Genomic DNA, 46,877 nt, shown 5'->3' with positions numbered 1-46,877 from the left:
TATATCGATCAGTATTGACCACCCGAGGCATCGGTTATGGGCATGGGTTCTCCTTTTTCGCTTTTATCCTGTTCATCCTTCCATCCTGCTCATCCTGATCCGCCGTAGAAAAATACGACTTCTCGCGTTGCTTTTTCTCCGCTTACTTTGTCCTGTACGGTGATTTCCACCACATTTACCCCCGGTTTGGCTTTTTTCAGGTCGAGTTCTACGTATTCGCGTTTTTCTTCGTCGGTTCCCACCTGTTCATAGGTCACGGAGACCTGGGGTTTTTGCTGTCGCAGAAGTGCGCGAATTCCCGAGGTGATGACGCCTGCGAGGCCTACGGTGTTGCGGGGGTTGAATTGTACGCGGTATTGCACTTTGTAACGGGTTTGCCCGAAGGTGTCGCGTTTCAAATTGTAGATTTCAAAATAGGCAAATACCCGGCTGCCCTGGGGGTAGCTTCGGGAAGCCATTGGCGATACGTAGATGTCTTTTTTTTGGAGGCGGTCGTTGGTGCCCGTGTCGGCGATTGAGGAGGCTAACTGGATACCGCTGATTTTTACGCCTTCGGAGTTGAAATCAGAGACCGAGAGTTCTTGTTTGTACGCACCTGTGCGCCCGGATAATTCGTCTTCCAATTGTACCTGTAGCTGATATTTTTCTCCGGGAGATGCTTCAATGCGTATGACGTCGGGGATGAATACGCCCCGGGTTTTGGGAAATTCCCGGCTGTTCTGGTAGGAGAGTATTTCGTGTGCGCGGTAGATATTTTCATGGCTTGCGTCCGCCAGGGCGAGGGTGGCTTTTGTGTATATGAGATAATCCCGGTCGCCTTTGCCCACAGTGACTTCTGCTGGGGGTACTCCGTAATACACTTCTACGATGGTTTTGCCATCTGGTCCGCGGAAGTCCGCGACGTCGTAAAAGAAGTGGAGGGCGTCTTTGCCCACGCTGGGGCGATAATAGTCGGGTACAGCGCCGATAGATTGCTGATAGATGACCCCCGGGGCGTATTCCATGAGCCGCGCCACGCTGGCGATGCGGTTGTCGCTTTGGGGCAAGGGCGGTATGGGCGCGAAGTCAAAGTGTCCGTTTCCGACTTCGTCGGTAAAGGTAAATTCCACGCCGCCTTGCAGTTGGGTATATGTCCAGGTTTCCCAGGGGACGGTTTCGAATTCGCGGTCTGATGTTACGGGACTGTAATTCAAGAAGCGTTGCTCTGTTCGGGGGGCGACCGATAGATCAAAGGGACTGGATGCGACGAGGTCGGGTACTACAAATTGGAATCCCAGAGTTTCGGCTTCTTCTCCTGGATTCAGGGCGAGGTTGACGTCGTCTTCTCCTGCGTCTGTGCCAAATACGCCGGTGTTCAGGCTTTCGTTTGTGATATTGCCTTCAAATGGTTTGCGCTGGCTGCGTATGGGAAAGACCGGTCCCGTGAATGTGTGATAGGTCGCGGCTGGTCCCCAGATATCGGCTGCCATTCGGTTGCGAACGGCTTCTACTTCTGAAGATATTACAAATTCGCGCTGGTTGGAGCGAGACCGATAATCGGGTTCGCCGTACCGGATATAGACTTCGCCCCTTTGATCCCAAGGGCTGATTTTTTTGGAAAAGAAGGTGCGCGCATACCACACCCGCCTGTAGTGTTCTACGATGCGTTCGTTGATTTGGGTCAGAAGATCCGAGTCTCGCCGCCGCCAGAATTTTTGCAGATAGTCCAATTTTTGAGATTCTTCGGGCAGGCTTTGATATGCGTGCCATTCCTTTTCTGAGGCGACGAGAGATATGTCGGTGTAATAGGCGCGTTCGGTTTTGTCAACGCGTTGTAAATAGCGTTCGTAGTAGTTCAGGGCGAGGCGGTGTTCTTTTTGATGAAAATAGCCTGCGGCGGCGAGGGGTAAGAGGCGGAGTTCAGGGTCGTGTGCGTTGATATAGGGAATGATGTGCGCCGCGATCTGGTCGTGCTGGTCGGCCTGTACGCAGGCGAGGCCAAAATAGTACAGTCCGTCGGGGTTGTCCGATTCTACCTGGATATATTTTAGATAGTAATCTACGGCTTTCTGGTGGTCTTCCTGAAATCGTTCGTACAATTCGCCCAGTAGGCGGTACGCAGGCCCATAAGTCGAGTCGAGTTTGGTCGCTCGTTTGGCTTCGCCTACGGCTTTGCGGAAGTTGCTATACGCCGATAGGCCCGAGGCCGGGCGTTCGGCATAGACGAGTCCCAGGCCCACATACGCTTCTGCCAAATTTTTATCCAGTCCTTTGGCCATCTTGAATGTGGCTTCTGCTTTTTCAAAGTCGCGGTTTTTTAAGTGCGCATAGCCCAGGCGAGATTGGATGTGCGCATCTTGGGGGAAGGTTTTGGTTAAGTCCGAGAATGTCGCAATGGCGGCTTCTGTCTGCCCCTCCCGAAGGTACTTTTGCCCCAGGGTCAACAGGGAGTCCCGCTGGTTTGCTGCCGACTGTTCCGGGGATAGGATACAGAGGAGTGTATAGAGGATAAAGATTCGAGTCCATGTCATTAGAGAACCTCCACCTGTGCGGTGTTACGCAGGTAAAAGGCGTCTTTGAATGCATTCAAGACGCCTCTTCATAGGATAAGATCAGATAAATATATGGTCTTTCAAAGTCTGACCTGTCATTATCTCTCATAAGGGCGGGAAGTTGGGAGGCATCCACACTGGCAGGTCGGCGATCGAGTCCCGCGCGGCCTTCGACGTCGGTATTCCCCAGGCCTCGAAGAACGGGCCGAGGTTGCGACCCACCGTGCGCGAGAAGCGCACCAGCCACTGGTCGCGCTTCTCGCCGTCGCTCTTCGGGCGCTCGTCGTTGGGCAGGGCGCGGTATGTGGCAAACACCTGCCGATAGGCGTCCCAGCCAAACGCCTGCTGCATCTGCGCGTACATGATCAGGGCAAGGAACGCGTTTTTCTTCCAGTATTCGAAGGTCGGATTATCAAAGTTGTAGGATGCCATTAGAGCGGCCCATGATCTTTTTCTTCTACCGGGAAACTCTCCGTCAACCATCGGGATCCCGCATATAAACTCATAGATGTAGAGCGTGAACAGGTTGACGGTCACCTCGGTCGTGCCGGCGAATGTCCAGTCTTTGTGCTGGTGGTTGTGGCCCACCTCGTGGAAGAAGCCCCAGTTGCCCTCCGAGCGAATGTGCTCGGCATCCACCAGGTTGGACTGATGGTTCAGGTGGGCCATCAGGGGATAGCCGGAATGCATGGAACCCGCCGAAATCTGGCGGTCCACGACAAATCGCTCCGGGCTCGAGCGTGCATTGGGCGGCCAGGCGGCCAGGTCTGCGGCCAGGTCCAGCACGCGATCCCAGGTCTCAGCCACGGCGGTCGGGTCGTCGAGTCCGCGCACCTCGGAAGAGCGGGTGGTGACGATCATATTCCGCCCGGCGATCTCTGCCCAGGGAGCCGGTGCATGGCGGATCTCCGCACGCCAGACGGCCGGGTCTGTCTCACCAAGCACGAAGAGCGGTGCCGCCACTGCGCCCTCGATCTCGACGGTGATGCGCCCGAAACCGGGGTTCTTCTTTGGAACTTCGATGTAGATCAGGCCCCCGAAGGCATTGGCGACGCGGGTCCTGGAAGCGGAGATGGGGAAACGGTAGCTGATTTGGGGCATGCGCTTCCATGTTGGCCGTCTCCAAATTTGGTCGCTGTGGGCGCCAATGCGCACGAAGAAGCCGCCGTTGGCGACGCGAGTCGGTACCGTTACCGTGACCAGGTCGCCCGGCGCGGCGTAGAGTCCGGTTGAGTGCCAGCGAGGCACGGTGGTGTCGATGATAAGGCTACGTGTCAGGCGTGGGGCGTCGGTTGGGACGGAACCGGGAAAATCTGTGTCCGCAGGATGAGCGCGCACGGATTGGGGTGGGGTGCGGTGATGCTCAGACACGAAGAGCGTAGCGACCATGCGGGCGACTACATCAGATTCGTCCACCGGGTGCTTCGCCGAGGGCCAGCGGGTCCCTTTGTAGTTCGAAAAAAAATCCTGCATGTCCGGTGCGAACAGCACGTCGTTCGGAGGCAGAGCGCGGATGGTTCTTGCCAGGGTGTACAGAGTTTGGTCAACCTCCGGCTGTGTGAGCTTACGCCTGCCTGCGATGTGCGCCTTGACCGCATCGAGTGCCTTGACAGCGTGGGTCAGTTCAGACGGTGGTTCGGCAACGGCATAGCCCGCTGGCGATGTGCGTTTGAGGGAGTTGTTTAACCACTGGATGCCGATGGGCGCGAGCAGGCGGTTACCAGCGAAGTCATTGATGATATCCAGCTTTGGGTGCAGACTCGCCCAGCCCCAACCGTTGGCAGCTGTCACCAGACCACCTCCGGCACGCACGAACGCCGACAGTGCTTCGAGCTCTGGCGCGCTCTGATTCCCCATGTCCACGGCCACGACATCCACCGCTCCCAGCGATTCCGATGTCAGGGAGGCTTCGACCACATCGTGACCGGTCCTGGTCAGCCAGGCGCGTAGCTGTGCGTTACCGACGACGCCAATGCGGGGGCTGGCTGAAGCTCCGCCCCCCGAGACCCAGGCGAACGCGTTCGCCATCAGGCGTGCGGTGTCCGCCTTCTCAAGTGTGGAGCTATTAAAGTAGCCTTTGTGCCCCAGAGCGACGACGCGGCCTGCCTGCCAACAGCCTGCCGCGATGACCGGGGCGCGCACGGCATCAGCGGCATTGCGCGGGGCACCCACGATCACCGGAAAGCTCTCAGGGCCATAGACGAAGAAGGAACTCGGCACACCAGGGGCCGCGATCTCGGCGACACCATCGAGCAGGGCATCGAGGTCATCATCACCGGGGCAAAGTGATGCTTGGGCCGGCATTGCAATTGCAAATGAGATAATTAATAGCAATCCTATTTTCAGGGTGGACCCAGAACCGCCTTTTTCAGATTTCAGCACTTGCGACGTTGCTCGCTCTTGATGTGCGTTTCTGTTCATGGTGTCCATATTGCCAGTTCCATTGTGCTGTCTCTCCATTCGACAACAACATCAAAATATAGGGAACTCGGATGGCCTTGTCGAACAAAAATCAATCCAGCCTCCTCGCTCCACTCGTGAGCTAAAGATCCTCCTGCCTTCATCGCTGTCTTCTTTTATTTCACACTTCTACCAATAGTGCACCAGATGCCCTTCTCCCGGCCACCACAACGCGTCGATGAGGAATGATAGGACAACTCCGGCTGTGTAGCCCACGAGGAGACCGAGAAAAGCGGGTTTGGAGCGGCGGTAGAGGTTTACACCACCGACAGCCATAATTATAGATTTGCACGCCCAGGCGATGAAGACGGGCATGACGAGGTGGGCGGTGTTGTCGGCGGCGGATAGCGTGAGTCCGATGGGATGCAGGGGCCAGCCCGGGAACCGGTAGCGCAAGAAGGTCAGCAATGCCATCAGGCCCGCCCCGATTGCAAAGAAGACCATGCGCTCGCCGTCGGGTGCTTTGGGCGTGTGCATCATGGTTAGCGTCGATCCGTAGATGCCTTTTGGGTCGCCGCTGAAGAAGGGGAAGCGCGGGAAGTTGTACGCCCCGTGAGAATAGCCCAGGTGCAGGGTGTAAAATACGGATGCGGCCAGTCCCAGCAAAACGCTTATGCCCGCCCAGAATAATAATGCGCGGCGGTTGCCCTGGATGAGTTCGCCCATTTTGATCGATTGTGCCACGCCGGGCGTGAATAGTCCCCGCATGTAATCGACAATGGAGTACGACAGGGCAATGCCCGTCAAACTGCCCGCAGACATGACTTGTGTGCCGCGCATGTCCATGACAAATGCCTGCGGTGTTACTGTGGCGCCCGAATACACCATCCCGGCTTCTGATACGACCCGCGCCAGGCCGATATAAATTACGGATAGCGCACATAGAAAGACGAGTGCGGTTGTTATGTCCATGCCGATGCGGCAGAGCCAGAAGAGCACAAAAGACAGGCTCACCAAAAATACAAAGACCACTGTGCGGTAGGCCAGTACTTCCTGAGAATCATCGGCGGGATACGCTTTTCTAAATGCTTTCAGGAAGACGTCTCGCAAATGCCTCCGCGCGACCCATAACCGCCATACGACCAGGCACGCCAGCGCGCCAAAGCACTGATAGGCTTCGGTGGGGGGATCGGCGCTGAACGAGTCGGTTGATCTGGCTATCTGGTAGCCCAGGCGGTTGAATATGCCGCCTTCTACAACGTGTAATAAGAAGAAAAACCAGACGGAAAACAATACCTGTGTGTTGGCAAAGTACGCAAAGCCGATGGTGAACAGGTTCAGGGGTTCCAGATAGACGTGGGGAGAATACCGCGTAAAATTAAACTTTCCGGCGTGGGGAAAGATCCCGATTCCGGGCATGAGGGGATAAAACCAGGATAGGGAATTCCACAAAAATAACAAAAATGGTATTGCGGCCATGATCCAGAATAGCTTGCCCCGCATAAATCCCGGCAACAGTTGTTTTGACCGCGAATCTTGCGCCATTTCCAGGGGTACGGCCACGAGGGGATAGACCAGTTTTTCGTGTTCTGCCCACTGTTTGCGCAAGATGACCATCATGCTGGCTGAGAGCGCGAATACTGCGACGATAAAGCTCGCCCACCACAGCAGGGGCATCAGCCACACTTCCCAGGGCATGGACGCGCCGGGTGGCAAGCCTTCGTAGAACATGCGCAGGGCTTCGGGGTCTATGGGTACGACCCACGAATCAAGGTTGGGATGATAGAATTCTCCCCATCGATTTTCGGGCGTGGCAAAGTAAATTGGCGTGGAAATGACGCCGATGAGAAATCCGGTTACGCCCGAGGCGGGTACCACGCATCCCACCATGCCGATTGCCGCTATTGCCAGCAGTTCTGAGGGCGAAAACGCGCGGTGCGATCCCAGGATTTTTAAGAGCGGGTTGACGGCTGCGACCAGCAAGACAAATACGGCCATCAATGTGAGTTGGAAAAAGCTCAGGTTCAGTCTGGATGCATGCACCACGGTTTCGGCATAGGTTACCCACAGGTTGATGAATACCACTGCGCCCAGTGCAATTCCAACCGAACGAACCGTCAGACCCTTTTCCTGCTGGGGATCGATTTCATGTGCAAATTCTGTTTGTATTGCCACGCGTTTTGTCTCTCAAAAATTTACCACCAGTGAACTGAGTGTCCCTGACCGGTCCACCAGATTGCATCGACGAGAAATGACCATACGACGCCGGCTGTGTACCCGACGAGCAGGCCCAGGAATAGGGGCATGGCTTTGCGGTAGAGGTTTACGCCGCCGATGCGGAGCAAAGAGGCTTTGCATACCCAGGCGATGAATACGGGCATGACCAGAGATGCCGTGTTATCGGCAGCGGAGATGGTCAGGCCGATGGGGTTGATGGGCCACCAGGAAAATCGGTATCTCAAGAATGTCAACAGGGCCATTATGCCCGCGCCAATGGCAAAAAAGATGATGCGGTTTGGGTCGGGCGCTTTGGGCGTTCGCATCATTGTAAGTGTAGATCCGTAGATGCCTTTTGGATCGCCGCTGAAGAAGGGAAAGCGCGGGAAATTGTACGCTCCATGTGTATAGCCCAGATAGAGCATGAGACATACGGAAGAGATAAATCCGGCGAGTACGCCGATGCCCACGCAATAGAATAACAGACGGCGGTTGCCGCGGATCAGGTCGCCCAATTTGATCGATTGAGCCAGCGCCGGGGTGAATAGCCCGCGCATATAATCAATGAGGGAGTAGGACAATGCGATGGCCGTCATGCTGCTTCCGGATATGACGTGGGTGCCGCGCAGGTCCATGACAAATGCCTGCGGTGTTACGGTGGCACCCGAATATACGACGCCGGCTTCTGAGACCACGCGCGCGATGCCGATGTAGATGACGGCGACGCCGGACATAAAAATCAATGCGGTGGTCAGGTCCATTCCGATTTGCAGGAGCCAGAATAAGACGTAGATGAGGCTACACGACAAAATTAGAACTGCGGACCGGTAGGAGAGTATTTCACCGCGGTCATCTACCGGATGATTTTTGTCGAGTGCTTTGAGGACGACATCGCGCAGATGCCGCCGCGCGACCCACAATCGCCACACGACGAGACAGGCGAGTGCGCCAAAACACTGCCAGGCTTCGGTGGGCGGGTCTGCGCTGAAAGAATCGGTTGACCGCTCGATTTGATAGCCCAGGCGGTTAAAGATGCCTCCTTCCAGGACGTGGAGTAAAAAGAAAAACCAGACTGAGAATAGGACCTGTGTATTGGCAAAGTACGCAAATCCGATGGTCAAAAATTGCATGGGCTGAATGTACATGCCAGGCGAATAGCGCGTGAAGCGGAAATATCCTCCGTGCGGCAGGATGCCGATGCTGGGCAGGAGCGGATATGCCCATGACAGGGAGTGCCAGACAAAAATCAAAAATGGTATGGCCGCTGCAATCCAGAACATGGGACCGCGCATGAATGCGGGGAGAAGACGCGCAGAGAGGGCGTCCTGGGACATCTCAATGGGTACGGCGGCGATGGGATAGGCGAGTTTTTCGTATTCTACCCATTGTTTTCGCAAGATAATCATCAGTGTGGCGGAAACGGCAAATACAGCCACTACCAGACTGCCCCACCACGCGAGTGGTGCCAACCACACGCGCCAGGGTATCGCGCTGCCGGGCAATAAGCCCTCGTAAAAGGCGCGTACAGCTTCCTGATTGGTGGGTACGACCCACGAGTTGAGGTTGGGGTGATAGTACTCGGCCCATCCGTTTTCGGGCGTGGCAAAATAAAAGGGGGTGGAAATTACCCCGATCAAAAATCCAGTGATGCCGGATGTGGGCACGACGCAGCCCACGATGCCAATGGCGACAACGGATAGCAATTCGGCAGGTGCAAAGGCGTAGCGACGATTTATAGATTTGATCAGGGGGTTGACCACCCCGATCAGGATGATGAAGATGGCGAGGAGGGTTATTTGAAATACGCTCAGGTTCAGGCGAGAGGTTTTTACCACGGTCTCGGCATAGGTTACCCACAGGTTGATGAAGATCACGATTCCAATGCCCAGGGCAACCGAGCGGAGTGTTATGCCTCTTGCAGGTTCACCTGTTGGGTCTGATTGCAGTGCTTCGGCCAAACGTCTCTCCTATTAGCACAAATGGCACACCCCGCACGGAAGTCGGATTGTGCTCCAATTCCGGCGGGGTATGAAAGATACGGCGAAACGAATAGACGAATAGACGAATAGACGAACCCTGCCCAACCACCCAAAGTCAGTGCGAATCCCGATTCGCAGATGAACTGGCCTGAGAGACGGCCAGTTGTACCCCGTTCCGTTGATTCGTTGATTCGTCAGACTCCTCCTACAGTGAACCCGAGAGGTTCAGGCGCAGGGGCGGGTCGAACAGATCGCCAAGATTGCTATACGATACGTCTAAGGCGATGTGTCGTCCGCCGAATTTTCCCTTGAGACCGCCGCCAATACTCCAGGTTTCCACATCGTATTTGATCTTATAGCCCGCTCGAAGCGCGATGAGGTTCTGTATCCAGAGTTCACCGCCCAGATTCCAGCGCTGTTCGCGGTCGGTGAAGAAAGCGCCTTCAAACGAGCCGGTCAGAGATACGGGATCGCCGAGGTTGCCGTACAATTCCATGGCTATCCCGGTGTGGAATACCAGGGGCATTTCCGATTTTTCGCTCACAATTTCCTGCTCTCCGCCCAGGTTTTTCATGTTCATGCCAATGCGCAGGCTTTGAAAGCCCGTGTACATCAAGGTGCTGACATTCACGGAGACTGCGCTGAGTGTCTCTGGTCCCAGCGCGGATTGGACAAAGCGCAAGGAGGCTGCTGACGAGAGCTTGTCGGTCAATTGATAGGCGTAAACCAGGCCGATGGCGAGGTCGCCCGAGTTCACCATCGCACCGGTGCCGTCTGGTTCCATGGTGGTTGTTTCGGGCATGTCGGGCAGGGTAAAGTTCACAAATGATACGCCCAGTACGCCCCACTGTCCGGTGTTGTAGGCGAGAGATCCGGTGACAAATGACGATTCGACCAGCCATTGGGTGTAGCCAAAGGTATATGCGAGATTATTCACTTTGGTCAGGCCCGCCGGGTTCCAGATCATGCCGTCTATCCCGTCGGATACCGCGGTAAAAGCATCGCCCATGCCCGCGACTCGGGCATTGTTGGTCACTTTCAAAAAATTGAATGTGGATGGCTTGATCTTGCTGCGGCCCTCTGGATTCAGGACTTCTTCGGCTTCTGGGAAGAGTGCCTGCGCCGAGGCCGGAGCCGATAGGGCGAGCGCCATCAAAACGATTAGCACTGCGGACATCGTATGTTTCATAGTATCAATCCTTGTGTTTTAACGGTTGATTATGAACGCGCCCTTGGTCTTGCGACCGCGACTGGCAGGCACGAGCGACTCCACCACGAAGAAGTACGCAGACGAGGTGGCTTCACCGGTGAGGAAGCGATCTTTTAAGAGCCACTGCGCTTCCCCGGCCGTTGGATCGTTGTGGTTGATTTCGGCAACGAGATCTCCCGAGACTGTAAAAATGGAGATTTTTGCCTGGTGCGGCACCCCGACAAAGCGCAGTTTGAGCGTGCCCTGGTAATTGGATTGGGCTTGCGCCAGACTAAATGGATTGGGCACCACGACTACCGGCCTCTCCATATTGTCGGCGGCGTCATTGGCGGCCAAAATTGGGCTGCCCGGAACGATCATGCGTTGTTCTGCTGCCGACCATCCGCTCTCCAATCCGTTTTCCGTGAGGTGCTTGCGCACGGTCTCGGGTAGGTCGGCAAGGGTTTTGGAGCCTTCGGACCACGACGATTTGGGGCTGGCAACAGAGCGCACATTGTAGGCAAATTGGAATCCGGCCAGCGAATTTTCATCCACCCAGGTGTACGTGCCGCCCTGGCTACTACCGGCTGGAACCGTGCCCACCAGATCCCACGGTCCGGTCTCCTGCCAGGTCGAGCGATAGACCCGATAGGCGACCACGTCGGTCTGGCCGTATTCGGGGTTGGTGGCTTTTTCGGCAGCATCTGACCACGTCAGCGTAATTTTGGCCTGTGCATTGCTCCCCTGGAAGAAATCCACATCCGGGGGTGCGTTGGGGATCTGGTACTCGTTGTCGTAGGCAAATTGTGCGTGTTCCAGATGCCGCAGCATGGCTTCTTCGCCTTTGGCTAAGAGCGATTTGCGGGCGTCTGGACCAATATCGCCCACGTTCCACGACCACTTGGTGATGTCATTGGCATAACCCGTCTCGGCATTGATTTCAAATTCGGCGGACGATCCAAAGCCGTAGGCGAGCACGATTTTGGCTTTTTGTCCGGGTGCCAGGCTGTAGGGACCAAAGATCAGGTCTTCCCACTGCATTTGTTCAGAGGTCGGGTTGTCCATTGTGGGCGAGGTGAAAAAGTCGTACTGGTCGGTCATGCTCAACGCGCCCCGCGTGGGGTCGTCGATGTTGCGGCGGCCAAATACTTCGTACCAGTGCGACAGGGGTTCGCCCTGTGGATCGACAAAGCCTTCTGCTGCGTCTGCTGCGTTGAATGTGTGACTCCCGGCATTGCGAAAGGCGAGGGGAGCCATAAACTGATAGGCCGGCGCAATGGGCATGCCTTCGGGTCTGTTCCTGCTGCCGGGGAAGCCCCGCGCCTCCAGGTCCGAGAAGTAGGGGTCGCCCGTGTCTTCTTCGAAGCTGGACGGGGAATTGCCATCCCACTGATACATGATGTATTTGCCCTGGAAATCCGCAGGCGACAACCCGCTTAAGGAATTGTTTTCGAAGTTGGGAGCCTCGCTGTAGCGATAGTGGTCGTCCAGTGCCTGACTGCGGCGATAGGTGACCAGGCCGCCTTCATGACCCCAGCGGAAAGATGTGCCAGCACTATTGACATACATGGAGTTCATGACGCCAAGGTAGGTGTTGTCGAGTTGTTGTCCGCCCCGATTTTCAAACTCGAGTTCCAGGATGAAAAAGTCGTCGAAATCCTGGTGACTCCACGCATGGGCTTTGCGCGTGACGACGATGTTGTGCTTTGTCTGCCACTGCGTGATATGGATTTCTTCGCCTGCATTTTGCACGGGCGGATAAATGCCGTAATCGAAGTTGTGAATTTCGTAGGGCCGCAAATTGGCCGGGTCAGCGGATTGGGGCGATGCACCTTGCCACCAGTTGGATTTTACCGTGCCTGGACCCACACCGCGATTGGGCACAATGGACTGAATGCCCCACGAGGCTTCTTTTGAGTTGGCGATGTCGTAATTCATCGGTATCACGTCTTCGGTGGGTGTGCGCGGTCCTGTGACCGAGACGTATTTTTCACCGTCCACATTGGTCAATACCAGCACGCCTTCGCCAGCCGAGTGCATGTTTGTAAAGCCCTTTTGTGCAGACGACCCCCATGCTTTGTCGCCCCAGTATTCCACAAATTCTTCGGTGCCCAACAGGGCGTATAGGGAATACAATTCGCCCGGGTAGGACATTCGCATCATCACCCGAGATGGGGTCACCTGATAGTGCATGCTCGACGTACCGGAGTTGGTAAACGAGAGCCACACCAGTGACCGGGTCATGTGCCGCGACGCGCTATAGACCACCTGCGCCTGCGAATCTATTGTGCCGATTGACATGAGGCACAATACCATCAGACCCGAGAGCCATTGTTTTTTCAAGTTTTTCAGAGACATGGATATGCTCCTCCTGTCAGATTAGAACTTAAACCGCGCCCCGGCCACGATGGTTCGGGGTCTGCCCAGCCCGCCGTTGTAGCGGGTCAGTTCGGAAATATCGCCGAAAGTATCGAATTTGCTGTCTCCGGGCGGCGGTTTCTGGAGGCCGTACTGGATCCAGCGGAAACCAGTGCTCGTATCGTCGCGCTGCCCAAAGAGGTTGCGGACTTCCAGGAATGTCGTGGCTGTACCCGTTTGTCCCAGTCCAAAGTCTTTTTCAAAGCTGACGTCTGTGACTGTGGTGGGCGGGCCGTTGCGCCGTTCCCTGGGTCCCGTGGGAGGCGTGTACCAGAATGCGCCGCCGGTCTGCATCTGCCAGACCATGGTCGCGCGGAATCCGGCCAGAGCCACGATGTGGAAATCCGGCGGTGCAGAGAAGAGGAATTGCACGCTGGCAAAGTTGCGCCTGTCCAGGCCGCCATCTAAGGTGGGAATGCTGTAGTTGGCGATGTTGAAGGAGTACAGTCCGTCTTCGACGAGGACTGGCTGTTCCCAGAAGGCATTGCTCTTTGGTTCCATCACATCTGCTTTGGCTTTGTATTTCAGGGCAATTTCATTGGCTTTCTCTGCGAATGCCCTCCGCTCTTCGGCCGTTGGTGCGCGGGGCACTTCCTGTCCGTTGGATTCCACAGTGACGCCGGCAAAGAACTTGTCGCTGTTCACATATTGAGCCGTGGGGGCGATGAACCATTCCCAGGATGATTTGCCGCCGCGGTGCGCTTTGGCCCAGTTGACGTTGTAAGCTACGTACAGGGCGGTCATCTGGCTGAATTTTTTCTGGAAGGACAGCTCAAATCCACGAGACGTGGCAAAGCGGCGATTGAAGAAGGCATGGGTATATGACGAGTTGAAGCCAAATACGGGTTCGTCGATGAAAAAGTCTGACCCACCGCTGGATAGCGTGCCTTCCTGGTCTTTGTAAAAAGCCGTTAACCCCAATACGTAATCGCCGTAGAAGTTGTAGTCGAAGCCGACCTCAAAGTTGGTCGTGCGTTCGGGTTTCATGTGGACATTGCCAAATTCGCCCGCCAGCGGATAGACCAGGGCGTTGAAAATTTCCATCTCGTCGATTTGTCCGTTGCCATTCAGGTCTTTGTCCGGTCCCGTCGCCCGCCAGGTGCGGTTGTAAAGGCTTTGTAAACCGATAAACTGGTGGAAGCGGCCGGTGAAGAATCGAATGGTGGAGCGCTCTGTAATGGGGTGTGAGATGCCCAGGCGCGGGCTGATGGCCGTCTGCGTGGGCGAATCCACGATGGGTACGTTTCGCCAGCGCGTGAGGGAGTTGTAGTGGTTCCAGGTGACGTGGTCCATGGCGCGGCCAAAGGATTCGCCGGGTGCGAGGACTTCGTAGCGCACACCCAGATTGACGATCAGGCCCTCAAATTCCATTTTGTCCTGGATATAAGCCGCGTAAGTCGCGGGATTAAAAGGTTCCATGCCCACGATAGGATCGCCCTTGCCCAGCAAGCGGATGTTGCGTTCGCGGGTTGTGTTGAAAATCACATCTTGCTGTTCGATGCTGTTGCGGATGATTTCAAATCCGGCTTTTACAAAGTGTCCCCGCGTCACCTGGCTGGACAAGTCGCCTTTTAACAGAATGCGCGTGCGCCGCGCCCAGCTAAAGGCGTGGATATCCCGCGTGCCGTAAAATCCGTTTGCACCGCGGACAATATCTGTTGTCTGTGCTGGCACATCGCTGGTATCGAGGGATGTGCTCTGGAAAGATACGCGGACTTCGTAAAATGTTTTGGGCGATATGGTGTGTGTCAAGACGCCGTAAAGTACCTGATCGGTGCGCGGCGACTTGCCCGAGGAGCTATACCCTGCGGGCAGGTAGAGGTTGAGGCCGCTTTCCGAGATGCCTCGCACGCCGCCCGGCGGTACGCCCGTGGTTGCGCCGCCCGGACCGCGTACCACACTGGTCGAGCCATTGTTGAATCCGTCTTTGTACACCCATGTGGTGCCGAGCTTGAATTTGTACTTGTCGCCCGGTCGATAGGTCGCATTGGCCGATGTGTTCAGGTTAAAGGGCGCGTGATTGGAAGGTCCTGGAAAAACGGATGCCTGCCGATCTGTATAGGTACTGAGGAAGAATCCGAGTTGTGGGTTAATTGGACCGGAGACATTGCCTTCCAAAAAATGTCCCAATGCACTGTCGTAATCTGAAGGCGTTGAATCTATATTGGGATTGCCGGTGTCCGGGGTTTTGCCCTCCAGGAGCGGGCTGTTATAGACGTTCGCACCCCAGTGCTTTAGCCCCGGCAGGGTCAGGCGGTATTCGCCCAGGCCACCGTATCGCTCTTTGGCTTCGCGGCTTACCAGGCTGATTACGCCGCCCTGTGCATTGCCGTATTCGGCGTTCATACCGCCGGTTACGACGGCGACTTCTTGCAATGCCCCACGCGCCAGGCTGTTGACCTGTGAAGCTGTGTTGTTTTCGGCTACGCCATCGTCGTTGGACAGGCGAATGCCGTCGATTTCCACAAAGACTTCATTGGTGCCGTTGGTTACCGAGGCGGTGTGGCTTGCTCGGATGCGCATGGCACCGTCCAGGGATACGCCCGGTTGCAATTCGATGACTTCTGCCGCGTTTCGCGCAAGGGGTACCTGTTCGACTTGCTCGACGCCGACAATGTAGCGGCTTACGGTTTTATCGGGTTCCACGGCAGGTCGCTCGGCAATGACGACCAGTTCGCCGAGTTCTACGGCTGCTTCCTGGAGTACGATATTCACTGTGGTGGTCAATTCGACCTGTACCAGCACGTTTTGTATGGTTTCGGTGCGGTAGCCGACCAGGGACGCTTCTACTTCATGTACGCCCGGATCGACAGCTAATATTAAAAAATAGCCGTCTGTATCGGTTACGGCGCCGCGCCGCGTGCCTTTTACTACGACGTTGACGCCGGGTAGTGCCTCACCTTGGGCATCTGTCACGACACCGGTGACTTTTCCTGTTGTAGCTGCCATCCCATCGCCCGGATAGAAGACGCATATTGCGCCGACCAGGAGCAGGAGACAGCTTAAACGAATGCTAAAACGCATGCTGAACCTCCGTTATTATTTGGGGAAATACAACTTGAGCCGAACACCTATGTTGAGTTTGTGAAATGGAAATGCCTCTTGTAAGCCCCAGGCTTCCAGGGGACGCACGTGGCCCCAGATGACGTGGTATTGTGCCCGAAGGTCAAATGCAAAATTCTGAGAGGCGAAGTATTCGACGCCCACACCGGCGTTTACGCCCAGAGCCGTGCGAACATCTGATTCGGGGCGCTGTATCAAATTGGTGTCCAGGGTGCCGCTCTGTCCGGGGTAAATCAGTCCGCTGATTTCGTTGTTGTAGTGGTAGAATCCCGATCCGATGACGAAGTAGGGTGCGCCACCCCCGGTGTTCAGTTTTTCACCTCCGCCGTTGAAGTGGTAAAGATAGTTGGCGGTTACTGTAAACCAGGTCATTTCCGAACTGGCGTTGGGGCTTTCGTATTCCTGCAGGTCAACGGACCAGAGAAATCTGCGGCTTTCCAGTTCTCCCGATCCGTATTTGGCATACCGCGCGTCCAGTTCAAATGTCCAGGTCGGGTTGTTGATGCGTGAGATTGTTCCCCCGATGTCAATACCTCCCGAGGGAAACCACTGGTTCAATTTGAACAGCGGCATGTCGTATTGCCCGGTTACCCCAACAGACCAGGTGCCGTTCACTTCTGCCACTCCCGGTCCTGTAAGGGCCAGACTTAACAAAATTGCTACAATGAATCTCATACAACGACCTCCTTTTTTGAGGTTTGTGACGATTTGCATGCTGCGGGTAAAACACGTCTGTTCGTAAATTATAGGCATAACCTCCTTTCGGATCGCGGATTACGCGGATTTAGTCTGATGAGCGATGGCGACCAGCGGCCAGTAAAGGTCGTCATCGCGGCAGGGCCCCTGCTTAAATCATGCAGGGACATGCTTTAGCCGCGATCCAGTTCGCTTTTTTCTGTTGGTTAAAGATGATTTATGCTATTTACAACGCATGTTAATATTCAAATTGAGGTGGGTCAATCAAAAACGATAACTTTTTTAAATTTATTTTTTATTGTTTGACAAAGAAAAACCCGCTCTGGTGTCATACCAGAGCGGGTTTGTTTGTCCTTATGCGAAGTTGGCGGCTATTTGGTCAAGAACGGTTCGCTCGTCGCGATGAGCATGACCAGGTCTTTCAAGCCATAGCCCTTTGTTTTCAAATCGTTTACGATGCGATCTACTTCGGGGCGGTCAGTGGCTTCCAGCGTGCGTCCGGTCGCGTAGGTGAGCATTTTTTCGGTCAGGCAGCGGGCAAATTGGTCTTTCTTTCCCATGAGGATCTTTTTAAAGCCCACAAGGCCGTCGAATTTGCTGCCGTCAGATAGGACATCTGACGCATCTATTTTTGGTTTCTTGGGACCGTAACCATATCGCCACGCGCCTATGGGATTGAAATTTTCCAGTGCAAAGCCTATGGGATCAATGTGGCGATGACATTCGTTACAGGTGGCGATTTCGCGGTGGTTTGCCAGTTGCTGACGAATGGTCGTCGATCCCCGAATGTCGGGTTCGAGTGGTTCGATATCGGGTAATGGTGGCGGGGGTGGGGTGCCCAGTATGTTTTCCAATACCCATACGCCGCGCACTACGGGCGATGTTTCGATTCCGTTCGATGTTGCCGTCAATACACTGGCGTGTCCCAGCAGGCCACCGCGTTTGGGGTCGTTGAGTTTTACTTTGCGAAATTCCCTGCCCTCTACGCCTTCTATGCGGTATAACAAGCTCAGGTCGCGGTTGATGAAGGTGAAGTCCGAGTCGATGAAATGCGCGATGCTCATGTTTTTGTCCAGGATGTACTGGAAGAAGGCGTGGGTTTCTTTTTTGATCGCGTCTTCGAGATGCGCCTGATAGTACAGTCGAAAATTGCGCGGGTCGGGCGGCATTTCACCGATTTTGTACAGGGCCAACCATCGCTCTGTGAAGTTCTCTACAAATGCCCTGGCTTTTTCGTCTTTTAACATGCGGTCAATTTGCGCGCGCAGAACCTCGGGTTTGTGCAATCGCTTTTTCTTTGCCAGCGCAAACAATTCTTCGTCGGGCATGGATGACCAGAGAAAATACGAGAGTTTGGACGCGAGGGCATAGTCGTCTAATTGGCCTTCGTTTTCGTAGAGATAGAGGAAGTTGGGTGAGCACAAGATGGCTTTTAAGCCCATTTTGATGGCCTGAACGCGCGAGGCACCGGTTTTTTCGTGTTGCTCGACCAGTTGCAGGATGTGCGCGATTTCACTGTGTTTGACCGGGCGGCGATACGCGCGCGTTGCAAAGCGGGTCAGGATATCGCGCGGTTTGACTTTGTCGGGATCGCGCTTGCCAAAGATGCTCGTGTGCGAGGGCGGGGGCCATTGTTCGTAAAGCGGACCTTTGATTTCGACTTTGTATATGCGAATGCTCGGTCCCAGATAGTTCATTACCGCGACTTCTGTTTGCCGGTGTACGAGTTGTTGGTCTTCTTTTTGAGACAGTTTGCGGCGGTCTGTTTTGTCGTAGAGTTGGGGATGATATCGCCTCAGAAGACTTCGCCAATAAAGTGTGACGGGTCCGTTTGGATACGTGACGCGCGGCACGTAGGACTCATCCAACCAGAGTTCGCGTTCGTAATCGCGGGGTTTGCCATCTGCGATCATTTCAAATTCGGCCAGTGTTATATCCGATGTGTTGCTCTGCCGCAGGTCGCCATAACGCCCGGATGCGGCGACAATGCCCATGCGTATGGGTTCATTTTCATCTGTTCGCAGTGCTTTGTCATAGGGGTGTTGCTGGTTGTGTGCAGATGCGCGAACGCGAACGCGGTACATTCCCGAATGCGGTACGCCTTTTCGGAATCTGTCGATGGACATGTATCCCCAGCGGTCGTCGGGTCGGCGGAATAGCTCGTCGTATCCCTGTTTCAAGCGGCGGCTCGCCGGTGCTAAAAATCCACCGGCCCCGCGCATGATGGGAAAGGTGAATTCGTGTGTTTTCTCTTCTGGCGGCGGGCCGGGCAATACGGCGCGTTGCACGATTTGATCGGCGGCGTCGAGATATTTTTCGACCAGGAAATCCGACATGACGAGTGTTTTGCCGATGTTGTCAAATCCGTGTTCTTCATCGTCCTGGGGAAATGCATCTGTGGGGTCGAATATGGTCATGTCCAGATGCAGTAGATCCCGAATTGTGTTGCGGTATTCATTCCGGTTCAAGCGGCGCAAGACCGTTTGTCCGCCCGTGCTTTCTTCGGCTTCGTAATGCGCTTTTAGCGAGGCGGTGATCCAGTCGATTACGGGCATCATTTCCGCCAGTTCGGGCTGCGGCTCTTCATAAGGCGGCATTAAGCCGAGGTTTAACATGTCGGCGATGTTTTGCCAGGTTAGTAAGACATCTTCATTGTGAAAATCCAATGTGAGGGTGTCAAACCGCAGGTCTGCTTTTTGAAGCTCTGCGCCGTGGCAATGTTGACATCGCTGCGCCAAAAAGGGGCGCACAATATTTTTGTATGTCGCATCCCCTTCTGCCCAGGCAGTCGATGACGACAAGATGCCAATCAGGAGGAATAGAACGCTTTTTTTCATTTTTATTCGAATCCTTTTAGCGTGCCGGTGCTCTGGCCAAAGTGATCGATTTCCAGTCCAAAATTTTGCAACATCGATAAGTACAGGTTGCTCAATGGGACGCGCTGGGGCTTTGCTTCTGGAAATACCAGGTGTTGCCCGTGGTTGAATCCACCACCCGCGAGCAAGATGGGCAGGTTTTTGTTGGAGTGCGAACTGCCGTTGCCCATGCCGCTGCCGGATAATACCATGGTGTGGTCAAACAGGGTTCCCCCCGCGGGGTCTTCAATGGCTTTGAGTTTGTCGAAGAACAGGCCCAGGTGTTTCATCTGATATTTTTCGATGATTGTCAGGCCTTCCATGAGTTCGGGCAATTTGCCGTGGTGTGAGTATTTGTGGTAATTCGTGTTCAGGCCCAGGTCCGTGGTTTTGATCCCCATGCCCACTTCCAGGGTTGCTATCCGCGTGGAGTCGGTTTGCAGTGATAGGGCAATGAGATCGTACATCAGGGGCAGGGTTTCGACAAAGGGACCATTTTCCGGCATTTCCATGTTGACCTGGGGTTTGGGTTTGTCCAGCCACGCTTTGGACATGCCCAGTTTTTTCTCGACTGTGCGTACAGAGGTGAGATATTCTTCCAGTTTTTCCCGGTCTCTTTGTCCCAGTTTGCGCTCAAAGGATCGCGCTTCTCCCATTACGGCGTCTAAGATGCTGCCGTGCTGGTCGAGCGCGATTGCACGCCGTTCTTTTTCCTGTGCTGTGGTATCTACAAATAGTGCTTGAAATACTTTTCGAGGATCGTTAATCGGCGGTACCCGCACGCCCGTGCGCGTCCAGCACATTTCGCAGTGGCCATTGATGCTTACATTCAACGAGGGAAACCGCGTGTTGACGCCGACAAATTCCGCGGCTTTTTGGTCGATGCTGATGTTGCCTTCGGGCATTGTTTTAGCGTCTTTGATGCGGATGCCGCTCAAGAATGTATGCGCGGTGCGGTGTCCACCAGTTACACTGTGGTCCAGGTTGGAGAAGATGGTGAAATCTCGCTGATGCGCTGCGAGGGGTTGCAGGAGGGAGGGAAGTGTGTAATTTGCGCCGCTTTCCGTTGGGAAGAATCGCTCGGGGATCATTCCGAAGGGATTGCCAATACACACCAGCCGCTTTGCGGTTTGTTCGCGGGCAAGGGCAAACGCCTGACTCGCAGCCCGCCCCACGGGGATCATGGCGTCTAAAAACGGCAATGCCAGACAAATACCTGCACTCCTGAGAAATGTGCGCCGATTCAGTGATTTCATGGGAGGCTCCTTTTTTTGCGATTGCAGTTACATTTATTCACATTTATTTACAATTATTTACATTTATACTGATTATGAATCAAGGTATATAATAAATAACGAAAATTGTGGCCTGTGACAAGAAAATTATACAGGGTCTTAAGCGTATTACACGCTTATACGGGCACTTTAGATTCATCAATTCAGACGTGGGATAGACCTGCTAAGCTGTCCCTACTTCGCGGGCGACTTTGGGGCGGCGGAGTTTCCAGATCATACCATCCAGAACAAAGTGGGCAAATGAGGTGCCGTAGGCAAAAAAGAGGAAGGCAAAAAGGGACCAGGTGTAAAGACCATAGAGGATGCCGCAGATAGCGGCGGTAAAGAGAAAGGTGTTGCGTACAATATGGCTGGCGGCCTTATTGAGAAGTGGCGCGTCGAGAGCCGAAGTGCGGACCTTATTTTTGATCGTGAGCGCGACCAGAGCGATGTATTCAGAAGCGTGATTGATACTGGTAGCAATGTAGATGGCACCTGCCGATAGGGTGGGGCCAATGCCGTAGAGAAAGACCACAGAGGCAAAAAAGAGCAATTTGGGAACACTGACACTTTGGGCACCGCGAAATTCATAGAAGAGCCAGGCCAGGGTGACCAGAATAGCGAGTGCGTATAAAATATGGGAGATCAGGAGCGGAGGCGTGAAGTCGAGCAGATTGCGAAGATAGTGCATGACCTTGACATCGGCTTCTGAACCAAAAAGATAAAAGAAACCCGCCAGCCCCCAGAGATACATCGTCCACGCATCGAGGCGCTTGTGACCCCATCGCGCTTTGCCGGAGTAGATGCGGAGAATGCCGTATTTCTGGCGAACAAAGTGAAAATAGTTAAAGAGATACCAGAAGGCGAACATCTCGGGTTCGTCAATGCGAAAAAAATAACAGAGTCCGACAAAGATAAAACAAAGGATGGGTATAAGCGTATAAAGAAAGCGAGCGCGGCTAAATTCGGCGCGGTCTAAATAGACGAGGAGAAACGTGAAGTAGCGGTGAGTCGCAAAAAGAAACGTAACAGAGATAATTCGAATGGTATCGAAGTATTTGGGAAACAGGTAGGGAGCAAAAAAGAAAAGCAACCAGCCCAGAGTGATGCAGGAAAGATCGACAACGGGCGTGACAACCCAGAGCGTTTGTTTGTTTTCAGACATAAGATGTAATTCCTGTTGTTCTCACTTCACACTTTTCACTTCATTTACTCGTTCCAATTCATGAACAATAGCCGTATGCCCTTTTGCCCTGGCCCACATTAAGGCTGTAACCCCATCTTTATCCTCAATTGCGACATCGGCACTGCCTCTTAAGAGCGCGCGGACAGCTTCGATGTGTCCTTCAAACGCAGCGGCCATCAACGGCGTGCGGCCTTCTCTGTCGGGCGCATTGACATTCGCGCCCACTTCCAGTAGAAATTCGATCCGTTCGGTTTTACCGTCCCACGCGGCCCCCATCAAAGCCGTATCGCCCATGTTATCCCTGGCGTTGAGGTCTGCTCCTCTTGCTATGAGCACCTGCACGGTTTGGCGGTGATCTTGTAAAACAGCCCGCATCAGAGGGGTTTCGCCAGCACCGCCTCTGATATTGGGAATTCCGCCTTTTTTCAGGAGCGTATCGACAATAGCGGTATGGCCTTTGAATGCAGCCAATAGCAAGGGGGTATCGCCCAGGTTGTCTTTGGCATTGGGATCGGCACCCGCATTCAGAAGGGCATCGACCATATCTGTTTGGCCTTCGACTGACGCCCAGGTGAGCGCAGTCCGGTTGTCCTTATCTCTAATGTTTGGATCCGCATTGTTTTTGAGGAGAACTTTTACAGCATGCGTATGGCCTGCAGCAATCGCGCTCATCAGAGCCGTGCGCTCGTCGTTGTCCTGGGTGTTGACATCCGCGCCCGCGTCTATCAGCGCTTGGAGCGTGGTTGTGTGGCCTTCTACTGCTGCGGGCATCAACGCAGTCGCGCCATGGGCATTTTTTAGATGGAGATTCGCGCCTTTTTTTAAGAGGATATTGACAATGTCTGTATGCCCATCAAAAGCAGCGGACATTAGAGCAGTGGCGCCGTGCTTGTCCTGTATATTGGGGTCGGCTCTGTCCGACAACAGCACCTGTACCGTCTGGGTATGCCCTTGAAAAGCCGCGACGATCAAAGCCGTTTCCCCGCTCATTCCCTGAGCATTGGGATCGGCGCTTTTTTCGAGAAGAGCGTTGACAATATCTGTATGCCCACCTCTGGCTGCAAGCATTAGCACGGTAGTGCCGTATTTGTCCCGGGCATTTGCATTATCGCCAGCACTCAGACGCGCCTGTACATCGGACAGGTTTCCCTGTGCCGCGGCTTCGAGGAGTTGTGTGCCATTGGCTTGTGCCGCTGTGGAAAGGACAAGGATACCTGTAAAGATAATCTTGAACATATAGGAAAAGTAAAAAGTCATTAAAAAAAGTCAAAGAAGATTCGGGTGCCCAATTCATTCTCAGGGAATGGGAATATTGAGTTCAAAGGTCTGGGCGAGCCACTGATAGTAGAAACGCTGTGTGGTATCTCGCAGAATCTGGTCTTTCCATCCAGCGGCGAGACGTTCGACTTCGGCAGTATTGCCCGCCATACACAGCGCATAGAGATACAGGTAGCGCAGAGTCGGATCGGAAGATTGGGCATAATACCGTGTAGCAAGGGTATAGTCGCGCTCAGATAGGGCGCGGGCAGATAGGTAGGGGAGGTAAGACGTCTCCTCATCGCCTGCTTTGAGGCGGGTATCAACCGCATAGAGCAAATCGTCCTGAATCTGCAGATGCCACAGCGGGAGGGTGCGCAGGTCGGTCTGCGTGAGAAGCGTGTGGAGGGTAGCGATGCGCGTGCCCTGATCGCGCGTTTTGTCAGTCGGGGAAATTAGCGAGGTTTCGAGCAGGCGCTGTGCTTCAAAATAATCGCGCGTGCGCATCCGCATACCAGAGGGCCAGGCATTGCGAATAAAGGTGCTCTTTTCAAAGCGCTCGAGGGTGAGCAGAGGATTCATCCAGCGGTCGTAAAATGCGCGATGGGGTTCGCGGTTGAAAAAGCCCACGGAAAGGCGTTTGGGATAATTATCGACCAGCGGCAGGGTGTCGCGCGTGAGTGCGTTGAGGTGGTCGGCATCAGACATAAAGAGCGCACCGAGTTGCTCGGGGCGTTCCAGACCGAGGGCGAGAAGTTCGGAACGCACGACGGGATCGCGCCACTGTCGGCTAAAAGAGTCCTCAGATGGGGAGTAGGAGGCATTTCGAGAGCCGGCGAGCATCCAGTTAAAACCCGCCCCGGCCCAGAGGGAAGCGTCCTCAAAAACATTGCAAAAGGCGCGGATGATGGCTTTTGTATCCTCGGGTTTGAGATGGTGAACCGGGAGCCAGTAGGTGCATAAGCCCCCTTCTGAAAGACGGTTGTAGATGAGCTGGAAATATTCCTGTGAGTAGAGATTGACCACGCCGGCTTGTCTGGGCGGCGGGGGTTCACTGGTGATGAGGTCGTAGCGATTTTGCGTTGTCTGCAAAAAATAACGCCCATCGTCAATATGCACGCGCACCCGGGGATCTTTCAGAGGTTGTACATCCGGATCGGGATAGACGATGCGATTCATCTCGAGCACATCGCGGGAGATATCGACCACGTCAATCTGCTCGAGCGACCGCGTATCTGTAAGTGCTTTGGCTGTAGAACCCACGCCAAAGCTGATCAGCAGTGCTTTTTTGAGATCGGGATGGAGGGCGACGGGCCAGTACACATAGAGCTTCATATAGCGGCGATTGACCAGACTGCTGGACGCCATCGAAAAGCCATCCGTGAGCATCTGGTACGCTACCGGCACGCCAAAATAAGCACCTTCCAAATAGATGATGGTCTCCGTGCGTCCTTCGCGAGTACCGGCGATTTTCCATGTCTCGGGATAGCCAAAGCGCTGCGCGACAAAGGTGAAGTACGCGTTCTCCATTCGGCCAAAGGGGAAAAGGATTAGTATCAAGAGGTACGCGGCAAAAAGGACGTAATACACCCGGTATTTCCGACGCAGACCTGAAACGAGAAAAGCGACAATACCGTAGCAAAGGGCGAGAATAAAGATTGCGACCTCCATGCCCAGAATGGGCAATAGCCCAAAGCCCGCAATGAGCGCACCCAGACCAGCACCGATGGTATTGGCGAGCGTGAGCAGGCCAGCGGCCCGGGTATCGGGCTGGATATGGCGATTGAGCGCGGCACCGGTGAAGGTGAATAGGATGCCCGAAAGAAGAGATACGGGAAACATCAATGCCAGAGATAGTGTCAGGATTTGCGATATGTTGCCAATATATCCCGTCCCCAAAGGCGTCACCACATAGACAAAGGTCAGGTAAGTGACAATCGTGAGTATCCCGGAGCTGAGGGCGATGGTGGGAAGCGTGCGAAATGCCCCGGCATTGCGGCGTAGCCATCGGGCGGACAACTCACCTCCCACGCCAATACCCGTGAGTACCACAGACAGCATCACGGCAAAGGCGAGCGTAGTCGCGGGCACAAAAAGGTGGAGGAAGCGGAACCAGATGACCTCCAGCGCCAGAAGAATAGCTCCCGAGAGAAAGGCAGCACCCAGCAAGCATCCGGTCCGGAAGGTTGGTAGCTTGTTCAATTTCGAAGGACTTACTTCGCGCGCGCCAGAGAAATAGCGTGCGATCCCCAAAGCACCCCCAGCGGCGATAATATCCAGTAGCGCGGCGACCCATGCCGTGCCCAGGACCCCAACCCATTCAATAATAGCAATCTCTCCCGCGACCGCGCCGACCACAGCGCCCAGCGTATTACACGCATAGAGCCGACCAAGCGCGATCCCAAAACCACCTTCATCGTCGGATATAGAAGCGTCGTCTCGCACGCGCAATGCCCGGACGAGGATGGGCAGGGTGGCGCCCATCGCAGTGGTGGGCACGATGAGAATGGCAAAACTCAGCAGCAGGCGCAATGCGTTGAGCAAAAGGGGGGAATCGAGAAAAGATGCGAGAAAAACCGATAGCCCTGCAGTAAACGCGGGCAACATCCAAACGATGGCTACCCCTGACAGGGCAATGGCAATTTCCAACAGCGCATAGATGCGTACGGGGCGTGCGATGCGCCTGCCCAGGCGAGCAGATAAGCCATTGCCCAGTGCCAAACCACCCATAAATGCGGCCAGCACCAGACTGGATGCCGTAATACTATTGCCAAATGTAAGCCCTGCCTGGCGGAACCACAGAGTTTCAAACAAAAGAGCGGCTGCACCCGAAAAAAAGAAGATCGCGTACAGGATAGGGAATAAAATACGTGTCATAAAAATCAAACAACGCCTTTCTAATCAATCTGTCAAGGGCTATCCAATTGAATTTTTTTTTGTTTTTGTATATTATTGTAAGAGGATAGAGGTTAGTAAAACAAGCACACGACGTAGCCTACAACGCTTAGCACTCAAGAGGTATTTTATGCGTATCGCAATTGTATTTTTGACTTTGATAGTCGCTGTTTGTGAAGTACGCGCCAGTGAGGCGGATCTCCCGCCACGCGGAGAAGGGTCCATAGCTTTCGAGATTGATGTGTGCAGTTTTCGATATCGGGGCCGCGAGGGTTTCGAAGAAGTAATATTGCGGTTCCCTGTGGCGCAATTTGCATTTTTGCGGCAAAATTCGGGGATTTATCTCGCGCGGTACAAGCCTTCGCTGCGGGTCTTAAACGAGGACGGAGAGGTTGTGCAACAGGTGGAGGCAGAAAGCAGGCTGACAGCCGAATCGCTGGAAGCCACTGTCGATACAGACCGCATGGTATATGATATGGTCCAGGTGCGTCTGCCCACAGGTCGCTATCGCGGAGAACTGACTTTGAGCGATTTGCAGGCAGACCGGGCGGGATTGGCGGTGTTTTCTCTGGATGTGCCCGCTTACGATCCCGGGAAAATAGGGATGAGCGATCTGTACCTGTCTTCCGGATTTAATCCGCAGGGAGCCGGAGAGAGCCTTGAGATGTTCCGGAAAGACGGGCGATTGATACTGCCCAACCCCGCGCGACAATATCGACGAGGAGCACCGCTCTACTTGTATTTTGAGGTGTATTATCTGGGCTATCAGAGCCACGGGGTTGAGATGCAGATAGAAGACCGGTACGGACATCGCCTCTGGCGCGATGAGCGGTCATTTCCCGGGTATCGGGGCGAAGTCAAATTCGCCGAGGGGATTCCCACTCGTGAACTTTTGCCGGGGACATACACGCTGCGGGTTCAGGTGACAGCCGGGCGGGATACAATCATGGCGGCCCGAAAATTTGAAGTGCTGGGCGATGTGCTTGTTCCGGCTACTGGCTCTGACGATCAGCGTGTGAAGACAGCACAGCATTTATTAAAACGATTTGGTGGATCCGGGGTTGAAGCCATATATACTGGCCTGGGACGCGCGGACCGCGCGGCGTTTCTCTATGGGTTCTGGATGGATCGCAATCCGATTGTGGCGCGGGCGTATTATAACCCGTTGCTCGGTTTTGGGGCACCTCCCGACCTGAATGGGGCGATAATCACAGCTCTGGGCAGGCGCAAAGAAATGGCAAAGCATATCGATCCGCGCTATGCGGCTCGACAGGTGCTTCCGGATACGGCAATGGCGCGAGAGGCTCTGGAGGTGATGGAGGTGCTTCTCAAGGAAGATGGAAACGATTTGATGGGACGATCGGCACAGGGATATGCCTATTTGTTTGCGAGCAATTTACCCTATGCGGAACGGACGTTTAACTCGGCGTTGAACGCGGGTGGGGTTTTGTCCGAAGTGTACAACGGTGTGGGAATATCTCATATGGGACGCAAGCGGTGGGATGAAGCTGTGGTGGCTTATGATCAGGCTCTCGCCCTTCGTCCCGATTGGAAAACCGCGCAGGTCAACCGCGCGTTTGCGCGTTTGCTGGGGGGTAAACAGCGAGCAGAAGATGCCTTGAAAGAGGCGATTGAAGCCTATTCGAATCATCCGGAATTGCTGTATTTGCTCGGGCGGGTGTTTGAACGCGAGGGCAAGATCGAAGCTGCCGAAAAAGCCTATACCCGACAGATTGTGGTGAATCCGATGCACGCGCGTGCGCGATTCGATCTGGGGCGAATATGGTTGAAGCAGGGGCAACGCGCAAGGGCGACGCGCGTATGGCGCGAACTGATGGATACGCGGCCCGAATTGCGCGAGGAATGCCTTCCCCTGCTTCTGGGGGTGTATCAACTGATGGGACAAACAGGAGAAGCGCAGAAGGTGATGGCGGAGTATTTGCGTACGGTAGATGAACACACGCGCGGACTTTTACAAGATATTCGCCTTATTGCGACGCTGAAAGAGGCCGCTGCTTACGAGGCATTGCCGCCCGAGCAACAGCCGGACTTTGTGCGGATGTTCTGGCAGCGCCGCGATCCCACGCCGGCTACGCCGGGCAACGAGCGTTTGGTAGAACACTATCGGCGGGTGCTGTATGCGATGCAGCATTTTTCAACTGGGCGCAAGCCGTGGGACAGGCGCGGAGAGATTTATATTCGCTATGGAGAACCCGCGCATAAAAGCCGTTCGGGCGATGTGCGCTATGAGACAGACCCCGATGCCGTGCGGGTCAAGGAGCGGCTGTGGCTGGGCATTCCAGTAGATGGCCGCAAAGAGATTATCGCGCGGATGGGCAGGTTGCGGACATCTTTGCAAGATGTGGCGATCCAGGATGAATACGGTCTTGAGGTGGCGGTAAACGATTTTGAGGCAATAGATTTTGAATTGAATCCCAATCGCTCCCGTTTTGGTGCCACATCTTATAATCAGGTAAGTACTGACCGCTACCAGCCTACGGTGGAACTCAGCGGCTATGACCGGGGTGCGAGCGATAAGACGGTGCGGGGCTATCCGCTCTATCCCATCGATAGCGGCACGCGCTGGGAATACTGGATTTATCCGGATGTCGCCGGGGGAATTGAGGTGGTATTCACGGCTTTAGATCGGAAGGGGAATTACATCTATCCCGATATCCCACAGGGCCGCAGTGAGTCGCACTTCAACATGGGGCTGTGGACAGATCGGCGTCCAGATCGGCAGGTGGCATCGGCCATTCAAGCACAGGCAGATCTGATGCCGCCCTTTGACGATGTATTGAATTTCCATTTCGATGCGGTCGATTTCCAGGGGAAAGACGAGTACAGCCGTCTGGAAGTGTATTACGGCGTACCTCTGGCCAATTTGCCAGACAGCGTTCAGGCGACAGGTGTTTTGGAACGGGGTATTGCGGTATTTGACAGCACATGGAGACCGGTCTATCGCAAGATGGCTCCCCTGCCTTTTGCGGTAGATGCGACGGATTCGCTGGGTGCAGGCGATCTGGCTGTGGATCAAATCGCGCTCAATCTATCGCCGGGCAATTACCATCTGGGAGTGGAGGTGCGCAGCCCGAAAGGCAATATGCGGAGTGCTTATACCCGGTCGCTGACAGTAGAGCCATATACGGGCCCATCGCTGATGCTTTCCGATATCGAGATGGCCGGTCTGGTGGTGGAAGACGCTTCTTCAAAAGTAAAAGGTGGACACAAAGTCGTGCCCATGCCATCCAAAACCTATTTGCCGGGACAACCCGTGACGATTTATTACGAGGTGTATGGGTTGACATTTGACGAGTTTGGTCAAACGCGCTACCAGATGGATTACAAAATTTCACCCCGCAAAGGCAAACCCCTTGTTGTGACGATTTTGCGTGCGGTTGGAACATTGTTGGGTATTGAGGAGAAGAAAGAGGTAACAATTTCTTACGAGCAAGTGGGTACGCGGAAAACAGAGTACAATTATCTGGAGATTGACGTGAAGGGATCAGAGGCGGGACGCTATGAATTAGAGGTGGCAGTGACGGATTTAAATACGGGAACAAAGGTCACCAAGGATGTGGTATTTTTTATCGCCAGGTAGCATCGTCAGACGAGTTATTTCTATGAATTTCGATAGAGTGAGGATCAAGCCTTAAAAAACAATATGTTATGGATATTATTTACATATTCTGTGTTGGTGCATAATACTTGACAGGGTTTGAGGCGCATATTAAATTGGGCAATTGTTGATTTATTGGAAATTATAGTTTATAATGATTAATATCACAGACCGAAAGGAGGTGGGGTGCTCAAGCCCGCTTTTAAAATTTACAGGGGGGGGATTATAAGGAGGTGATGTCCAAGGGCTTGTCGATAGTATTTTGTAAGTTGTAGCAGGTAGTCAGGAGAAGTTTCTCGGGATGAGCCAGGGTGGCTTTTCCCTTGTCTTTCCCATAGCCGGGGGAAGAAAAACAAAGGAGGAGTTTATGTATCGTTTAAGAGCCGGGTTTATAACCTTGCTTGCCATTGCGCTGGGGTTTGGGCTGACGTATCAGGCCGATGCGCAGACCACCACGGGTAAAATTTCGGGTCGCATTACCGATTCCGGCACTGGCGAACCTCTGCCGGGAGCCAATGTGGTGATTGTGGGTACCAGAATGGGTGCCACGGCAGATGTCAATGGTGAATACTTTATCATTCGCGTCAACCCGGGCGTGTACGAAGTTACCGCGTCTCTGGTGGGTTATCGCGCTGTGACGCAGCGCGATGTGGCGGTTTCAATTGACCGCACCACGCCGTTGGATTTCTCGCTTGGCGAGACAACGGCAGAGTTGGCAGAGATTACGGTGACGGCAGAGCGTCCACCGGTTGAGATGGATGTGTCTTATACGCAGGTGATTATGTCTGCCAAAGAGATCGAGTCCCCGCCAGTGGGACCCCGGTTGCGCGATGCGTTTGCCACGCAGGTGGGTGTGGATACGGATAGCTGGGGTTTGAATATCCGCGGTGGCAACGAGACCGAGATCGTTTATATGGTTGACGGCGTGAGTATGAAAGACAGTCGGGACAACCGTGCTTATTCGTCCTTTTCCAAGACAGCACTTCAGGAGGTTCAGATTCTGAAGGGCGGGTTCAATGCCGAGTACGGCGATGTGCGCAGCGGTGTGATCAACGTGGTCAACCGCGAGCCTCGCGCCTGGACGACGGCTGGCGACCTGCGGTGGAGTCCCGCAGCGAATAAGTATTTTGGTCCCACCATGTACAGCACCGATAACTGGTGGGATGTGGGGCGGTTCCAGAGCATGTCGGCGACTGCCGATAGAGATGGCGACGGCAATCCGGATTTCGCTGGCTGGAATCAGATATTTGCAGACAGGGGCGGACCTGCTGGCGAATGGAAAGCCGGTCCCTTCGAAGATGTGATTTCGACGCCTCAGCAAGCCAAGGGTATCTGGGACTTCCAGCATCGGAAGGTCGGCGGAATCGCGACCGAAGCCAGTGGCATAGGTCCTTTTGCACAGGATGAGGATTATCCGTATCAGCAGAATTTCGACGCCACAGACCGCGATGCGGATTATACCTACGATGTGACTGTTGGCGGTCCGCTCGTACAGGACAAGGTGTCGTTCTTGCTTTCCACGCGCCGGGAAAAGTCGGCTTATACGTGGACGATGGCCGTTCCCAATTATCGCGATGATACCTGGCAGGCCAAGGCGATCTTTACGCCCACAGCAACGACCAAGCTGTCTTTGGGCTTCCTGAAGGGCTGGTCTCAGGGCGCGAAGTACGGGAACTTTTTGGGCACATTTGCCCGCACGCCTGCTTTTGAAGTGAGCAATTTGCGCACGCGGAATATTTTTGCGATGGGTTCGGGCAGCAATATCGAAACGATCAACCGCCGGTATGGTACGTTGACGTGGACGCACACGCTGTCTCCCAGGACGTTCTACAATTTGTCTGTGCGCGTGGGTAAGGCCGACTTTGAGGCTTCGTGGCAACCCTTGCAGAAGCGCGGTGTGCCCGCAGCAGCGGTATATCCAGATGGCCGCGTTGAGGAAGTTACCGAGAGCAGCTATCAGGCGGCTCAGGCCGCCGGTGCCGTGATCCTGGACGAAGGTCCCAAGGGCTTTACGTATAAGCCTGGAACCTTTGACCTTTTGGGTGCTTATCGCATGCGCGGTGGCGACGGCAACCCGGCGCGTTCGGGCGACTGGTCTTATACCTGGGAAGACGATTACACTTTTGATATTACGTCTCAAGTAACGCCGAATCATCAGATCAAAGCCGGTGTGCAGGTGCATCACTTTTTCCTGCGCGAGGTCCGCGGTTTTGCATCTTCTGTACAGGATCCGAGCCTGGAAGACGTCAATTTCCGTCCGGGCAATATCGACGATCCCGCCAATATGGAAGTGACGGATACGGCTGACTTTCACAATTACTGGGTCCGCACACCGCTTTACGGCGGCGTGTTCTTGCAGGATCGCATGGAGTATCGTCAGATTGTGGTGAATGCGGGTCTGCGCCTGGACTTCCACCGTCCGGACAAGTACTTCGACATTCCCAACGAGGTACACGCCGAGTGGATGGGCTCCAATGCCGTGCTGCTGTATTCCAAAGCAGAGGCCGTGCGCCCGCCCACAAAGTGGAAGCTGAGTCCTCGAGTTGGTATATCACATCCGATTACTGCAGAGAGCAAGCTGTTCTTCAACTACGGTCACTTTGCACAGATTCCGACCTCTGTGGATTTGTATCAGACGCAGAGCGGTCTGGGTGAGCCTTTGGAGCAGTTCGGCAATCCGTGGCTGGATATGCCCGTGACAATAGCTTATGAACTGGGCTATGAGCGGAATTTCGCCAATCAGTATCTGTTCAACGGCACGGTGTTCTTCAAAGACATCGAGAAAGACACGGAACGGGGAAGAGTGTATATCCAGAATACCACGGGTCGCAGTACGCGCTTCCACATGAATGGGAATGTGAAGGATATTCGCGGTTTCGAATTGTCTGTGCGCAAGGCGCGCGGGCAGTTTGTGACGGGCTTTTTGTCCTATGAGTTCCGCGCCGAGCGCAAGCGCATCGTGCGCTGGGAGCGCATCTACGACGTACAGACCGTATCGACCGCGCCCTTCCGCTTGATCGAGAGCAGCCCCGCTGGTGCGAATCCTCGCTTTAAGGCGCGACCGATTTTGAAGTTTGGCCTGAATTTCCGCACGCCGCTGGATTACGGAGGCGAGCAGCACATGTTGAAAGGCGGCTGGGAAGCCAACCTTTATTACCGCCATCAGGCGGGGTCGTGGTTCAACTACAACCCGTCCAACGACGTGGCACTGCGCTCTGTGGATAACGCACAGTGGCAGTCAACCAGACTTCTGGATTTGCGCTTTGCCAAGATGTTTGACGTAAAGATGGCGCCAACGGTTTATCTGGAGATTCGCAACCCGCTCAACTTCAAGAATGTTACCACGACTTCTACGTCCCGGATATGGGATACGCGATCCCATCTCGGCGACAGTTCGGGCAATAACTTTAAGAGGTATATGGAGGCATTGGGCTGGACCGTGGATGCGAGCGGGAATCTGCAAGAAGGCGACAAGCCGGGCAAAGAACTGGATGAGAGTGTGATGTCGCAGCGGTCGTATTTGTTCTATATCAATCCGCGAGATATCCACCTCGGCGTGCGCTGGTCCTTCTAATTTTGAGACCTCTTCCGGTTCCTTCCGCACGAGGGGGGAACCGGGGAGGTTTGCAATCTGTTTTTCAGGAGATAATCTGTTATGATGAGACGATATGTACCCCTTCTGATAGTTCTGGGATTGCTGGTCTCTTCGGGAAGTGCTTTCGCACAAAATCCAGGACGGAACTGGGGCACGCACTGGCCCGGCGGCCTGAACGAGGGGCGCACCAACCCGGATATCAACTACCTGGTCGCTCGAAACTGGGGGCTGAGGTCGGCGATTATTATGGATAATTTCAATATGCCCAGCTACTCTGCGCATTTTCCAGAACTCGCCAATACCAGCATTCCCAAGTATGTCAACGACGGTACGGATGACCTTGCCGATATTTCGAGTTCTTTCTTCAATGCGGTGGGCAAAGGATCTCCCAAGGCATTTCGCATTGCGCCACCTCTGCTGATTCAGGATGGATCAGAGATCAAGCGGGAGGCATGGACAGTTTTTGATACCCGCTTTGATGGATTACCTGCCGACGCGTTTGAGGGCGTGATTCCCGGACTGGGTTCAGACGTGTATCAAGAAGGTCAGCGCGTCCACACTGGCGGTATCCACCAGAGGACCCAGACGTGGCGATGGGCGAATACAGAAGCCCAGGATATTATTTTTCAGATTGAGACCTTTACGTATCCCGAAAATCCCCGGGTGCCCGATGTGCGCACCGGTGAGCGCGGTACAGACTTGAGTCCGGAAACCCGCGACAAGAATCCGGTGCTGCAGAATTTCCATCTCGGTTTCCACTGGTTTATGCAGGCGGCCAATCGCGGTCCCTCTGGCGGTTCTCACATCACGCCGACTTTTGGGAATGATTCGCGTCCGTTTGACGCGGGGATTGAGCACGGGATTCTCGACGAGGTGAACAACTGGGATGATGAACTCAAGCTGATGTATTCCTACGATGGGAATGCCTCAGACCGCACAGGTACCCGGCCCGATGGCGATGATCGCGGCGAACCGGCACCTGCGGCGGGTGTCGCGAAGTTGGACGAGATCCGCGAGGCACTGGTCGATGCGGGTGAGTTTCTCGAGCCTGAATACAAAGGTCGGGTGTTTTTGCATGTGGATAAGACGCCGGTGAGCGATCCCAATACGCTTTCCGACAACTGGCTGGACAGTATGAATGAGCCTGATATCGAGAATCGGCAACCGCGCGTTGCCCGCTGGGTGCCAGACGCCAGTTGGATTACCACAGATAGTGCGGATATGGGGGCTGTACACGATTTTTACACGCTGTCGAATACGACGCGGGCCGAGCGCGTTAGAAATGTAGCGACGTCCGTTGAGTCTCAGCAAGGATACTGGGAATGGATGGTGACATTTGGTCCCTGGCCCGAACTGAATCCCGGTGAGAGTATTCACATTGTGTCTGCCTGGATTGTTACGGGTCCATCCATCGAAGAGAACAAACGGGTGGGCAGAATGTGGTCGGAAGGCTCTATTTCTTTTGATGAGAAAGAAGCTTTTCTCAACAGTGGATTGGATTCCCTGAAGGCGGCGGTAGATGTGGCGCACAAGGCGTGGAACAACCGCGAGGTAAACTCGGTGGTTGGTTTGCAGCCCGTTTTGCCGCCCACGCCAGATTGGCCCTCACGGATAGAAATAACATCTGGTCCGGATCAAAACGAACTTTCCTGGGCTGCTGTTCCGGGTGCGGCTTCATACCGGGTTTATCGCATGGCGGGTTTTGAGACAAAACCACCCAGTCTGCGAGATGTTTTCACGGTCAATGGCACATCCTACAATGACGATACTGTGATTCGCGGTACGCGGTATTATTACGCGGTTACAGCCGTTGATGCCAATGGTCTGGAGAGCAGCTTTTTTGCCACCCGCACCCTGGGGGATGGCGTGAGTCCATTCCGCGCACCTGGGCGGGATATTACGAGTGTGCGGATTGTGCCTAATCCTTTCCAGATTCAGGGCGGCGATTTAGAGCAAGGTGGATTCAATTTTACGGGTCAGGCCAATAAACTACTATTCGTAAATCTGCCTGCAAGCGCGATCATCCGTATTTTCTCGATAACCGGCGATCTGATTCAGGAGTTTGAGCACACCGCGGGTTCTGGCGATCTGTCGTGGGATCTGATGATCAACGACAATAACCAGTTCCTGGTGTCGGGTATCTACTTTGCCCATATTGAGAGCAGGGACCCCCAGGTTCCGGGCACTCATATCGAGAAATTCATTGTGGTTCGCTAATCAAGGAGGATGATCGTGAAAAAATATATTCTGATTGCGCTATTGTGCGCGGGGCTGATGCCGAGCGATATGTTTGCCCAGGGAAGTGTTGCGACCGGCGTGACCGACAACTTTGAAGGTCGCGCTCGGGAACTGGATCCCGTTGTTCCGGGCTTTGAAGAAGCCGCGCCGACGTTTATCAAGACCGGACAGGCTGGTTTTGCTTTCCTGTCTATTCCCACCGATGCACGCACCGCTGCTCTGGGTGGTGCTGGTGTGGGGTTGATCGGCAGTGGTTCGGCGATTCTTTTTAATCCGGGTGCGCTGGCTTTTATGGAAGGTAAAGAGGCGCATGTCACGTATGTGGATTGGCTCGTCGATACGAAGAGTATGGTGGCTGGCGTTGCAGTGAATATGCCGGGCAGAGGGACGTTCGGTCTTTCGGTTGTGACTTTCGATGCGGGTACTGTCAATGCTACATCCATTGATCCAAACCCCGCTGGCGCCGGATTCAAAGACGAGGGCGAGATTACTACCAGCAATTATGCCATTTCTGCGGCTTATGGTCTTAAAATTACCGACCGTTTTTCCGCAGGAGCGACTCTCAGGATGGCCCATCAGAACCTGGGTACCGGAAATATCTTTTTGGGAGCTTCCAGGCAGACGGTGGATAATTCCAAGAATGCCTTCGCCTTTGACCTGGGCACGTATTTCAATACGGGGTTCCGGAATACGGTGATGGCGATGAGTGTGCAGAATTTTAGCACAGAGGTGGTTTATCAGCGGGAGCAGTTTGAGCTGCCGAGGAATATCCGCCTGGGTTTGCTCATCGATGTGATTTCGATGATGGGCAATACGCCTGTGCCACACCATCTGGATCTGGCTCTGGATGTGAACAATCCCATCGATTTTGATGAGCGTATTCACGTCGGTGCCGAATATACGTATCGCGCAGCGGGGTCCTCGGTTGGCTTTACGCTGCGTGGTGGGTATAAGACCAACCACGATACAGAGGGTATCTCTGCAGGTGGTGGGTTGCAGTTTAAGACCGAAGGTGGGCAGGGCGTGAAGGTGGATTATGCATTCAAGCAGTTTGATAGTGCTTTCTTTTCTTCGGTGCATATCCTCAGCGCTGCTGTTACCTTCTAAGTCGTTGATCGGGGTGGTTCGCCCACGATCACAACGGCGGAGGGACGCTATGTCCTTCCGCCGTTTTTTCATGGCTTGACAGGTGTGCGGGGAAGGGGTATTGTATTTGCCTTCGTGGGGTTATTCTCAGGAAAAGGGTACCAATATGAAGGCTTTTTTAATTACACTTCTCTTTTTGGCAGTTGCGCCTGCTTATGGCGCAACGGTGTTGCTGGAGGATGGTACGGTGTTGAAGGGCGAGATTGTGTCAGAGTCAGAGGATGAGGTAGTGATCAAGTCTTTGATCGGTGAACTTCGAGTGAAGCGGGTACATATCAAAATTTTAGAGCGAGAGGATAAAGCGGGGGAACTGGAGACGGATCAGGAGTTTGCCGGGGCGGAATTGCTGGCGAGTTTTGGCGAGTTTGAAGATCAGGTGGCGGGTTTGATTTTGGGCGAGGTTGCCAGTGCGGATACAGCGGCTTTTTACAAGGCGCTGGATCGGAAGGCGAAGGGTTTGTTTTTGGCGCGGTTCTGGCAGGGGCGCAATCCGCTGATGTTGAAGTATTATTACGGTTATCACTTTGGTCGTCGCCATGTAACGGTGTCGGATGCGTATTTTGAGCGGGGGGGACTGATTCCGAATAAGTATATCACGCGGGCGCAAACACCGGATGAAAAGCTGGTGGCGGAGGCTGCCCGTATTTGCGACCGGATGCTGATTTTACACCCGAATGATGTGGTTGCGATGTGCGCGCTGGGCTATCTTCGTCTGGAGCAGGATGAGGTAAAAGAAGCGGAGGCGTTGTTCTTAAGGGCGATTAAGAAGCAGAGGAAATTTGTGGAGGCGCGCAATGGAAGGGCGCTGGCGGCGTTGAAGATGCCGGGGCAGAAGTCGCGGGCACTGAGGTTGTTCCGCGAGACCTGCGCGATGGACAAGGCATATACGGCGGCATACTATAATCTGGGGATGTGCCATCTGGCGATGGTGGGGATGGATCGGGTGGATCTGGATCACTATTTTGGCAATGTGGTGGCGCTTTTTCCGGGTCATTATGACGCGTATTTTAAGCTGGGCGTTTTTTACGAGTCGCTGCACTATTACGACAAGGCGATGAAAGCGTATTCGCGGCAGATAGCGGTAAATCCCGGTCATCCCATTACGCCTGCGCGTCTGGCGTTTGTGGCGATGCGGCTGAAGAGCGCGGGGGAGAAAACTTATAGTCTGGGTGAGTTGGAGGAGATGGCACAGACAAAGCCGAAGGAGTATTTGCCGCTTTTGGCAGAGATGTATGTTGAGCAGGGGGATTTTGTCCAGGCGCAGGCGGCTTTTGAGCGCTTTTTTCAGTTTTTGGATCCGACAGAGCGGGAGTATTACCAGGATTTGTCTCTGGTGGCGTCTGCCGAGGTGCTTTCCAAAATTCAGGGCGCTTTTGGGCGGTCGCTAACACAGCTTCGAGAGGTTTTCTGGTTGGAGCGGGATCCCACGCCGACGACACAGGTGAACGAGCGACGCGTCGAGCATTATCGGCGGGTGCATTTCGCGCGCTCGAATTTTGCCGAGGGCCTGGAAGAGTGGCACGGGCGGGGGTGGGACCGGCGGGGCGATGTGTATATTCGGCTGGGGCACCCGGATCATCAGAGCTGGTCGGATTATCTGGTGTTTGAGACGGATGAGAAAGTCGCAAAGGTGAAGAATCGCCTGAATATGATGGCTGCAAATGCGCTGGAAGAAGTGTCGCCGAGCAAGCATGTACACGGACAGTCGCGGTCGTCTTATGGTTTTGGGGTGGAGTCTGAGACGTCTGAGTTGCGGGGTGTGCCGACTTTCCCGATACCGCGCAGGCGCAGTGTGATGCTCGATGGGTCTGAATTGGGGTATAAGTGGGAGTCGTGGATTTATGCCGAGATCGGCGGGGGGATCGAGATTACGTTTCTGGATCCGACGGGTAGTGGGTTTTTCGATTTCGCGCCTGTTCCGCCCAATTCGCCCAATCACGCGCTGTGGTCGCGGATGGCGCCCGAGACGGTTGTGGCACAGGTTGTGTCTCAAACGCCTTCGATTTATGTGCACGATTACGGGGGCGATCCTCTGGATCTTTATATGTACACGGCAAATTTCCGGGCATCGGAGCGAGAGACAGCTATGGAGGCGTATATGGGGGTGCCGATGGCTGCTTTGACGCCGTCGGGAAATTCACAGGTGATGCTGGATCGAGACGTGGTGGTCTATGATCGTTCGTTGAGGCCGGTTTTTCGAGATAGCGTGCGGGTGGCTGAGGCGATAAGTAGGGAGGTGGAGAAGGGGACGCTGATGGTGGATCAGGTGCGTGCGGCGCTGTCTCCGGGGCAGTATTTATTGGGAACCCAGGTGCGCGATCCAATAAGCCGAAGAGTTCAGGTGCATAAGACTTATGTCGCGGTCTCATCTTTCCGCGGTGAAGCGTTGGCGCTGAGCGATCTGGAACTGGCGGGGCAGATTGTCGAGGTGGGAGAGCAGGTGGGGAAGTTCCAAAAGGGGGATTTGCAGGTGGTGCCCCTGCCGTCTAAGACTTTTGCGAAGGGGCAACCGGTTTATCTCTATTACGAGGTTTACAATTTGAGCCAGGATGCGTTTGGGCAAACCCGGTACCGCGTGGAGTACAGACTTAAGGGGGTACAGGGTACGGGCCTGATTCGGGGATTGGGACGACTGTTGAGCCAGACTCCGCGGGCCGATGGGGTGCAGATTTCTTATGAGCATACGGGTACCGCGACATCGGAGCCGCTTTATATTGCGCTGGATGTGCCCGAGAATAGCAAAGAGCAGTTGGAGATTGAGGTGGTGGTGACGGATTTAAACAGACCGAATACGCCCAGCGTGAGCAAGCAGGCGCAGTTTTTGCTGGGTGATTAGGGTTTAGTAGATGCGTTTGATGATGTGATATCCGGCTGGGGTTTTGACGGGTCCGCCGACCTTGCCGGGGTCGATTTTTTTTACGGCTTGTTCGAATTTGGGCAGGAGTGTGCCGGGGAGGAATGCGCCGAGGTCGCCGCCCTGTCGCCCGGATGCCGTGTCGGTGGAATAGAGTTGTGCGAGCGCTTCAAATTTTGCGCCTGAGTTGAGTTGTTCGAGGACAAGCTGGGCGTCGGCTTCGGTTTTGACGAGGATGTGTTGGGCGCGCATTTCTCCGGCTTCGCGTGCTCTTTGGAGCGCGTCCATGCGCGTTTTGGTTTCTCGAAGGTTTTCCTGGGCGAGTGCGTGATTGGGTTGGAGACGGACAGCGGTTTGAAAGTGCTGGATGGCGTCTTCATATTGGCCCAATTCGAGGTGCGCACTGCCCATGTTATTGTACGCGTCGGCAAAATTGGGTTTGTATCGGATGGCTTTTTCGTATTGTGGGATGGCATCCCGGTATCTGCCTGCATAAGTGTAAAGTAGTCCGAGGTTGTGGTACACGTCGGCGTAGTCGGGTTTGAGTTTGAGTGCCTGCTGGTAGCTCGCTTCGGCTTCCCGGTGATTGCCAGCCATGGTGTGGGCAGCGCCCATGTTGTTGTGGATTTCGTGGTTGTCGGGGTCGTATTGGATGGCGCGCTGGTACGCGGTTATGGCGCTGTCGAGTTGGCTATGCGCGACATAGGCGACGCCGAGGTTGAAGTGGGCTTCGGCAAAGTCGGGTTTGACGGCGATGGCTTTTTGATATTGTGCAATGGCATTGGCATACTGGCCTTTTCCAACGTAGAGATAACCGAGGTTGTTGAGGGCGTCAATTGCATCGGGACTCAGGGCGAGGATGGCTTTGTATTCTTCGATTGCGAGGTCGATTTTGCCTTCGTGGCGATATTTTTCGGCCTGTTCAAAGTGGATGCGGACCTGGCGTTCAGTGCAGCCGAAGAGCAGGATGGCTAATAGGATTAAAAGATAGGTACGTGGGATCATAGGTGAAGGATGTTGATTTCCGCAATGTGTTGGGTATGGACAGTCTCAGGGGGAAAATAGCGTATTTTGGTTTTTGGGACAACTATTTATGAAACTCCACTTTTTGGGCGGTGCCGACGAGGTCGGTGCTTCCTGTACATTGATTGAGATCGAAGGGCGACGCATTCTGGTGGATGCGGGTATTCGAATGGGGGCTGCACAGGGATCGCAGTTGCCCAATTTTTCTGTGCTGGACGATGTAGGTATGCCCGATGAGGTGCTGATTACACACGCGCATACCGATCATACGGGTGCGTTGCCGGTGTTGGTGAATAGTTTGCCGGCGGATGTGAAGGTGTATTCTACGCCTGCTACACAGGCGATTACACGGGTGTTGTTGTCAGATGCTGTGAAACTGATGGCACAAGACCGGGATGGCGAGTTGCCGCTTTATCCGCCCGAGGCAGCCGATGCGGCATTGGGGCGCATGGTGGATGTGCCGTGGCTTGCGACGGTGCCGATTTGCGATGGTGCGTTGACCGCGACCTGGATTCCCGCCGGGCATATTTTGGGTGCGGCGTTGGTCTATATTGAGGGTGTGCGAGAAAGTGTGTTGATGACGGGCGATGTGTCGGTTGCCAATCAACTGACTATTCCGGGGATGGTTGTGCCGCAGTGCCGACCCGATGTGATGGTGATGGAATCGACGTATGGCAATCGCCAGCACGCGGATCGCACCCAGCAAGAGGCCGCGCTTGCATTGCGCGTGGCGGAGGTGGTTGAAGCGGGCGGTAAGGTGCTGGTTCCCGCTTTTGCCGTGGGGCGTGCCCAGGAGGTTATTCTGATTCTGGCGCGGGCGATGCGGCGCAAGCAGATTCCGGAGTTTCCCGTGTTTGTCGATGGGATGGTGCGGTCGGTCAATGCGGTGTATTCTGCGTTTGGCGATGATCTCGCGCCACAGGTGCGGCGCAGGGCACAGCGCGATGAGGATATTTTTTATTCGGATACTGTGGGGGCGGTGTCGTCACCGGCTGATCGCCGCCGTGTTTTGTCGGGGCCGCCGTGTTGTATTGTGGCGTCTTCGGGGATGTTGGTTGGGGGTGCGTCGAGTTTTTATGCCGAGCATTTGGCTGGCGATGCGTCGAATTTGATTGCTATTACGGGGTATCAGGATGAGGAGTCTCCCGGGCGTGCGCTGTTGGATCTGATGCAGGCGAGGGATCCCGAGGAGCGCGTGTTGATGTTGAATGGTCAGCGCGTGCGCGTATCGTGTCAGGTGGAGCCTTATTCGCTTTCGGCGCATGCAGATGGGGGCGAGTTGACGGGGTTGGTTCAGAGGTTGAAACCGCGTACCTGCTTTTTGGTACACGGCGATGCAGAGGCGCGCGGCGCATTGTCTTCGATGGTGGATGTTTATTTGCCAGAAGGCGTGCAGTTGCCGGAAAATGGCGGTGTGTATTCCGTGGCGGCGATGGGGGCGATGCGACAACGCGGCTATGGTCGGCGCGTTTCACGGGCGGGTATTGCAGGCGGAAGGCCGCTGAGCGATGATACGCTTTCCGAGGTGCACAATTATGTACGGGAAACGGGCGCGAAGGGGCCGTTTCGCGCACAGGAATTGGCGGAGATGTGGTTCGGTACGGAGATGACGACGCCGTCAGAGGTGGAGGCTTTTCGGTTGTTGTTGTCGGCTTCGCGGGCGTTTTTTGAGCCGGATTATCGGCGGGCGTTTTTGTTTTATACAAAAGAGGTGTCAGAAGCCGCCGGGCCGATGGAGATGAATGAGGCCCGTGCGTATATTATGTCGGCTTTTCCGCCCGGTGCGGGATTGTTTAAGTGTAGCGCATACATAGATGAGAGTGTGTATGAATTGGCTTTTTATTTTCCCGATGTGGTTCGAGAGCAGTATGGTGAGATGCTTCTCAGGTTGGAGGATGAGACGGGCTGGTCGCTCAGGTTGCGGGAGACGCCGCATCAGGGTCGGCTTTTTGAAGAGGCGCGAGAGGCAGTGCCCGCGGATGTAAGGGTTTTGAAAGCGCCTGCGCTACATCTGGATCAAAAGGCGGTGGTGTTGGCTGTTGATGTGGGGGGGGTGGATGATTGGGAGCGGGTGAGCGGTGATGCGGCGGCGGGTTTTAAGGCAAAGACGGGTTTTGATTTGATACTGGATTGGCCAGGGGGGGTAAAGACAGAAGTCGCAATTCCGAAGAAGGGAGAGGATGCCTGGGAGATCAATAAAGCATATAGCGAGATCCGAAAGGCGTTTGGGGATCAACCCCACGCGCCGTCAAAAATGGGTCTGAAGAGCGGTTCGTATATTGAAGCGGCTTTTATTTCCTCTCAGGTGGGCAATCGCTATCGCGGGTTGCTGAACGCGGTGGGAGAGAGGATTGGGTGGGAGATTCGGGTGCGTCCGTCTGCCAATCAAGATGAGATTGCCCGGGAAGCGCGCGCAATTACGCCAGAAGCGTGCGTGGTGCGCGGTGCGGCGAAAATTTATCTGAATGAGAATCGCGTGGTGGTGCCAGTGGCGATGGTGCCAGAAGATGCAGGTTCACGCGCAACAGAATTTGAAGAGTGTACGGGTTTTACAATTGAGTGGGATAATCGGTGAGAGGTAGGGGCGGGTTTTAAACCCGCCCCCGTTAATAGGAGAAATAATATGAGTGATTTTCCAAGTCCATTTGCCAATCCGATGCCAGGTGTGCGTATTGTGGAAGGCGCACCGGCGGTTTCGCGACCGAGTAGGGAAGAGGTTGAGGCGTTTCCGGCAGAGGCGGTTAAGTTGCTGGATCAGCGGCAGTCGGCACAGCGGGTTGCTGTGGATAGGTACGCGCTCGATTGGGCAAGGGGACGACATTTTGTGATTGTTGGAGGGACGGGGTTGGGTATTGGCTGTTCGGTGGCAGCGGCTTTGCTGGATTTGGTTGCCGAGAGCGGCAGTCTGACGGTGGTAGCGCGCGATTTGTCGAGGTCGCTGGGATATGCGACGGGTGAAGAGATGCAGATGCGCGCAGATGCGGCAGGTTTTGGCGACCGTTTTCACTGGATTAATGATGGGTACGCTTTGGAGGGAAGGGCGCTGGATAAGATCGTAGATGCGCTCAATGCAGCCGATGCAAAGGATGTGATTTATGTCAATTCTACGGCAGCAGCGAGTTCGGGGATTTTGCCGGGTTATCCTCCGGCATTTGTGAAGGATGTCGATGGAGAGGGTTTGTTCCAGTGGCAGTTGACGCCGTTGTCTGAGCGCGCTGTTGAGGCGACCAAATTTGTGATGGGCGATATGGCTGTGCAGTTTACAGATGTGCTGATGGATTCGGGTATTTCCGTGGCTGTGACGGCTTTTTGCGATTGGCGCGGTAGTTTGGACAAGCCGAGCCGCGATCCAGAAGCGGTGGAATACGGGCGCAATGGCGCGTATTCGACGAGTTTGTATTTGCCCAAGGATGCGATTCAAGCGGCGACTTCTGCGGCTTATGGCACAGGTCGCAAGGTGGTGAATGTGTTTTTCCCGGTGATGCGGACGCGCGCGTTGCCGTTTATTCCGGGCGGTACGACGATGTCTTATGTGTACGATAAATTGATGGAGAGAGCGGGTATTCGGCGGGTGGATGTGCCTGAGTTGGGGTTGGGGATGATAGATGTTATTGGCAAGACGCTGGCGACCGATGATTTTAATCCTTTTCCGCGATTGGACGCGCACGAGATGCCGCTGGATTTGTGGTTTTATGAGGTGGTCAAGCAGTTGAATGAAGATGAGAATAGTCCGTTTTATTACAAGAGATGGTTTTAGGGGGGAGACAGCGAAAAAACGGCACTGGTAAGATCTGTACACCAGGATACACATTGAATAGGTGCATCCATCTGTATGCAGTGCATCCTGGCGGATGCACCTTTCTTATCTTCATATAAATCAAATATTTATTTATATTTTACTTAAATAAGCGGTTATAAGTGCATCCTGGCGGATGCACTTGCGCCAGGATCCCGCAGGTGTAGCACAAATAATTCTTAAATTTTATCTCTTTGTTTTTCAAGCACTTGAGTGTCTTCAAGTGCTTTTTTTTATTTGAAAACGTTTTCTGGCACGCATTTTGCACTATAAAAAGGGGAAGATCGTAAAGACATTCGTTTTTTGCATGAAAGGAGGATAACATGACAACGGAAACGTGACACAAGCTGACTTTGAGCGGTGAATGATAGATACGGCTGGCCTGTCTATACTTTGCGGAGACAGGATAAATACTTTTTGACACGGACAACCCTAACAAGGAGATTATAGATGAACCGTTTTTTAAAACAGTGGACGATGCCCATTCTGGGATTTATTGTGCTGAGTCATGCCGCCGATGCACAACAATCTTTTCGCGCAAAGGCAATTGCCCAGATCGCAGAACAATTTCCCAATAGCGAGAAGTCACCCCAACAGATTTACGACGAAGGACTCATCTGGCATACGGCAAAGATATTTGTCAAACAATTCAGAAATTTCGAGTTGGGGGCATTGACGGGACCCATTGACGAAGATAGCTACCGCACAGTGACGACACAAGTGCCAGGGCCTGTGGGTTCAGTCACTGACAGTTCAGCGACGCCTCCCGGTCCCGGTAATATTCCCGGTGGCATAACTTCAGAGGATACTTCATCCGTTGTCGTGAATGAATCTGACACGACCAGGACCATCACCCAGCGCATTGATCGCCGCTCCATATTCTTCAGTGAAGGGCACGCGGTGACCACAACCGCCGAGCAAGATTATACTGAGGCGGAGCGTCGAGAGATTCGCAAGACCTTTCTGAGTATGTTTGTGGATTTACCCCCGGATGTGCGTATCGTGATTGAACCTGAAAGCATCCAGTATCACGGTCAAACAGCCACGGTTACAGCGCAGTGGAAATACGACATTGTGGGTACTGCCACGCGGTTGAGTCGTCCTTACCAAAACCAGCCTCCGGGTTCCCTCACGTTGCGAATGTTGCGTGTAGGAGACAGTTGGTTGGTGACAGACTTTCGCGGTTTGGTCAATGGATTGAAAACCGGTGTGACAAGTCGCTAAATAGCGGAGGTTGCGATGAGGTGCTTTTGGTGCATTCTGCTTGCGTTTTTCATTCTGAGTTGTGGTGATAAAGGTACAGGACCAGAACCGATAACAGAACCAGAGCCAGAACCCATCCCCAAACCCAGGACCAGTGACCTGATCATTGACCTGCCAGGTGGGGTAAGGATGGCTTTTATATGGGTTGAACCGGCGGACACACTTGGTAAAGGCTATTACCTTGGGAAATATGAACTCACGCAGCAACAGTGGGAGCAAGTGATGCACACCTCACCCTGGCCCCAGAGAGAGGGGCAGGGCTTCACGGAACCAGTTTATCCTGCCTACAATATTTCTTGGTTTGATGCACAAGATTTCGCGAAGAAGTTGACGGACCTTCAAGATGACGGCATCTACCGCTTACCAACCTTCACAGAATGGATATATGCCTGTCGGGGAGGCACAACAACCACCTGGTTTTTTGGAAGTAGCTCTGATTCTCTGAGTGACTATGCCTGGTGGGGCAAGAATGTGGATAGCGCGCAAATCGTGGGTACTAAATTGCCCAATCCCTGGGGATTTTATGATATGTATGGCAATGTGTGGGAGTGGGTACAGGATCACCACGGTGCTTATTTAGTGGGTATATGGACTTATAGAATAGGCGGCAGTTATGATACGACGTCCCCGGCAGACATAATTAGCACGATTCAGATTTTTCACTATAATGCACGCGTTCCAGACGTAGGCGTGCGAATATTGCGAGAAGGACCAAAAGTCTCGCAGCCGTAAAAAAGGTATTGGAAGAACAATCATTAAACATAAAAGGAGAATAGAATGCGTTGTAACAGACCGAAACCTGTTTTTGGGATTTTTCATCTTTTGTGTGGATTACTTATGGTCAGTGTGGTTCTTGGAATAAATGCTATTTCTTCTGTGGAAGCGGTGACGCAGATCGGTCCGGGTGATCGAATCTTTTTTCGCGGAGATCAGTGGGCGAAAAATCGCACCGCATCGCAAACTGGATTTGAGGTGATCCGGTTATCGAGTGCCGAATCACCATCTCTCATGAGCTATGTTAGAGATACCCTCAATCTCAAACTGATGGTTGGATTAGGTCAAGATGTTGTTCCGGATGATAGACTTGTCAATGGTGCAAGACATTGGCCTGGGGATACGATGGAGACCAAACTATCCATATTTCGCGCTAAGTTGGCAAATTGGCTCGGTACACACAGCCTTGATATATCTGCCTTCCATTTTAATCTCGAATATGCGGAGAAATTTTATAAAGAAAGGCATCCCGATAGTACCAGGCGGGTTGATGCATTGAAAGATACCATGACATTAATCATAAAGAATTATCAGCGCACAATCCATGAAGTATGCGATTCACTGTCAATCGATTCATATCCAAAACTCTGGGTTTTCAGTGCAAAAGGA

General features: G+C 53.9%; 24 protein-coding genes. 10 read left to right on the top strand and 14 right to left on the bottom strand.

The features are described 5' to 3' along the window. Positions 1-89: 89 nt before the first annotated feature. The 13 genes from OXH16_01225 to OXH16_01165 form a co-directional block, all read right to left on the bottom strand. Complete coding sequence (locus OXH16_01225; protein MCY3679988.1) at positions 90-2,510, bottom strand: GWxTD domain-containing protein; 2,421 nt, start codon at positions 2,508-2,510, stop codon at positions 90-92. A gap of 126 nt (positions 2,511-2,636) precedes the next feature. Next, entirely contained in the window at positions 2,637-4,961 is a 2,325-nt protein-coding gene (locus tag OXH16_01220) for a M60 family metallopeptidase (GenBank protein ID MCY3679987.1), read from the bottom strand. Positions 4,962-5,120: 159 nt separating this feature from the next. Next, positions 5,121-7,106: a hypothetical protein gene (locus tag OXH16_01215; protein ID MCY3679986.1), complete on the bottom strand. Its 1,986-nt coding sequence runs from the start codon at positions 7,104-7,106 to the stop codon at positions 5,121-5,123. A gap of 20 nt (positions 7,107-7,126) precedes the next feature. Further along, positions 7,127-9,106 carry a hypothetical protein gene (locus tag OXH16_01210; protein MCY3679985.1) on the bottom strand — a complete coding sequence of 660 codons (1,980 nt, stop codon included), beginning with the start codon at positions 9,104-9,106 and terminating at the stop codon, positions 7,127-7,129. Positions 9,107-9,332: 226 nt separating this feature from the next. After that, positions 9,333-10,316 carry a PorV/PorQ family protein gene (locus OXH16_01205; GenBank protein MCY3679984.1) on the bottom strand — a complete coding sequence of 328 codons (984 nt, stop codon included), beginning with the start codon at positions 10,314-10,316 and terminating at the stop codon, positions 9,333-9,335. Between the two features lie 18 nt (positions 10,317-10,334). Then, positions 10,335-12,674, bottom strand: a complete 2,340-nt coding sequence (locus OXH16_01200; protein ID MCY3679983.1) for a hypothetical protein — start codon at positions 12,672-12,674, stop codon at positions 10,335-10,337. Positions 12,675-12,695: 21 nt separating this feature from the next. Then, positions 12,696-15,758 (bottom strand): TonB-dependent receptor, encoded by a 3,063-nt coding sequence (locus tag OXH16_01195; protein ID MCY3679982.1) that lies wholly within the window; start codon positions 15,756-15,758, stop codon positions 12,696-12,698. A gap of 15 nt (positions 15,759-15,773) precedes the next feature. Then, positions 15,774-16,472 (bottom strand): outer membrane beta-barrel protein, encoded by a 699-nt coding sequence (locus OXH16_01190; protein ID MCY3679981.1) that lies wholly within the window; start codon positions 16,470-16,472, stop codon positions 15,774-15,776. A gap of 392 nt (positions 16,473-16,864) precedes the next feature. After that, positions 16,865-19,330, bottom strand: a complete 2,466-nt coding sequence (locus OXH16_01185) for a DUF1592 domain-containing protein (GenBank protein MCY3679980.1) — start codon at positions 19,328-19,330, stop codon at positions 16,865-16,867. Positions 19,331-19,332: 2 nt separating this feature from the next. Beyond that, complete coding sequence (locus OXH16_01180) at positions 19,333-20,604, bottom strand: DUF1552 domain-containing protein (protein MCY3679979.1); 1,272 nt, start codon at positions 20,602-20,604, stop codon at positions 19,333-19,335. Positions 20,605-20,806: 202 nt separating this feature from the next. After that, positions 20,807-21,787 (bottom strand): hypothetical protein, encoded by a 981-nt coding sequence (locus OXH16_01175; protein MCY3679978.1) that lies wholly within the window; start codon positions 21,785-21,787, stop codon positions 20,807-20,809. A 21-nt stretch (positions 21,788-21,808) separates the two neighbouring features. Further along, on the bottom strand, positions 21,809-23,065 hold the full coding sequence (locus tag OXH16_01170) for an ankyrin repeat domain-containing protein (GenBank protein ID MCY3679977.1): 1,257 nt from the start codon (positions 23,063-23,065) through the stop codon (positions 21,809-21,811). A 39-nt stretch (positions 23,066-23,104) separates the two neighbouring features. Continuing rightward, positions 23,105-25,942, bottom strand: a complete 2,838-nt coding sequence (locus OXH16_01165) for a spermidine synthase (protein ID MCY3679976.1) — start codon at positions 25,940-25,942, stop codon at positions 23,105-23,107. A 148-nt stretch (positions 25,943-26,090) separates the two neighbouring features. Here OXH16_01165 and OXH16_01160 point away from each other — a divergent pair, with 148 nt between their 5' ends. From OXH16_01160 to OXH16_01140, 5 genes are all read left to right on the top strand, one after another. Continuing rightward, positions 26,091-29,561, top strand: coding sequence for a GWxTD domain-containing protein (locus OXH16_01160; protein ID MCY3679975.1), 3,471 nt, complete (start codon positions 26,091-26,093; stop codon positions 29,559-29,561). Positions 29,562-29,946: 385 nt separating this feature from the next. Further along, on the top strand, positions 29,947-33,153 hold the full coding sequence (locus tag OXH16_01155; GenBank protein MCY3679974.1) for a TonB-dependent receptor: 3,207 nt from the start codon (positions 29,947-29,949) through the stop codon (positions 33,151-33,153). An 81-nt stretch (positions 33,154-33,234) separates the two neighbouring features. Beyond that, a complete protein-coding gene (locus OXH16_01150) occupies positions 33,235-35,391 on the top strand; it encodes a hypothetical protein (protein MCY3679973.1) in 2,157 nt (718 codons plus the stop codon). A 15-nt stretch (positions 35,392-35,406) separates the two neighbouring features. Then, the gene (locus OXH16_01145) at positions 35,407-36,519 is read left to right on the top strand and encodes a PorV/PorQ family protein (protein MCY3679972.1); all 1,113 of its coding nucleotides are present in this window, start codon (positions 35,407-35,409) and stop codon (positions 36,517-36,519) included. Positions 36,520-36,664: 145 nt separating this feature from the next. After that, complete coding sequence (locus tag OXH16_01140) at positions 36,665-39,394, top strand: GWxTD domain-containing protein (protein MCY3679971.1); 2,730 nt, start codon at positions 36,665-36,667, stop codon at positions 39,392-39,394. Between the two features lie 3 nt (positions 39,395-39,397). Here the strand turns inward: OXH16_01140 and OXH16_01135 are convergent, their stop codons facing one another. After that, positions 39,398-40,417, bottom strand: a complete 1,020-nt coding sequence (locus tag OXH16_01135) for a tetratricopeptide repeat protein (GenBank protein ID MCY3679970.1) — start codon at positions 40,415-40,417, stop codon at positions 39,398-39,400. A gap of 88 nt (positions 40,418-40,505) precedes the next feature. Here OXH16_01135 and OXH16_01130 point away from each other — a divergent pair, with 88 nt between their 5' ends. The 5 genes from OXH16_01130 to OXH16_01110 form a co-directional block, all read left to right on the top strand. Further along, a complete protein-coding gene (locus tag OXH16_01130) occupies positions 40,506-43,010 on the top strand; it encodes an MBL fold metallo-hydrolase (protein MCY3679969.1) in 2,505 nt (834 codons plus the stop codon). Between the two features lie 48 nt (positions 43,011-43,058). After that, positions 43,059-44,192, top strand: a complete 1,134-nt coding sequence (locus OXH16_01125) for a hypothetical protein (protein ID MCY3679968.1) — start codon at positions 43,059-43,061, stop codon at positions 44,190-44,192. Between the two features lie 489 nt (positions 44,193-44,681). Continuing rightward, entirely contained in the window at positions 44,682-45,455 is a 774-nt protein-coding gene (locus OXH16_01120) for a hypothetical protein (protein MCY3679967.1), read from the top strand. A 15-nt stretch (positions 45,456-45,470) separates the two neighbouring features. Then, positions 45,471-46,226 (top strand): formylglycine-generating enzyme family protein, encoded by a 756-nt coding sequence (locus OXH16_01115; protein MCY3679966.1) that lies wholly within the window; start codon positions 45,471-45,473, stop codon positions 46,224-46,226. Between the two features lie 45 nt (positions 46,227-46,271). Further along, positions 46,272-46,877 (top strand): hypothetical protein (locus OXH16_01110; protein ID MCY3679965.1); only part of this gene is annotated, 606 nt, incomplete at its 3' end.

This window comes from Gemmatimonadota bacterium (assembly GCA_026705765.1).
Lineage (GTDB): Bacteria > Latescibacterota > UBA2968 > UBA2968 > UBA2968 > VXRD01.
The sequence above is the reverse complement of the archived record's forward strand: the minus strand, read 5'-3'. Positions and strand labels throughout refer to the sequence as shown.

Excerpts from the sequence above, each read along its gene's own strand:
- OXH16_01160 (MCY3679975.1), top strand. The coding sequence starts at position 26,091 with ATGCGTATCGCAATTGTATTTTTGACTTTGATAGTCGCTGTTTGTGAA.
- OXH16_01115 (MCY3679966.1), top strand. The coding sequence starts at position 45,471 with ATGAGGTGCTTTTGGTGCATTCTGCTTGCGTTTTTCATTCTGAGTTGT.
- OXH16_01225 (MCY3679988.1), bottom strand. The coding sequence starts at position 2,510 with ATGACATGGACTCGAATCTTTATCCTCTATACACTCCTCTGTATCCTA.
- OXH16_01185 (MCY3679980.1), bottom strand. The coding sequence starts at position 19,330 with ATGAAAAAAAGCGTTCTATTCCTCCTGATTGGCATCTTGTCGTCATCG.
- OXH16_01220 (MCY3679987.1), bottom strand. The coding sequence starts at position 4,961 with ATGGACACCATGAACAGAAACGCACATCAAGAGCGAGCAACGTCGCAA.
- OXH16_01165 (MCY3679976.1), bottom strand. The coding sequence starts at position 25,942 with ATGACACGTATTTTATTCCCTATCCTGTACGCGATCTTCTTTTTTTCG.
- OXH16_01125 (MCY3679968.1), top strand. The coding sequence starts at position 43,059 with ATGAGTGATTTTCCAAGTCCATTTGCCAATCCGATGCCAGGTGTGCGT.
- OXH16_01170 (MCY3679977.1), bottom strand. The coding sequence starts at position 23,065 with ATGACTTTTTACTTTTCCTATATGTTCAAGATTATCTTTACAGGTATC.
- OXH16_01135 (MCY3679970.1), bottom strand. The coding sequence starts at position 40,417 with ATGATCCCACGTACCTATCTTTTAATCCTATTAGCCATCCTGCTCTTC.
- OXH16_01195 (MCY3679982.1), bottom strand. The coding sequence starts at position 15,758 with ATGCGTTTTAGCATTCGTTTAAGCTGTCTCCTGCTCCTGGTCGGCGCA.
- OXH16_01205 (MCY3679984.1), bottom strand. The coding sequence starts at position 10,316 with ATGAAACATACGATGTCCGCAGTGCTAATCGTTTTGATGGCGCTCGCC.
- OXH16_01175 (MCY3679978.1), bottom strand. The coding sequence starts at position 21,787 with ATGTCTGAAAACAAACAAACGCTCTGGGTTGTCACGCCCGTTGTCGAT.
- OXH16_01155 (MCY3679974.1), top strand. The coding sequence starts at position 29,947 with ATGTATCGTTTAAGAGCCGGGTTTATAACCTTGCTTGCCATTGCGCTG.
- OXH16_01200 (MCY3679983.1), bottom strand. The coding sequence starts at position 12,674 with ATGTCTCTGAAAAACTTGAAAAAACAATGGCTCTCGGGTCTGATGGTA.
- OXH16_01180 (MCY3679979.1), bottom strand. The coding sequence starts at position 20,604 with ATGAAATCACTGAATCGGCGCACATTTCTCAGGAGTGCAGGTATTTGT.
- OXH16_01120 (MCY3679967.1), top strand. The coding sequence starts at position 44,682 with ATGAACCGTTTTTTAAAACAGTGGACGATGCCCATTCTGGGATTTATT.
- OXH16_01150 (MCY3679973.1), top strand. The coding sequence starts at position 33,235 with ATGATGAGACGATATGTACCCCTTCTGATAGTTCTGGGATTGCTGGTC.
- OXH16_01130 (MCY3679969.1), top strand. The coding sequence starts at position 40,506 with ATGAAACTCCACTTTTTGGGCGGTGCCGACGAGGTCGGTGCTTCCTGT.
- OXH16_01140 (MCY3679971.1), top strand. The coding sequence starts at position 36,665 with ATGAAGGCTTTTTTAATTACACTTCTCTTTTTGGCAGTTGCGCCTGCT.
- OXH16_01190 (MCY3679981.1), bottom strand. The coding sequence starts at position 16,472 with ATGAGATTCATTGTAGCAATTTTGTTAAGTCTGGCCCTTACAGGACCG.